Raw genomic sequence first — 56,684 nt, 5'->3', positions numbered from 1 at the left:
CGCTGTACACCTTCCGCCTGATCTTCATCGCCTTCCACGGCGAAGCCAAGACCGAAGCTCACGCCGGCCACGGGATTTCCCACTGGCTGCCGCTGGGCGTGCTGATCGTGCTGTCGACCTTCGTCGGTGCCTGGATTCATCCACCGTTGGCGGGCGTGCTGCCGCAGAGCGTCGGCCATGCCGGCGGCGAAGCCAAGCACAGCCTGGAAATCGCCTCGGGCGCCATCGCCATCGCCGGTATCCTGCTGGCGGCGATGCTGTTCCTGGGCAAGCGTCGCCTGGTTACCGCGATTGCCAACAGCGGCATCGGTCGCGTGCTGTCGGCCTGGTGGTTCGCCGCCTGGGGCTTCGACTGGATCTACGACAAGCTGTTCGTCAAACCTTACCTGCTGATCAGCCACATCCTGCGCAAGGATCCGGTTGACCGCAGCATTGGCCTGATTCCGCGTATGGCGAAGGGCGGTCATGCCGCCATGAGCAAAACCGAAACCGGTCAGCTGCGCTGGTACACCGCTTCGATCGCCGTAGGTGCCGTGCTTGTGCTCGGTGCCGTTGTTATGGCTGCGGTCTGATATGAACCTTGCGACTTTGCGAAAGGAATTGAGCCCGTCATGATTTTGCCTTGGCTGATCCTGATCCCCTTCATCGGCGGCCTGCTGTGCTGGCTGGGTGAGCGCTTCGGCGCCACCCTGCCGCGCTGGATTGCGCTGCTGACCATGTCCCTGCTGCTTGGTATCGGCCTCTGGCTGTGGGCCAACGGGGACTACACCCTGGCCCCTGCACCGGGCGCCGCGCCCGAGTGGGCGTTCGAATTCAAAGTGCTGTGGATCGAACGCTTCGGCATCAGCCTGCACCTGGCCCTCGATGGCCTGTCGCTGCTGATGATCCTGCTCACCGGCCTGCTCGGTGTGCTCTCGGTACTGTGCTCGTGGAAAGAGATCACTCGCCACGTCGGCTTCTTCCACCTCAACCTGATGTGGATCCTGGGCGGCGTGGTCGGTGTGTTCCTGGCCCTGGACCTGTTCCTGTTCTTCTTCTTCTGGGAAATGATGCTGGTGCCGATGTATTTCCTCATCGCGCTCTGGGGTCACAGCTCCTCGGATGGCAAGAAGACCCGGATCTACGCCGCCACCAAGTTCTTCATCTTCACCCAGGCCAGCGGCCTGATCATGCTGGTGGCGATCCTTGGTCTGGTACTGGTCAACTACAGCAACACCGGTGTGATCACCTTCGACTACACCCAGTTGCTCAAGGCCGACCTGCCGGCGGGCACCGAGTACCTGCTGATGCTCGGCTTCTTCATCGCCTTCGCGGTCAAGCTGCCGGTTGTGCCGTTCCACTCCTGGCTGCCTGACGCTCACGCCCAGGCACCGACCGCAGGTTCCGTCGACCTCGCCGGTATCTTGCTGAAGACTGCGGCCTACGGCCTGCTGCGTTTCGCCCTGCCGCTGTTCCCGAACGCTTCGGCCGAGTTTGCGCCGATTGCCATGACCCTGGGTCTGATCGGGATTTTCTACGGTGCTTTCCTGGCCTTCGCCCAGACCGACATCAAGCGTCTGATCGCCTTCTCCAGCGTTTCGCACATGGGCTTCGTGCTGATCGGGATCTACTCCGGCAGCCAGCAGGCCCTGCAAGGCGCGGTGATCCAGATGCTGGCTCACGGCCTGTCGGCAGCGGCACTGTTTATTCTCAGCGGCCAGCTGTACGAGCGCCTGCATACCCGTGACATGCGTCAGATGGGCGGCCTGTGGCACCGCATCGCCTACCTGCCGGCCATCAGCCTGTTCTTCGCCGCCGCCTCCCTGGGCCTGCCAGGCACCGGTAACTTCGTTGGCGAATTCCTGATCCTGATCGGCAGCTTCGTCGCTTCGCCGTGGGTCACCGTGATCGCTACTTCCGGCCTGGTGTTCGGTTCGGTGTACTCGCTGATCATGATTCACCGCGCCTACTTCGGCCCGGCCAAATCCGATGAAGTCCTGGCTGGCATGGACACCCGCGAACTGATCATGGTGCTGGGCCTGGCTGGCCTGCTGATCCTGCTGGGCGTCTACCCACAGCCGTTCCTGGACACTTCTGCCGCCACCATGAGTGGTGTACAGCAGTGGCTGGGTTCCGCTTTCACTCAACTCGCTTCGGCCCGGTAAGAGCGCTATGGACCTGACGATTCAACACTTTATCGCGCTTGCGCCGCTGCTGATCACCACCATCACCACGGTCGTGGTGATGCTGGCGATCGCCTGGCGGCGCAACCACTCGCAAACCTTCCTGCTGTCGACCGTGGGCCTGAACCTGGCCCTGCTGTCGATCATCCCGGCGCTGAAGGTTGCGCCCCTGGCAGTCACCCCGCTGCTGACCATCGACAACTTCGCCTGCCTGTACATGGCGCTGATCCTGGTTGCCACCCTGGCTTGCGTCACCCTCGCCCACGCCTACCTGGGTGATGGCGGCAAAGGCTACCCGGGCAACCGCGAAGAGCTGTACCTGCTGATCCTGATGTCCGCCCTGGGCGGTCTGGTACTGGTCAGCGCGCAGCACCTGGCTGGCCTGTTCATCGGCCTTGAGCTGCTCTCGGTACCGGTCTATGGCCTGGTCGCCTATGCCTTCTTCAACAAGCGTTCGCTGGAAGCCGGCATCAAGTACATGGTGCTCTCGGCTGCTGGTTCCGCCTTCTTGCTGTTCGGCATGGCGCTGTTGTATGCCGACGCTGGCAGCCTGAGCTTCGACGGCATTGGCAAGGCCCTGGCGGCCACCAGCATGCCAAGCATGATCGCCCAGCTGGGCCTGGGCATGATGCTGGTCGGCCTGGCGTTCAAACTGTCGCTGGTGCCGTTCCACCTGTGGACCCCGGACGTCTACGAAGGTGCTCCGGCACCGGTCGCCGCCTTCCTGGCCACCGCCAGCAAGGTCGCGGTGTTCGCCGTCGTCGTACGCCTGTTCATGATCTCCCCTGCGGCCAGCAGCGGCGTATTGACCACCGTGCTGTCGGTGATCGCCGTGGCCTCGATCCTGATCGGTAACCTGCTGGCGCTGACCCAGAGCAACCTCAAGCGCCTGCTCGGCTACTCCTCGATCGCCCACTTCGGTTACCTGCTGATCGCCCTGGTGGCGAGCAAGGGCCTGGCGGTCGAAGCCATCGGCGTGTACCTGGTCACCTACGTGATCACCAGCCTCGGTGCCTTCGGCGTCATCACCCTGATGTCCTCGCCATACAACGGTCGTGACGCCGACGCCCTGTACGAGTACCGCGGCCTGTTCTGGCGCCGTCCGTACCTGACCGCGGTGCTGACCGTGATGATGCTGTCGCTGGCCGGTATCCCGCTGACCGCAGGCTTCATCGGCAAGTTCTACATCATCGCTACCGGCGTCGAGTCGCAGCTGTGGTGGCTGGTCGGTGCCCTGGTGATCGGTAGTGCCATCGGCGTGTTCTACTACCTGCGCGTGATGGTCACCCTGTACCTGATCGAGCCAAACCTGCGTCGTCACGACGCCCCGCTGAACTGGGAACAGCGCACCGGCGGCGTGATGCTGCTGGCCATCGCCATCCTCGCCTTCGTCCTGGGCGTGTACCCGCAGCCGTTGCTGGACATGGTCCAGCATGCAGGCCTGCAACTGATCGGTTGATCGATCAGGCACTGATAAACACCCCGCTTCGGCGGGGTGTTTTGTTTTCAGGCCGAAACCCTCATCGCGGGGCAAGTCGGGTCGCCGCACCGCCGCTCCCACTGGATGGGCTGCCCCGCGATGATGCGACTGCCTATCGGTGACTGTGCTTCGTCTGATAGTTGCGACGTCAGATACCCGCTCTCAGTCCTGGAACCCCATCGATGCACCCCACCCTACCCCGCTCCTCCCTCGCCTTGCTGATCTCCTGTGCCGCGTCGGTGCAGGCCAGCGATAGCATCGAACTCGGCCAGGTGCTGATCCAGGAACAGGAGCAGAGCGAGTTGCAAGATGCTCGCGAACGCCTGCAGCAGGTGCCTGGCGCCAGCAACCTGATCGACATGCAACGGGTGGAGCAAGGCCGGGTCGCCAGCAACCAGGATGTGCTCGCCTACCAGCCCGGGGTGTTCGCCCAGTCGGCTGGCAACGACGGCATCAAGCTGTCGATCCGGGGTTCGGGTATCAACCGCGCCCCCGGCGCTCACGGCTCGGGTGTGTACACGATGTTCGACGGCCTGCCGCTGACCGGCCCGGGTGGCACGCCCTATGAACTGTTCGAACCACTGTGGCTGAGCCGCGCCGAAGTGCTGCGCGGTGCCAACGGCTTCGACCGCGGCGCGTTGGCGCTGGGCGGCGCTATCGACTACATCACCCACACCGGCCGCGACGCCGCACCGCTGCAACTGCGCTACGAGCTCGGCAGTCGCGGCTATGCCAAACGCCAGATCAGCTCCGGCCAGGTCCTGGGCGACCTGGACTACTACGTGGCGCTGACCGACTCGGAATACGACGGCTACCAGCGGCACAGCAGCGGCAGCAGCAAGGGCATCGCCGCCAATGTCGGCTACCGCTTCAATCCGAACCTGGAGACCCGCTTCTACCTGCGTTATCGAGAGACCGAGAATGACCTGGCCGGGCGCTTGACCCAGGAGCAGATCAAGCATGATCCGCGCGGGGCCAACCCGGCCTACCTGAGCCGCGACGACAGCCGTCCGCAGCCGGGCAGCACCTGGCTGGGCAACAAGACCACCTTCTATCTCGATGACGATTCGCAGCTCGAAGCAGGCCTGGTCTATCACGATTATCCGATGGACCTGCGCGAAGGTCCGATGCGCCTGAAGGTCGCCTACACCGACGTCAGCGGCACCCTGAATTATCAGCGCCGCCACACGCTGTTCGGCCACGAAAGTAAAACCACCGTCGGCTGGCGCACCACCAAGCACTTGCCCAACAGCGGCGCTTCGCAATACTCGCGGGTCAATGGCGTATTCGGGGCGAAAACCCGGGACTTCACCTACCAGGGCTCGGACACTGTCCTGCATGTCGGCAACGAACTGGAACTGATCCCCGACCTGTGGCTGACCAGTGGCCTGGCGGCGATCTACACCCGCCGCGAGAGCGCGGTGACCTACCCCGACAATGGCGGCAAGGTCAGCCAGAGCGACTGGGACTACGCCCCGCGCCTGGGCCTGCGCTACGACATCAGCCCGCAGTTGCAGGTCTATGGCAACCTCAGCCGTTCGGTGGAGCCGCCGCACCCGTGGTCGCTGATCTGGAGCTCGACCAGCAACACGCAACCGATTGAAATGCACAACCAGACCGCCACTACCCTGGAACTGGGTGCCCGCGGCGAGTCGGCCATCGGCCGCTGGGACCTGGCCTGGTATTACTCGGACGTACGCCATGAGCTGCTGGCGGTGGAGATCGTGCCAGGCCAGCCCGCCAAGGAGTTCAACGCCAGCCCGACCGTGCACCAGGGCATCGAGGCCGGCCTTGACAGCCTGCTGTGGCAGCGCGCCGGGGTCGGCAAGCTGAGCCTGCGCCAGGCCTACACCTTCAGCGACTTCCACTACCGCGACGACGACAGCTTCGGCGACAACCGCCTGCCGGGCATCCCCATGCACTACTACCAGGCCGAACTGCGCTTCAACCTGCCCAGCGGCCTGTTTGCAGGGATCAACACGCAGATGGCCTCCAAGGTCCAGGTCGACTACGCCAACAGCTACCCGACCGATGCCTATGCCATTCTCGGCGCCACCCTGGGCTACAACTCGCCGAAACAGGACTGGCAAGCCTGGCTCGACCTGCGCAACCTGACCAACAAACGCTATGCCGCCACCGTCACCCCCGGCTACAACGACAACGGTACCGACATTGCCCGCTCGACACCGGGCGAAGGCTTCGGGGTCTATACCGGGGTGTCCTACAGCTTCCGTTAACTGGGCAGTTGCACCTGCGGTTTGGTCGAGACGAAGATCGCCCAGCTGGACATGAACAGCGCGGCGATCAGCGGGCCGATGACAAAACCGTTGAGGCCGAATACCGCCAGGCCACCAAGCGTCGAGACCAGGATCAGGTAATCGGGCATCTTGGTGTCCTTGCCCACCAGGATCGGGCGCAGCACGTTGTCCACCAGGCCGATGACGAACACGCCGAAGGCGGCCAGCACCGCGCCTTGCCAGAAGGCGCCGGTGGCGACGAAGTACACCGCCACCGGCGCCCAGACGATCCCTGCACCCACTGCCGGCAACAGTGACAGAAAAGCCATCAGCACGCCCCAGACCAAGGCGCTGGGGATGTCGAGAATCCAGAAGATGATCCCGCCCAGGGCGCCCTGGGTCACCGCTACCAGCAGGTTGCCCTTGACCGTGGCGCGTACCACACGGTTGAACTTCAGTTGCAGACGGCGCTTTTGCTGTTCGGCCAGCGGCACCGCGGTGCGGATCTTGCGCACCAGCTCGGCGCCGTCACGCAGGAAGAAATACAGCAGGTAAAGCATGATGCCGAAGCTCACCAGAAAATCGAAAGTCCCCTGGCCGAAGCTGAAAGCCTGGGTGGCGAAGAACTGGCTGCCTTGCATGGCGCCCTTGGTGATTTTATCGCGCAGGCCGGCCAGGTCGCCCATGCCCATGCGCTCGAGGAAGTTCTGCACAAAGGCCGGGAGGATGTTCTTGAAGCGCTCGATGTAGCCGGCCAGGTCCAGCTCGCCGCTTTCGATGTTCTTGTACAGCGCCGCGCCCTCCTGCACCAGCAGGGTACTGATGATGATCACCGGTAAAATTGCAATCACCAGGCAGATGAACAGGGTCAGCCCGGCCGCCAGGTTGCGCCGCCAGCCCAGGCGCGCTAGCAGGCGGCGTTGCAGCGGGGCGAAGACGATACCGAGGATCACCGCCCAGAACACCGCGCCATAGAACGGCAGGAGAATCCAGATGAAAGCGATGGTCACCAGCACCAGCAGTGCCAGTAACGCCTTATGTTGCATGACGGTTTCGTTCATGTGCGCTCCTTGTGCGTTCTATTCATTAGTGCGCCGGGCATTGCCAAAAGTGCCGTTGATGCAGATCAATAAACACTAGCTGCAGCCGGCGTAGCATCCGCGCCTTTTGCCGCGACCCGATCATGACCCTTCTCGCCAAACCCGAACTGCTCGCCCCCGCCGGCTCACTGAAGAACATGCGCTATGCCTTCGCCTACGGCGCCGATGCCGTGTATGCCGGGCAGCCGCGCTACAGCCTGCGTGTGCGCAACAACGAATTCGACCACGCCAACCTTGCCTTGGGCATCAAGGAAGCCCAGTCCCAGGGCAAGCGCTTCTACGTGGTGGTCAACATTGCCCCGCACAACGCCAAGCTCAAGACCTTCCTCAAGGACCTGGCGCCAGTGATCGAAATGGCCCCGGATGCACTGATCATGTCCGACCCGGGGCTGATCATGCTGGTGCGCCAGCACTTCCCGCAGATGCCGATTCACCTCTCGGTGCAGGCCAACACGGTGAACTGGGCCAGCGTCGAGTTCTGGCGCAGCCAGGGTCTGACCCGGGTAATCCTGTCGCGCGAGCTGTCGCTGGAAGAGATCGAGGAGATTCGCCAGCAGGTGCCGCAGATGGAACTGGAAGTGTTCGTCCACGGCGCGCTGTGCATGGCCTACTCCGGTCGCTGCCTGCTGTCGGGTTATCTGAACCGCCGCGATGCCAACCAGGGCAGTTGCACCAACGCCTGCCGCTGGCAATACACAACCACCGCGGCCAGCGAGAATGTCACCGGTGAAATCGTTCGCGAAGTGCAGCCGACCCTGGGCCTCGGCGCGCCGACCGAGCAGGTGTTCGTGCTGCAGGAAAGCAACCGCCCGGGCGAAGACATGCCGGCGTTCGAAGACGAGCACGGCACCTACATCATGAACGCCAAGGACCTGCGCGCGGTGCAACATGTCGAGCGGCTGACGCGCATGGGCGTGCATTCGCTGAAGATCGAGGGCCGGACCAAGTCGCACTTCTACTGCGCGCGCACTGCCCAGGTGTATCGCCAGGCCATCGATGACGCGGCAGCCGGGCGTGAGTTCGATCGCAACCTGATGCTCAACCTCGAGTCACTGGCCCAGCGCGGCTATACCGAAGGTTTCCTGCGCCGGCACGTGCATGACGAATATCAGAACTACCAGCGCGGCAACTCGGTGTCCGAACGCCAGCAGTTTGTCGGCGAACTGAGCGGCGAGCGGGTCAATGGCCTGGCTGAAGTGCGGGTGAAGAACCGTTTTGCTGTGGGTGATCACCTGGAACTGATGACACCCAAGGGCAACTACCACTTCGACTTGCATCAGTTGCGCAATCGCCAGGGTGACGAAATCGAGGTAGCACCGGGGGATGGACACACAGTGTATTTACCGATCCCCGAGCAGGTAGACCTGGCCTTCGGTTTGCTGCTCAGGGATCTGGTTGACTGAATCAAGGCGCGGACGTGGCCACCGTCGCGCTTTCAACCTCGCGAATCACTTGCAAGCGGTACTGCGGATCGGCCTTGATCTGCGCCTCGGTGAACGGAATCACCTGCCACTGCTTGGCCGAGAACGCGCGGGTCTGGTCGCTGGCATGGGCCGAACCCGCTTCGCTGGACTCGGAGAACGCCAGCATCCCCAGCGCATGCGGGCCCTGGTCATCGAAGGTCACCAGCTGCAGGTAGCTGGTACCGCTGACTACCAGGCGCTTGTCGGCGGCGACCGGTACGCTCTGGATTGCGTTGTACACGCCAAGGCTTGCCGGCCCACCGTGGATCGGTGTGCCGTCGGCAGCCTGCTGGATCTGCCCCCAGCGCGCGTCCTCGGCGAAACCGGCCTTGCTTACCTGCGCAACTGAAGCCAGGGCTGCCTCACGCAAGGCGCTGGCCACCTCGGCGCGATCAACGGCCAGCCCGCGCGGCGTGTGTTGCGGATCGGCGGCGTCGAAACCAACACGCCAGATGTCCTTGCGCCCCTGCAAAGCCTGCAAGATGTTCTGGAAATGCACCAGGCCAAGGCCACTGTCGAGGTTGGCGCGCAGGTCCCAGGCCTTGAGGCTGGTACACAGCGCGCCGAGCTTGGCATCTGCCGCTTGCGCGGCGCACCAGTTGAGCAGGTCGGGCATGACCAGCTCGGCGACATACACCTGGTTGTCCATGACCATCTGCTGCAGGTCCGCCGGGCTGATCTTGCCCTTCTCGCTCAGGCTCGCCAGGCGCTGCAGGGCAAAGCGGCTGCGCGGGCCCAAGGGTTGGTCTTCGCGGCTGACCAGCGGCGAATAGCCCTGCAACGGTGTGGCCGGGTTGACCATCCAGGCCGAGTCGTTGGAATGCTGGACGAAGTCCTTGCGGCTCAGGCTCGGTAGCAGTTGCGCGGGGAAGATGCCTGCCTGGGCGGCCCGCGGGTCGACCTTCCAGTTGCAGGCACTGCGCGAACCGTCGAGCACGATCATCTCCTGCCCGGCGGCCGGGTCGCTGCAGCTGGCCAGCAAGGCGGCATCGACGTACGGCACCACCGACTGATTCAAGTACAGCGCCTGACCCTTGGCGTCCACCGCCAGGGTATTGACCCAGGGAATGCCCTGCAGGCGCTGCACCGAAGCTTGCAGGCTTTTCAGGCTGTCGGCGCGGTTCATCGCATCCCACTGCGCCAGCACCCGGGTGTTTTCGAGGTTGGCATCACGCAGGCTGAAGGCGTACTGCTTGTTCCAGTCCAGGCGCCCCGGCCATTGCACGATCGGGCCGAATACCGAGCTGTAGACCTCACGGGTCAGCGGCTTGAGCTGGCCGTCCGCGCCCTTGACCGTCACGTTCAGGCGCTGCTGGGTCAAGGCCTGCGACTTGCCGTCGAGCAGGTAGCGGGTCGGGTCCTTGGGGTCGAGCTCCAGCCGGTACAGGGTGAAGTGCTTGGAGGTGTCGACCGTGTGGGTCCAGGCCAGGTGCTGGTTGAAGCCGATGTTGATCAGCGGCAAGCCCGGCAGGGCCGCGCCCATGGCATCCAGTTTGCCCGGCAGGGTCAGCTGCATCTGATAAAAGCGCATGCCGCCGGCCCAGGGAAAGTGCGGGTTGGCCAGGAGCATGCCGCGACCGTTGAACGAGCGCTCGGCACCGATGGCCACGGCATTGCTGCCGCGCTCGACAGCAAACTGCTCCTGGCGCAACTGGGCGATGCGCAGGTCGGGGCGCAACTGGGCGACGACATTCGGCGGTGTGGCCCCGGCCAGTGCTTCGGCGAACTGGCCGACACCGCCTTCGACCAGCAAGCGGCGAGTCAGCTTGACCAGGTCGAGGGTGGTGATCGGCCGTAGCCATTCGGCCTGCAGGCACTGCACGCCCTGCCCCTGGGCCTTGAACTCGGCCAGCGCGCGGTTGTAGCCCTTGGCATAGCCTTCGAGCCGTGCACGCATGGCCGGCGGTTGTGCCTGCCAGAAGCCGAACACCGCCGTTGGCGTATTCAGCCAATTGAAAAACAGGTCGCTGGGCAGGTTTTCGCGCTGCTCGAAGGTGCGCTGTTCTGGCCCGAAGTAACGCGAACGCTCGCCATTGACGGTGACCACCTCGTTAGCCAGCAGGCACAGGTTGTCTTGTGCATAGGCATAGCCGATACCGTACCCCAAGCCCTGCTCGTCCCTGGCCAGGATGTGCGGCACGCCGTAACTGCTGCGGCGGATTTCAGCGCTGGCATCACCCGGCGCCACGCGCGCCTGGACGGACAGGCTCAGGCCGGCAAGCAGCCCGGCCATACAAAGGGTCGCTAAGGGAAAGGGCTTGATCACGCGCACTCCAGCTCAATCAGGGGAAAGGTCGTCCTGACTGAACGAAATACGCCAAATAAATTTACCGGTTTGCGCCGCTCAATACGTCTTTAGAGGGTGAGGCTGAAGATTTTTTTCATCAGGTACTGCAGTTTTGCCGCGCTCATTCGTCTTATAGGTGTAGGCAAACACTTTTGCTTACCTGGACAGGCCAAGAAATGGAGCATTCACATGTACAACCAGCCACAGCCAGCGCTAACCGCTGGCCCTGGACGCACAAAGAGCCAACCGGTGACTGCAAGAACCGAAGCCGGCGAGCACGAGCGCCCTGGCAATGAACACATCCGCGAGCTGCTCAAGGCCTTTGGCCTGCGTACCAGCCTGATCCGCCTGAAGGTCATCGATGCCCTGCACATGGCCGATCGCGATGGCCGCAGTATCGGCGTGCGCGGGGTCCACAGCCAGCTCGAACAGCTGGATATTCCGCTGTCGTTCCTCAGCGTTCGCGAAGTGCTCAAGCGTTTGTGCGCCGAAGGCGTGATCAGCCTGGGCAACGACAAGTGCTACAGCCTCAACCCCCAGGCCCGCGCGGTACTGGAGCAAGCCACCTGCCGTTGAGCGACCGGCCGGCGCGCAGCCGGCCGCGCTTACCGCCTCAGGGCTTGACCTTACGGCGCATGATGCCGTTGACCACCACCACAACCACCGCCACGGCAATGGCGATGTACTGGAACACTTGCTCGCTGATGGTGCCCTGCTTTTGCAGGTAGGACAGTCCGAGCATGATCCCCAGCACCAGCAGGGAGATCAGAATGGAGTATTTCAGGCGTTGACCTTGAGTCATGGGTAGTTCCTTGCGACATCGGCGAAAAGCCCCGAAGCGGGCCGAGCGCATGATACAACGTCACCCGCAGGCAGCGGACTATTTCCCGCTTCTGCCCGCCCCGCAGCATTGCCAACATGGCTTCCCGGACGACTGCCCAGACCAACGCAAGGATCACCATGTCGATGCGAACCCTGCTGCTCAGCCTGGCGCTGCTCGGCCCCCTAAATGCCCATGCCCTGCCCACCGAATCCCAACCTCAGGCTTTGCTGCTCGAACTGGCTGCACAATTGGCGCACAGCGCCGGCAGTAGCCAGTGGCAACAACTCTGGCAACGCAGCCGACAGGCCGGGCATCTGCACAGCAACCCGCACACCGAGCATTTCAATGTGCCCCAGGCACAAATTCCGGCACTGGTAGCCAGCACCCTGGCCAGCGCCGATCAGGCACGACCGTTGAAGCAGACGCAGGTGCGCTATCGCCGCGACTTTCACCCCAGGGTCATCGGCAAGGCTGGCACGCAGGCGTTGACCGCCCTGTGCGTGTGGGTCGACTGGCGCAGTTTCCCCGAACAGGGCGTCAGCCATCCAACCCCCTACCTGGGCCAGGTCAGCCTGTTGCTGGCACGCCCTTGCGAGTAAGCATGGGTGGCTCAACCTAGGAAGGTCACCATCGCCATGGCACCCGGTAATCAAGGCGTTGCGCTTACGTCGCAATTCATTTCCCACCCATCGGCATGGTTCGTCCTACAGAAAGCGTACATAAAGCCCTCCCTTGCCGCCCCACTTGCTGCCTAGCCCGCCTTCCGTCCAGTAGCCGAGAATCCAGCTCAAGCCACGACAGACAGATGCGATTTGTCGCATTGACGCTGCCTGCAATGGCCCTAGCTGCCTGGCACGGATCATCAAGGTGCCGAACTATCGCCTACAAGGAAGTCACCATGGAACTGAGCGACCTGAACCGTATCGATATCGAACAACTGCCCCACTCGCTGCAGATGCTGATCGAATGCCTGGGCATCGAGAATGCCTACAACCTGACCTGCGCCTTTGGCGGGCGCCCCAAGTACATTCCCAAGCACCGCGAACGCACCGCACTGGCGGAAATTCTCCCGGCGCCGGCGCTGGATGCGCTGATCAAGCGCTTCGCCGGCATGGCCCTGGAGATCCCCAAGGTTGACCATTTTCTGCGCCAGCTGCGCAACCAGCAAATCCAGCAGGAAAGCGCCGACGGTCTGTCACGCAGCATGCTCGCCAACAAGTACGGCTTGAGCCTGCGCCAGATCGGCAATATCCGTCGCCAGGAACCCTGCCCGCGCTAAGCGTCATCGACTTGAGCCGATAACTCCGGCATTCAAGGCAACCCCGCACAATGATGTGCAATCAAGACAAGGAAATCTCTGATGGCAACAATCGACAATGGCCTGATCGGCTCGGTAATGAACGCCTTGCCACTGGACCGGATGATCTCGGGACCTCTGCAGGCGATGATCCAGGCACAGATTTCGGCAAGCAAGTCGTACGCCGACTTTCTTATGGGCGTGTGCATCCAGAATGGCAAAGCCGTCGCCATTCAATTCGACTACGACGAAACCATCACCGATGAACAAGGGGTGTACAAGGGAACTGTCTCGAAGAAGATGCAGATCCCGCTGCTGGCAGCGGTCACTCACCCCAACATCGTCATCGAAGAAGGCAACATCGAATTCGAACTGACCATCAGCCAGCAAGCCGAAAGCACCGAAGAGAGCGGCAAAGAGGCAAGTTTCGGCGCGTCGCTGGGCTGGGGCAAATTCAGGCTCAATGTCAAAGGCCAGGTCAGCCACAAATCCACTCAAACTCGCAAAACCGATACCCGTGCACGTTACGCCTTCAACACCAAGGTACGCCGCCAGGACCCACCCGAGGCGCTGATGCGGGTCATCGACTTTCTCACCGACGCGGCGACCAAGCCTGTGGTCATGGCCGATGCCACCGCGCAAAACCTCGATGCGATGCCGGTTTCGGCACTGCCGATGCCTGACGAACAGGAAAGCCGCAAAGAAACAGCCATCTGATCGTGCAGCATAAATAAAAACCCAGGCCTCTCATGCTCGAGAGGCCTGCTGACGAGCACAAGGAGTGGGAACGATTGGACCAAACCTCGGCAGTGAACGCCCCCATTACCGCCAGCGACCTCTGTGATATTACCCGCGGCCTGCAGGAAGCCGCTGCGGCCACCAACCACCTGATTGCCCAGCAGTACATCAAGCTGTTCGACCAGTTTTTCGACTACGACGCCGAGACGCTTGGCGCGCCGATGAAAGCCAAGATGGTCGAAGTGGCAATGGATGACCAGCACACCATGCAGATCCCGCTGATCGCGCTGGTGTCGCCGCGCGGGCTGGCACTGGAGCGCATGCAGGTCGACCTGTCGGTACGGATTCAAAACACCGAGACCACCGATGCCAGTGAAAACCTGCAGCGCGAACGCTTCTATGTGACGGTCGGCAGCCAGGGCAAACGCAACGGCGATGCCGCACGCGACCCCGATGAAGTACAGATCCGCATGCAGTTCCAGGCCTGTGAGCCACCGGAAGCGTTGAACCGGCTGTTCGAGGAGTACACCAGCCTGATCACTCCGCAGCGGGTGTCCACGCCGGCCCAACCCACGATCGACAGCAACGAGTTCATCGCAGCGGCGACCGTGCGCTGATCATTGGCACCTCTAGAAATCACGTTTGTAAAAGATATCCAGGGAACTGGCCAGGCCACTGGCCGCCTCCAGGTAAACCTTCTTGCTGAGCTTGTAGCGCAAGGCGATGGTGTTGGCCGGCTCGAACACACCCACCCCGTAACGCAGGCTCAAGCGCTCGGTCAGGTTACCGCTGGCGACCACCGCCGTGTTGTTGCCGCTGCCCTGGGTGTCGAGCTGGAAGTCATCGATGCCCAGGCTCGAGGCCAGGCTGCCGGTGATCCCGGCACTGCCCGCCAGGCCCAGGCCGAGCGCCGCTTCGGCGAGCATGTTGTTATCTTCGCCAGTGGTGCCCAGCGGCCGGCCGAGCACCAGGTAGGACAAGGCCTGCTCCTGGCTCATGGCCGGCTCCGAGAACACCTGGGTGGTGGGCTGCTCGGCGCTGCCGCTCAAGCGGATGCCGGCAATCACGTCATCGGTCTTGCGAATTGCCTCGATGTCCAGGTACGGCTGATCGATAGGGCCGGCAAACAGCAAGCGCGCACGGCGGATGGTCAGGCGCTGGCCATAGGCACGGTAGCGACCATCGGCCAGGCTCAGTTCGCCGCGAGTATCGAGGTTGTCGCCGATATGCACGTGCCCGAGCAGGTTGGCGGTAAGGCCAAAGCCGCTGAACGAGAGCTTGTCCTGGCCCACCTGCACGTCGATATCCATGGCCATGGCCATCGGCGCTTTGCCCTCCTCGGTCTGGTGACCGAGGATCACCGTGTCATCGGAGACCTTGACCGTCGACGGCGGCAGTTCACGCACAGTGATCTTGCCCTTGGGCACCAGCACCTTGCCAGTCACCGCAAGCTTGTCGTCAATCAGGCTGATTTTCAGGTCCGGGGCCACTTCGAGGGCCGCATAGGGTTCGACGTTGACCGGCAGGCGCTGGCCCTGCAGCGCCAGGTTTACAGCCAGGGCCTGGCCCCAGCCGATCTGCCCGTTCAGGCTGCCCTGGCCGCTTTCGCCGCTTTTCCAGCTGCCGTTGAGCTGGACCTGTTCGCCGGCGATCAACGCTTGCAGTTGCAGGTCCTGAAGGCTGATCGGCAGCTCGGCACCGCTGATTTCGCCATGTACAAGGTTCAGGCTGCCATTGACCTGAGGCGCCAGCAAAGTGCCAGACAGGCGCCCGCTGCCATTGAGCTGGCCATTCAAACGCTCGACCATCGGCGCAAACGGACGGCCGATGGCCAGGTCCAGGCCGCTGAGGCGGAAGTCACCGCTCAACGGTTTGTTCTTTGCCAACGGGTCAAGCCGGGTATTGACCGCCAGCTCGCCGAGCTTGTCACCGTGAAAGTCCAGGCGGGTATCGATGCGCCTCGGGCCCAGGGTGCTTTGCAGGCGCAGGGTCTGGTAGGGGAAGTCCAGCCATTGGTCCTTTTCACGCACGCGCAAGGTGCCGCCGCTGGCATCGATGAGGATGGTGCCCTTGGGCCCGCTAGCCGGCACATCGAGGTTGATGTCGGCATTGAGCAGGCCCTGCCAGGCAAAATCCTTGGGCAGCCACTGCGCCAGGCTCTGCAGCGGGAACTGCTTGAGGTGATAGCGCAGGCGAGGCTCGGGCGCCAGGCGCTGGTCTTCGCCGCACAGGCTGGCCTGGCCGGAACGCCAGCAATGGGCGCCGAACTCCACCTGGCCGCTGGCCAGGCGCTGCAGTTTTGCCGGAGCCTGCAGGCGCCAGTCCTGGCCACCGGCCTGGATTTCGCCGCTTGCCAGGCGCCCGCGCCAGTTGCCCTTGTCCAGTTGCCCATCCAGGCCCAGGTCAAGCTTGAGCTGCGGCCCGTCCAGGGCCAGTTGCAACTTTTGTTGACGAACATCACCGCTGCCCTTGGCCGTGAGCATCCCCAGGCTGGTATCGCCCAGGCGAATACTGCCGGCCTCAAGGTCGATGAGTGCACGTTGGGCGTTGTCCAGGCGTGCATCCAGGCTCAGGCGCTGCACGCGATTGTCAGCCTGGGCCAGTTGCTGGCCCTGCAGAACGAAGCTGCCTTGGGGGGCCTGCAAGGTACCGGCAACCTCCAGGCGGCCCTTGACCTGGCCTTGCAGCTGTGGCCAGAGCTGGCCCAGGCGTGGCAGGTTGATATCGATCTGACCGGCCAGACGCTGTTGCAGGCTGCCGCTGCCATTGATGTGGTTGTCGCCCAGGCGGATGTCCAGGGTGCCCAGGGTCCATTGCTGCCCTGCCCCTTGCGCCAGCGCTTTGAACACAGCGGGCTGGCCACGCAGTCGACCCTTGAGGTCAAGCTCGGCATCCAGACGCAACTCGCCGTTTTTCATCTCGCCCTTGCTGCGCAAGGGGCCAGCCAGGGTGCCGGGCAACTCGGCCAGCCAGTACGCCGGGTTCAGCGCCGACAGCTGCAGCGCGGCATCCCAGGCCACGCCATCGGCAAACTGCACGCCGACACTGCCGGCAGCCTTGCCTTGGCCCGCCGTCAATTGAAGTTGTGGCAGGCTGACTTGCTTGAGGTCACCTTTGAACGGACTGCTGAGGCTGAAGGCGCCTGCCGGGCCGTCCAGATCGCCGTTGAATTCGCCCTGGTAGTTGCCATCGCGGTATTGCACCTGGCCGGTGAAGCGGCGCAGGGAAACTTCCGGTGCCGGGTCCATTGGATACAGGCGCAGCCAGGGAAAATCCAGCCAGTCGATGCTGGCGTCTGCGCTCAGGCCTTGCTGCCAGTCGGCCTTGGCCTTGAGCTTGAGCGCCTGCTCGGCGCTGGCACTGAGGTCCAGGGCGCTGACTTCTGCACCCTTGGCATCAACCCGGCCTTGCAGCTTGAGCGCCACCGGGCCCTGTTCGGCAGGCAGGCTGGCTGAACCGAGCAGTTGATAGCCGTTTTGCAGGTTGCCCTTGGCGCTCAGTTGCAACTGGTTCAGTTGCAAGGTGTCGGGCAGCGCGGCCGAAGGTTTGAACGCCTCGCTGCTGATCTGCAGTTGCGCTGGCAGATTCTGCGCCAGTGCCTGCAGCTCGCCGCTCAGGCGCGCTTGCAGATAACCGCTGCTGTCAGCCGTGAGCTTGAGGGTTTTCTGCAGGTCGCCGTCGACCTGCAACGCCAGTTGCCAGGGTTGCCCGTCGACACTGGGCAACTGCAGCTGCCCCTGGGCCTGCAGCGGCCAATCGGCTTCGGGCTTGAGCAGGCCCTGCAGGTTCAGCTTGAGATCATCGCGTTGCAGTTGCAGGCTGTCGATCTGCAGCCCGCCGGTGGTCCAGTGCGCGGCCAGTTGCAACTGGCTGAGCTGTTCGTTGCCATCCAGGCGTAGCTGGCCTATGCGCACACTGCCAAGCTCAATGGCCAGCGGCAGCTTGAGTTGCGGCAGTTGCAACGGCCCGCTGTCGGGCTTCGGCTCGCCAGGGGCGAAGGCCAGGTTGACCTGATCGGCTTGCAGCTGCTCGATGCACAGGGTCATACGCAGCAGGCAGGCCGGCGACCAGGCCAATGCCGGCGCGACCAGCTCGACGCGATCGCCGCCTTGTTCCCACAGCAAGCGCTCGGCCTGCCACTGCCCGGCCAGGCGGCCCTGAAAGTTATCCAGTTGCAGCCCCGGCACCAGCCCCAGTGCCCAGCGGCTGCCGGCCTGAGTACCGAGCACCAGGCCGACACCCAGCACCAGCAACAGCAGCAAGGCCAGCAGGCCAAGAACGATGAATTTGATAACCCGACTCACAGTTCCGGCCCCATGGAGAAGTGCAAACGCAAACCGCCGTCGTCGTCCAGCGCGCGGGCCAGATCCAGACGCAGCGGCCCGACCGGAGACACCCAGCGCACACCGATACCGACACCGGTCTTGAGGCTGGGAAGCTCCAGATTGTTGAATGAGTTGCCCTGGTCGACGAAGGTCGCCACCCGCCATTTCTCGGCAACCGAATACTGGTACTCGGCGCTGGCGGCCACCAGGTAACGGCCGCCGATGCGATCGCCATCGGAGTTCTTTGGCGACAGGGTCTGATAATCGTAGCCCCGCACGCTCTGGTCACCACCTGCGAAGAAGCGCAGCGACGGCGGAACGGAATTCTTGTAGCTGTTGGTGGCGCTACCGCCGAACTGCACACGGCCGAGGAAGCGATGGTTCTGGCCGAGGGTGGTCAGGCCCTTGAGCAACACATTGGCGTGCAGCAGGTTGGTGTCGGACACCAGCCCCTCCTTGGCTGCCTGTACATCGAACTGCAAGCGGTACCCGTTATGCGGGTCGATACGGTTGTCACTGCGCAGGTAGGAATAGCTGATGCCGGGCATCAGCAGGTTGCTCAGGCCCGAGTCGTCACCGAGTTTGTACTCTTCGCGCTGGTACTTGAGCGAAATGACCCGCTGCCAGCCGCTGGGCAGTTTGCTGTGCCATTCCGGGCCGACCGTGAGCAGCTTGCTCACGGTGTCGGTGCCGGCGATTTCTTCATTCTGGTAGCCGCCGGCAAAACGCAGTTTGTCGGTCAGCGGCGGGTCGAGCGGAATGTCGTACCACAGGCCGACGTTCTGCCGCGGCGCCGACAGCTCGGTCTCCCAGCCATAACTATGGCCTTGCGGGTTGACCCAGTGGCGGGTCCAGTTGGCCTTGCCGCGCGGCCCGACGTCGGTCGAAAAACCCAGGCCCAGGCCCATGGTCCGTGGCTTGCGGGTGTCGAGTTGGACAGCCACCGGGATGCTCTGCTCGACCGCGGCAGTGGGCGCGGCATCGACCCGTACGCCTTCGAAGTAGCCGCTCGATTGCAGGGCGTTGTTGAGCTCGGCGATCAGCTCGGAATCGTAGGGGGTGTCGGCCTTGAACGGCACCATGCGTTGCAGCAGGTCTTCATCGAGCGGTGTATCGCCGGCGAAGCTGACCTTGCCCAGGCGGTAGCGCGGGCCGCTGGCGTAGATCAGCTCGATGTCGGCGACACCCGCCTGGGGATCGACCGCCAGGCGCTGGCGAACGAAATGGCCGCTGAAAAAGCCATAGCGCGAGGCCTGGTTCTGAATCAGGCGCTTGGCGTCTTCGTAATGGCCATGGTTGAGCACCGCGCCTGAGCGCAGCGCCTTGCTGTCGGGAATGCGAAAGGCTTTGAGCTCGCTGGCCGGGCCGTCGATACGGATGGTCACATCACGCAAGTGCACCGGCTCGCCGGGATCGATGCTCAATACCAGTTGCGGGCCCTTGTCGGCCTTGGCCGCTGGCTTAGACCTCGCTATCGATCTGCGCCTGGTAATAGCCCAGGGCCTGGGAGGCCTTACGCGCCTGCTCGACTGCGCCGCGGCTGAAGCGCAGCAGCGCCTCTTCATCGCGTTTACCAAGGCTGCCGATATAGCCTTCGACATTGGCCTTGAGTTCGTTATTGGCAGGTTTTACCCGGACCACCAGCTCGCTTTGCGCATACGCGCCGATGCTGGCAACCCATAGAATCAAACCGCAGGTGAATCGTCCTGAATACGTCATAGGCGCGGATGCTACCAGAGCTTGGCGGCAGCATGGAGCCCGAGGTTTTCCTCGCCGTTACGCAATTCAGGCCGAAGCCTGTTGCGACGACTGCGGATTGGGGTGAAAGAACACGTGTTCGTGGACCGGTCCTACAGCGATCTCGCCAATTTCCTGATAGCCCTGTCGATGATAGAACGCCAGGTAGTGCTCGTTGCCGGTGTCCAGCACCACCCCCTCGGAATGCTCATCCACGGCACACCAATCGTGCACAGCCTGTAACAATTGTTCGCCGTAGTGCTTGCCCTGAAACTGCGGATGGATCCCCAACAGTGGCAACACATGCACCGCATCACTGGGCAGACAGGCCATCAGTGCGGCCTGGTAGTCCAAATAGCGGCGGGTGCAGCGAAAGCCGGTGCTGAGCACCATGCGCATGCGCCAGGCCCAGCTTTCGGTGATGCCCAGGCGTCGCTGCGGCGGGGCGATCAGGGCGATGCCGACCAGCCGGTCTTCGACCAGCAGGCCGATGGCGGGCAGGTCCTGGAGAAAATGCTGGTTGACCAGCTCACGCACCGTGGCGCGAATGCGCTGGTCGAACCCCGGGCGCCGGGCCTCGAACAAAAAGGCAAAGGTCGGTTCGTGGCGATAGGCGTGGTACAGCAGGGAGCGCGCCTCGCGGCTGTAGCCGCCATCGAGCAGACGGACTTCAGCCGGTGCGGCAGTCGATTCGGGCATGCTGGCAAACCTCCGGAAATGGGCATTCATTGCCTTTGAGGTGTTCGCGGTGCCAACGTTCACCTCGTGGCACAGGTTAGCAACCTATCGAGTGGCTCGCCACGCTGGCCGGCGCCGCCGATGTCGGCTAGCATCCTGGGTTTTACCAGGATTGTGCTGCCCATGAAGATCGTCTCGTTCAACATCAATGGCCTGCGCGCCCGGCCCCACCAGTTGGCGGCGTTGATCGAAAAGCACCAGCCCGACGTCATCGGCCTGCAGGAAACCAAAGTCAGCGACGAGCAGTTCCCGCTCGCCGACGTCCAGGCCCTGGGTTATCACGTGCATTTTCATGGCCAGAAGGGCCACTACGGCGTCGCCCTGCTCTCGCGCAAGGCGCCACTGAGCCTGCACAAGGGCTTCAGCAGCGATGAAGAAGACGCCCAACGGCGCTTCATCTGGGGCACCTTCGCCGATACCGATGGCACGCCGATCACCATCATGAACGGCTACTTCCCCCAGGGCGAAAGCCGCGACCACCCGACCAAGTTCCCGGCCAAGCAGCGTTTCTACAGCGATCTGCAGGCACTGCTGGAAACCCAGTTCCAGAACGACCAGCCGTTGCTGGTAATGGGTGATGTAAACATTTCGCCAGAAGACTGCGACATCGGCATCGGCGCCGACAACGCCAAGCGCTGGCTGAAGACCGGCAAATGCAGCTTCCTGCCGGAAGAGCGCGAGTGGATGGCGCGCCTGAAAAACTGGGGCCTGGTCGACAGCTTCCGCCACCTGCACCCGGAAGTCGCCGACCGTTTCAGCTGGTTCGACTACCGCAGCCGCGGCTTTGAAGACGAGCCCAAACGCGGCCTGCGCATCGACCTGATCATGGCTTCCCAGGCGCTGCTGCCGCGGATCAAGGACGCCGGCGTCGACTATGACTTGCGCGGCATGGAAAAGCCTTCGGACCATGCGCCGATCTGGCTTGAATTGAACTGATAAACGCTCCCACAGGCTTTGTAGGAGCGGGCTTGCCCCGCGATGCGATCTGGCAGGCAGCATGCTATCGCGGGGCAAGCCCGCTCCTACCACAGCCTGTCATCCCCCGGTCACATGGCTGTCTTAATCTCCCGGCACACCCTTTGCCCATGAGTGCCAGACGGCATGTTGCGACACCTCTCCCTGCTTGTGCTTTGCCTGCTCCCGCTGATTGGCGCCGCTGACCCGCAGGCGCAATTGCGTATTCAGGGTTCCAACACCATCGGCGCCGCGCTGGCACCGGCGCTGGTCTCAGGTTTGCTCGCGCAGCAAGGCGCCAGCGCCATCAGCATCGTCAGCAGCGACGCCGCCAACGAGCTTCAGGTCCGTGCCCTGGACAGCAACGGCCAGGCCTTGCGCATCGACATCGCCGCCCACGGCTCCAGTACTGGCTTCACTGCACTCAAATCCGGCCAAGCGGAGCTGGCGGCTTCCTCACGTCCGATCAAGCCAGCCGAACTGAACGAGCTGCAAGCGCTGGGCGACCTTAATAGTGCCGCCGCCGAGCAGATCATTGCCCTGGACGGCGTCGCGGTGATCGTCCACCCCGACAACCCGCTGCCGCAATTGACCACCACCCAGCTGGCGCAGATCTTCTGCGGGCAGATCGACCGCTGGGAGCAACTGGGCATCGGCAGCGGCCCGATCAACCTGTACGCCCGCGATGACCGCTCCGGCACCTTCGAGACCTTCAAAGCGCTGGTCCTCGACCCGGCACGGCAAGCCCTGGCCGACCACACCAAACGTTTCGAATCGGCGGAGCAACTGGCCAGCCAGGTGCTCGGTGATCGCCAGGCCATCGGCTTCAGCAGCCTGGCCACGGTGCACGGCGCCAAGGTCGTGGCGATTGCCGACGGTGAGTCCCGGGCCATGTTGCCGACAGCGGCGCTGGTGGCCAGCGAAGACTATCCGCTGTCGCGCCGGTTGTTCTTTTACTTGCCCCCCGGCCAGGCCAACCCCCTGGCCCGCGCCTTGGTCGAGTTCGCCCAAAGCCCCCAGGGCCAGGCCATCGTCACCGGCAGCGGCTTCGTCGGCCAGCAGGTGCAGAGCATCAAGGTTCAGCCCCGTACCGACATGCCGCGCCGCTACCTGGGCCTTGCCAATGATGCCCGGCGCCTGTCGGTCAACTTCCGCTTCCAAGAGGGTAACGCCAGCCTCGACAACAAGGCCCTGCGCGATGTGCAGCGGGTAGTCCAGTACCTGCAGGCGCAGCACAAGCTGAGTAACAGGGTGGTGCTGGTGGGCTTTGGTGATGCCAAGGATGACCCGCAGCGCGCCGCCCTGCTCTCGCGGCTGCGGGCCATGGCAGTGCGCCGGGAACTGGCTCGTAGTGGTGTCGAGTTGCGCGAAATAATCGGCCTGGGTGACGAACTGCCAGTGGCGGCGAACACCGCAGAACAAGGGCGGATCCGCAATCGGCGGGTCGAGGTGTGGGTCTACTGAGCCACTGCCTGCCAGGCGGGGCAATCAATTGTTACAGCCTCGATTGGGCGCCCTGGTTCTCCGGGTCTAGGCTTGTCCCTAGTGACGCCGGGCCCCTCTGACGGCTGCCAAGCCGCCATGTCGGAGTCACTGTTGCTCAGCAACGTCGACATTAAGGAGGGGCTCATGGCAGCTCTACAGGTATTTCTCGACAACGACTTCCTTGGCACCAGCCTGTGGTTCTGGCTGGCCTTTCTCGGCATCGTCCTGACCCTGCTGGTACTGGACCTGGGCGTGCTGCACCGCAAGCTGCACGAAATCGAAATGCGCGAGAGCCTGCTGCTGTATGGCGGCTATTTCAGCGTCGGGGTGCTGTTCGGCGTGTGGGTGTGGTTCGAGCTGGGCGCGCAGAAGGCCCTGGAGTTCTACACCGGCTTTCTCATCGAGCAGTCGTTGTCGATGGACAACGTGTTCGTCATGGCGATGATCTTCAGCTTCTTCGCCATCCCTCGCCGCTATCAGCACCGGGTGCTGTTCTGGGGGATTCTCGGCGTGGTGGTGCTGCGGGCGATCATGATCGGCCTGGGCAGTGCGCTGGTGCAGGAGTTCGAGTGGATCCTCTACGTGTTCGGCGCCTTCCTGCTGTTCACCGGGGTAAAGATGCTGTTCTCCAGCGAAGATTCCCACCCGGACCTGGCCAACAACCCGGTGCTGAAGTTCGTCCGGCGTCATATGCGGGTAACCGACGAGATCCACGGCCCGCGCTTTTTCGTGCACATCACCCCGCCCGGGCAGAGCAAGGCACTGCGCTATGCCACGCCGTTGTTCCTGGCCCTGGTGCTGATCGAGCTGGCCGACCTGGTGTTCGCCGTCGACAGCGTGCCGGCGATCTTTGCCATCACCCAGGACCCGTTCATTGTCTACACCTCGAACATCTTCGCGATTCTCGGGTTAAGGGCGCTGTACTTTGCCCTGGCGGCGCTGATGCACCGCTTCATCTACCTCAAGTACGCGCTGGCGCTGGTGCTGGTGTTCATTGGCGGCAAGATCTTCTACCACGGCCTGATTGGCGCCGTGCCGCCGATGCTGTCACTGGCGGTGACCATTGCCCTGCTCAGCGGTGGCGTGCTGGTTTCGCTGTTCTCGACCCGTGCACAGGGCAAGCCCGCCGCCGACAAGGAGGCGGACTTGCACGGCAAGCATCAATGACTGCTACGGAGCATTTCCTTGGGCACGTACTTGCCGATCTCGTACTTGCCGATCGCCGCACGGTGCACTTCGTCCGGGCCGTCGGCCAGGCGCAGGGTGCGCTGCATGGCGTACATGTAGGCCAGCGGGAAGTCGCCCGAGACACCGGCGCCGCCGTGGATCTGGATCGCCCGGTCGATAACCTTCAGCGCCACGTTCGGCGCCACCACCTTGATCTGGGCGATTTCGCTGCGGGCGACCTTGTTACCGACGGTGTCCATCATGTAGGCAGCCTTGAGGGTCAGCAGCCGGGCCATGTCGATTTCCATCCGCGAATCGGCAATCTTGTCGACGTTGCCCCCCAGGCGCGCCAGAGGCCGGCCGAAGGCGGTACGTTCCACCGAGCGCTTGCACATCAGCTCAAGGGCCCGCTCGGCCATGCCGATCGAACGCATGCAGTGGTGGATGCGCCCCGGGCCCAGGCGCCCCTGGGCGATCTCGAAACCGCGGCCCTCGCCGAGCAGCACGTTCTCGTAAGGCACGCGCACGTTCTCGAACAGCACTTCGGCGTGGCCATGGGGCGCGTCGTCGTAGCCGAACACCGGCAGCGGCCGGACGATCTTTACCCCGGGGGTATCGGTAGGCACGAGGATCATCGAGTGCTGCTGGTGCCGCGGGCCTTGCGGGTTGCTCAGGCCCATGAAGATCATGATCTTGCAGCGCGGGTCGCAGGCGCCAGAGGTCCACCACTTGCGGCCGTTGATCACCCACTCGTCACCGTCACGCACGGCGCGGGCGGCCATGTTGGTGGCGTCGGACGAGGCCACGTCCGGCTCGGTCATGGCGAATGCCGAGCGGATGTCACCGCGCAGCAACGGTTCGAGCCACTGGCGCTTCTGCTCTTCGTTGGCATAACGCACCAGCACTTCCATGTTGCCGGTGTCCGGCGCCGAGCAGTTGAACGGCTCGGGGCCGAGCAACGAGCGGCCCATGATCTCGGCCAGGGGGGCATATTCGAGGTTGGTCAGGCCCGCGCCCAGCTCCGACTCCGGCAAAAACAGGTTCCACAAACCCTCGGCCTTGGCCTTGGCCTTGAGCTCTTCCATGATCGCGGTCGGCTGCCAGCGATCGCCTTCGGCAACCTGGCGCTCGAACACCGCTTCGGCGGGATAGACATAGGCATCCATGAACGCCGTGACACGTTCACGCAGCGCCTGGACCTTGGGTGAGTAGGCGAAATCCATGGGCAGTACCTTCAGTGGAAAAGGGATCTGTTATCGATCCTAGATCAGCCGGTAAAATCCACCTAGTCTATTCTCGGCGTGTATAAACATTCATAACCGATATATGATCCACGGATAACACCAACAAGAGCAGCGCCCATGAACCTGAGCAAGGTCGACCTGAATCTGTTCATCGTCTTCGATGCCATCTACACCGAAGCCAACCTGACCCGGGCCGGGCAGATCGTCGGCATTACCCAGCCGGCAGTGTCCAACGCCCTGGCGCGCCTGCGCGAAACCTTCAACGACCCGCTGTTCGTGCGCACCGCCCAGGGCATGGTGCCCACGCCTATGGCGCAGAACATCATCGGCCCGGTGCGCAATGCCCTGTCGCTGCTGCGCGTGTCGGTGCAAGAGAGCCGCATCTTCAACCCGCTGCAGGCCAGCAAGACCTTTCGTATCAGCATGACCGACCTCACCGAGGCGGTGATCCTGCCGCTGCTGTTCCAGCGCCTGCGACGCCTGGCGCCGGCGGTGGTGATCGAAAGCTTCTTGTGCAAGCGCCGGGAAACCACCAAGGAACTGGCCGCCGGGCGCCTGGACTTTGCCGTCGATGCGCCGCTCAACACCGACCCGCAAGTGCGCCACGTCAAGCTGATGCAAGACCGCTATGTGTGCGCCATGCGCCAGGGCCACCCGCTGTTCAAGGACAAGCTCAGCCTCGACGACTACCTGGGCATGACCCACATCCATATCTCCAGCCGCCGCAACGGCCTGGGCTATGTCGACCTGGCCCTGGGCAAGATGGGCGTGCAGCGCAAGATCGCCCTGCGCTCCCAGCATTACCTGATGGCCTCGCAAGTACTGCAGCAGACCGACATGGTCATGACCGTGCCGGAGCGCTTCGCCCGCCGCCACCAGCTCAACCATGTCAGCCTGCCGGTGGACGTGCCGCCGCTGGAAACCCACCTGTACTGGCACGAAAGCACCGACCAGGACCCGGCCAACCGCTGGATGCGCGAACAGATCATCGAGCTGTGTCAGGGTGTGGTGGCGCAGGATGAGCGGGCGGCCATGGCTGAGGTGTAGGGAGCTATCGCGGGGCAGGCCCCACCAATCCTTGCTTGACGTATACGTCAACCTGCAATTAGCTTAGCTCCATGCCCTTTTCCCGAGCCAAGCAATGAGCAGCCAGACCTACAGCATCTCCGACCTGTCCCGCGAGCTGGACATCACCACCCGGGCCATTCGCTTCTATGAAGAACAGGGCCTGCTCAGCCCGGAGCGTCGCGGCCTGGAGCGGGTCTATTCGGCTCGCGACAAGGTCAGCCTGAAGCTGATCCTGCGCGGCAAGCGCATTGGTTTTTCCCTGGCCGAGTGCCGTGAACTGATCGAGCTGTATGACCCGTCCAGCGGCAACCTCAAGCAATTGCACAGCATGCTGGCGAAGATCGCCGAACGCCGCGCCCAGCTTGAACAGCAACTGCTCGACATCCAGCAGATGCAACTGGAGCTGGACACTGCCGAAGAGCGCTGCGAGCAAGCCCTGGCCGCGACCTTGAACAACCAGAAAAACAGCCATTGAGCCCTGAGGAATCCTGCCCATGTCATTGCCTGAAAAAGTCCGCCTGGTCGAAGTCGGCCCGCGCGACGGCCTGCAAAACGAAGCCCAGCCCATCAGCGTGGCCGACAAGGTTCGCCTGGTCGATGACCTGAGTGCGGCAGGCCTTTCTTATATAGAAGTGGGCAGCTTCGTTTCCCCCAAGTGGGTACCACAGATGGCCGGCTCCGCCGAGGTGTTTGCCAATATCCAGCAGCGCAACGGGGTGACCTACGCCGCGCTGGCGCCGAACCTGCGCGGTTTCGAAGATGCCCTGGCGGCCGGGGTCAAGGAAGTGGCCGTCTTTGCCGCCGCCTCCGAGGCGTTCTCCCAGCGCAACATCAACTGCTCGATCAGCGACAGCCTGCAGCGCTTCGTGCCGATCATCGAAGCGGCGCGTCAGCACGGGGTGCGGGTGCGCGGTTATGTCTCGTGCGTGCTGGGTTGCCCCTATGAAGGCAAGGTCAGCGCCGAGCAGGTGGCCCCGGTGGCCCGCGAGCTGTTCGACATGGGCTGCTATGAAGTGTCGCTGGGCGACACCATCGGCACCGGCACCCCCGGGGCAACCCGGCGCCTGTTCGAAGTGGTCGGCGCCCAGGTGCCACGCGCCCAGCTGGCCGGACACTTTCATGACACCTACGGCCAGGCCCTGGCCAACGTCTATGCCAGCCTGCTTGAAGGCATCAGTGTGTTCGACAGCTCTGTTGCGGGCCTCGGCGGCTGTCCCTATGCCAAGGGCGCCAGCGGTAACGTTGCCAGCGAAGACGTGCTGTACATGCTCCAGGGCCTCGGTATCGACACCGGTATCGACCTGCAGCGCTTGATTGCCGCGGGCTTGCGTATCAGTGAAGTGCTGGGCCGCGCCAGCGGCTCGCGGGTGGCTCGCGCCCGTCAGGCACAGTAATCACAAGCGGTAACAGGCTGATCTGCGTGCGGGTGTTACCGCCCCCGCACTTTTCAGGGAAATTCCGGGTAACACGGAAACAAATCGACAGAATTTCCCGAGGAGATTTTTCCGCAAAATCTTCAAGCCATTGATTTTATTGGGTTTTAAAAAGTTGGCACGGCACCTGCTATATCTCAGGTACAAGAACAATAAAAAGTGCGACACACCCAATAAAAATAAGACGAAACGACTCTGACATAACAAGAACAACACGACAGAGGCGCAGCTAACAGATTTTTTTGGAGAGGATGTGCTTTCCAGGGGCTTGCCCCGCAACCGGACACAGAACAATAAAACTACCCCAAGGTAGCGCAGGTCACGGTTGGATCAGCAATGATGAAGGTAGATCAGCGCTCAAAAAAATACGTTTGCTCTTGATCCCGGATGGGGATCGCCAAAGATACAGAGGCAACGGTCGCCAAAAACAACAACAGGCCGCCCTCCAATAACAAAAAAAGAGCACGCAACAATCTTTGAGGGGAGCCTAGGCTCCCCTCAGTGCTTCCTGCCCTCCTCGGCTTCGTCCTCGTCGTCCTTCTCGAAGCGATTGACCACCAGCGGCATCACCCCCAATACCAGCAACGCCAGCACCGTGCTGACCACCGCCGTGGCCTCCCGGCCCATGCCCGCCGCCACACCGATCGCCGCGGTCATCCACAAGCCCGCAGCCGTGGTCAGGCCCTTGACGTGCCCGGCATCCTGGTCGTGGCCCTTGAGAATGGTGCCAGCACCCAAAAAGCCGATACCGGCGACGATGCCCTGCACCACCCGGCTCAGCGCTGCATCGTCGGCCCCGGCCATGCGCGGCACCAGCACGAACAGCGCCGCGCCGAGGGCCACCAGCATATGGGTGCGCACCCCGGCGGCCTTGCCCTTGAGTTCGCGCTCAAAACCGAGAATGGCGCCCAGCAGCGCCGCCATGACCAAGCGCACGGTCACCTGGGTAAGCTGCTTGGCATCGGTGATGTCGGCAAATTCCGCCACCAGGGTGATCCAGACTTGATGCCACCAGGCGTCCATGGGCTGTGTCCATGCAGTAGGGATTAATCGATGGACAACGCCACTGGCGGCAAGTGCGCCGCCGACCGCTGATCGGTTGCTGCCAGCATCCCCTGCCCCCGTGCGGTCCCAAATATAGGACCCGAGTAAAGAGGACAAAGCCATGCCTATTGAAATCGACACCACTAACCAGCGCTGCACCCTGATCAGCGATGACATGCACATCCAGGGCGAGGCCACGCAGGTGCGAATCGTCACCGACGAGGCCTTGCGCATGTCGGTTGCCGAGCTCGAAGGCAAGCGCGTGCCAATCACCGAACAGGAAGCCGATGCCCTCACTGTAGCGGGTGCGGTGGATGGTCGCAGGCACCTCAAGGAGACCGAGCAAGGCTCGATAATCTGAGGCCTGCGGAGTTTCCAAGGGAAATCTGATACGGTTTTTATCCAGATACCTGAGACTGTTATGCAAACAGATGGGGCGCCATAGTGCTCTGGCCTGATCGAGGCCTGATGAGCGACGAACCATGAGCGATAGAATCCCCGTCCAGATCGTTGAAATTGCTGAGCCTTCCACCTTCAAGAAGAAGCCTGCCAGCAGTGACCGACAGATCCACACCCGTAGTTTCACCGGCTTGTTTCGTAACCTGCGCCTGGCTGGCGCGGGTTTTCTGTTTTTGCTGTTCTTTGGCACCGTCTGGCTGAACTGGGGCGGTCGCCAGGCCGTGCTTTGGGACCTGGCCGACAGCAAGTTCCATATCTTCGGCGCCACCTTCTGGCCGCAGGACTTCATCCTGCTCTCGGCGTTGTTGATCATCTGCGCCTTCGGCCTGTTTGCCATCACCGTGCTCGCCGGCCGGGTCTGGTGCGGTTACACCTGCCCGCAAAGTTCCTGGACCTGGATCTTCATGTGGTGCGAAAAGGTCACCGAAGGTGAGCGCAACCAGCGCATCAAGCTCGATGCCGCGCCCTGGAGCCTGAACAAACTGGCCCGGCGTTCGGCCAAGCACACCCTGTGGCTGGCCATCAGCCTGCTGACCGGGCTGACCTTCGTCGGCTACTTCACGCCGATCCGGCCGCTGGCCGAAGAACTGTTCACCCTGCAACTGGGCGGTGTCAGTCTGTTCTGGATTCTGTTCTTCACCGGCGCCACCTACATCAACGCCGGCTGGCTGCGTGAAGCGGTGTGCATGCACATGTGCCCGTACGCCCGGTTCCAGAGCGTGATGTTCGACAAGGACACCCTGACCGTCGCCTACGACCCGGCCCGTGGTGAATCCCGCGGCCCGCGCAAGAAGGAAGTCGACCACAAGGCCAAGGGCCTGGGCGACTGCATCGACTGCCATATGTGCGTGCAGGTGTGCCCGACCGGCATCGACATCCGCGACGGCCTGCAGATGGAGTGCATCGGCTGCGCCGCCTGTATCGACGCCTGTGACTCGATCATGGACAAAATGGGCTACGCCCGCGGCCTGGTCGGCTACAAGTCCGAACACACCCTGCAAGGCGGCACTACCAACTGGCTGCGTCCGCGCCTGCTCGGCTACGTCACCGCCCTGGTGGTGATGATCGGCGCCCTGGTGATCGCCCTGCAGCAGCGGCCGATGGTGTCGATGGACGTGATCAAGGACCGTGGCCTGTTCCGTGAGAACAACGCCGGGCAGATCGAGAACATCTACACCCTCAAGGTCATCAACAAGACCCAGCAATCCCAGCACTACCGCCTGCGCCTGCTCGATGCCGAAGGCTTCGAACTGCACGGCAGGACCGAATTCAGCCTGGCGGCCGGGGAAATGAGCGACTTGCCGGTGTCGGTGGCGATGTTGGCCGATCGCCCGCAAAGCAGCTCCCAGGACATCAGCTTCGAACTGATCGATACGGACGAACCCGGTGTGCGCAGCGTCGCCCACAGCCGTTTTGTTGCGCCTTTGAACCGCTGATCCCATACACTGCCCGAGCATCCGAAACCTTTCGAGCCATGATGAAACGCTACGAGAAATTCGCCGACGACATTGCCGAACTGATCCGCTCCGGGGTCCTCGGCCCCGGCCAGCGCGTGCCGTCGGTGCGTTATGCCAGCCAGACCCACGGCGTCAGCCCGTCCACGGTATTCCAGGCCTACTACCTGCTGGAGCGCCGCGGGCTGATCCGCGCCCGGCCGCGCTCGGGGTACTTCGTCAACGCCCACGCGCCGCGCCAGTTCAGCGAGCCGCAGATCATCGAGCAAGCCAGCGAGTCCACCGAGGTGGATGTCAGCGAGCTGGTGTTCTCGATCCTCGACTCGATCAAGGACCCGCAAACCGTGGCCTTCGGCTCGGCTTTTCCCAGCCCTCATCTGTTCCCGCTGCCGCGCCTGGCCCGCTCCATGGCCAGCGCCAGCCGCGAGATGGACCCGCGCATGGTGGTCACCGACCTGTCGCCGGGCAACCCGCAGCTACGCCGGCAAATTGCCCTGCGCTACATGGTCGGCGGCCTGATGCTGCCCATGGAGGAGCTGCTGATCACCAACGGCGCGCTGGAGGCCCTGAACCTGTGCCTGCAGGCGGTGACCGAGCCCGGCGACCTGGTGGCCATCGAGGCGCCGGCGTTCTATGCCTGCCTGCAGATCCTCGAGCGGCTCAAGCTCAAGGCGGTGGAAATCCCCGTGCACCCGCGCGAAGGCATCGACCTCGGGGTGCTGGCGCAAACCCTGGCCAAGCACCCGGTCAAGGCCGTGTGGTGCATGACCAACTTCCAGAACCCGGTGGGCGCGAGCATGCCGGAAGAGAAGAAGCAGCAGCTTGTGGAGCTCTTGCGCGAACATCAAGTGCCGCTGATCGAGGACGACGTCTATGCCGAGCTGTATTACGCCCAGCAAGCGCCGAAACCGGCCAAGGCCTTCGACACCGACGGCCTGGTGATGCACTGCGGCTCGTTCGCCAAGAGCCTGGCCCCCGGCTACCGCATCGGCTGGGTGGCGGCCGGGCGTTACGCGCAGAAGATCGAACGGCTGAAACTGATGACCTCGCTGTGCGCCTCGATGCCGGCCCAGGCGGCGATTGCCGACTACCTGCAGCACGGCGGCTACGACCGGCACCTGCGCAGGCTGCGCTATGCCCTGGAAGAGCAACAGGCGGCGATGCTCGCGGCCATTGCCCGGTATTTTCCGGCGCAAACCCGGGTCAGCCATCCGGCCGGTGGCTACTTCCTGTGGCTGGAGCTGCCTGAACAGATGGACTCGCTCAAGCTGTTCCAGATGGCGTTGGCGCAAGGCATCAGCATCGCCCCCGGGCCGATCTTTTCGCCGACCCGGCGCTTTCGCAACTGCATCCGCCTCAACTACGGCAGCCCCTGGACCGAGCAGTCGGAAAAGGCCATGGAAACCCTGGGCAAGATCGTCCGCTCGTTCTGATCGGCGGTTGTACTTCGAGCGCGCTTGCGGCACCCTGCGCGCTCGAATTTCCCAGGGATGGATGGCATGCACAAGCGACAGCACTTTCTTACGCCGCAGCGTTACGAGCGCTTCCTCGAACACGACGAAGAGAGCCGTGCATTCCTGCGCGACAATCGCCTGCAAGCCGACTCCGACGAGCAAGAGGCAGTGTTCAGCGGCAAGAGCCTCAAGGGCCTGGCGCTGGACAAACTGCTGATCAGCTATACCGCCGGCGTTGACATCGACGCCCTGCCCGCCTTGCTCGAAGCGCTGGTCGCCGAGTACGAGCAACTGCAACGCAAGATGGCCGTGTACACCGAGCAAGCCAACGTCGCTCCGCTGAATCTGGGCGATAGTGAAGAACACCACGAATGCATGCAGGTCATCAGCCTGTGCATTCTGCTCGGTCGCCAGGACCTGCTCGAACGCTTCGTCACGCTGATGGACAACGGCGGCTATGCCGAAGAAGACACCCTCTATGAAGACCTGCTGAGCCGGGTCCTGCCCGACCGCTACGACGTCGATGCGTGGTACCAGGACTACGCCACGCCGTTGGTGCAAACCATCTATGCCACCAGCCCCGAGCAAGCGGCCAGCCGCCTGCAGGGCTACTGCGAGCAGTGGTACGAGCACTTTGAGCACGCCAGCTGGTACGACACCCATGGCGACGATATCAGCGGTTACGTCGGCTACTGGTCATTCGAGGCCGCGGCAGTGGCCCTGCTCTACGGCATCGATACCCGCGAACTGCTTCACGTGATCTTCCCCCATGAGCTGCTCGCGCACGCGCGCAGCCTGCCCGCCTACCAGGGCATCCGCTGGGAGTGCCTGGGCGACGCTGAAGACGAACAGGAGGAGGACGAAGAAGAGCTGATCGACGAAGACGACGAAGACGACGAAGACGACAGCGACGAAGACTTCGCCTACGACATCAAGGCCGCCGGCGTCACCTTGTCCGACGCCATCGATGCCGACAGCATCCCGCACCTGGCCCAGGCCCTGAGTGCCTACGACACCGTCGAAGCGATCCTGGCCCTGAACCTGGCGGCCGACCAGCAGGAGGAAGACGAGGCCTTCTTCGACCTCGCCCTGGCCCTGCTCGGCTGGGTCCCAGGCCCTGGCCACGGGCTCAAACGGGTATTGCGCCTGGTCAATCGCGACCCGCAAAAGCATGCCGAGCAGCTTTATGACCTGCTGCGCCACGTACTGCTCAACTGCAAACTGAAGACCAGCCCGGATGCCCTGCTCGAAGAAAGCCTGGACGCCGAGCTGCTTCGCAGCGAGCTTGCGCAAATCATCGCTGCAGTCAGCGCCAGTGCGACCTTCCTGGCCCTCGACGCGCAGCGCCAGGCCCTGGTGCTGAGCGACCTGGAACAGGCTGGTGAACACCTTGACGACCTGATCGAACGCATCGACGAGCGCCTGATGCCCTGGCTTGCCGTGCAGCGCAACAGCTCGGCGCAAGCCTCGGGCAGCAGTGCTCGCGTGCCGGCACAAACCAGTAAACCGCAGTCGCGGCGTGTCGATAACCTGCGCGAGCACGGAACGTTCAGTACCCATCCAGCGGCCAGTGATGGCGGCAAACTCAGCCGCGAGCAAATCAACCCGGCAGCCACCAGCAACTGGCTGGAGCTGAGCCTGGACGACGGCAAGCTCGGCGGTGTACCCGGCGCGGCCTACAAGGTGATCTTCGCCGACGGCAGCATTGCCGAAGGCTTTTTGAACAACCTCGGCCATACTCGCCTGGAGGGCGTACCTTTCGGCCCGGCCAAGGTGTATTACGGTGAAGACCCGCGCCCCTACCCGCGCCAGCCGATCAAGGCCCTGGCCAGCAGCGCGGCGCTGATCGACCGCGACCTGCGCAGCCTGGGCTTCATCCCGGCGAAACTCGACCGCGACGACCTGTACGCCGAAACCACCGGGCGCATTGCCCCCTACTGCGAACTCAACGCCCTCTGGTGGGAATGGGCCAGCGCGCGCTATCACGGCCACTGAAGCGCTTGACCTGGGGCCGCGCAGTTGTTGAGTGCTGCGCGGGACGCTACATTTGCCACTATCCCCAGGCCGGAACACGCGCATGCCGTCGAGCGAACTGCAGTCCCTGCGCCAGCAACTTGAGCAGTTGCAGCAGCAGAACAATCTGCTCACAGCCCAGCTCGCCGAGCGCAGCCGCGCCCGGCCTGCACCTGACCAGCAGGCCCTGGCCGATACCCAGCAGCGTTATCGCTTTCTGTTCGAGGCCATGGACGAAGGCTTTTGCATCATCGAATTCTTCGACGGCCCCCACGGCCCGCTCAGCGACTACGTTCATGTCGAAGCCAACGCTGCCTACGCCAAGCATGCCGGTATCGACAATGTGGTCGGGCAGAAGCTGCGAGAGATGGTGCCCGATGAGGCCGATGGATGGATTGCCCGCTATGGACCGGTGCTGCACAGCGGCAATCCGATCCGCTTCGAGCAGGAGCTGGTGGCCACCGGCCGCCACCTGGACATCTGCGCCTTTCGCCTGGAGCCGGCCAGCCGCAAGCAGGTCGCCGTACTGTTCCAGGATGTCACCGCGCGCAAACGTGCCGAATCCGGGCTCAAGCGCCTCAACCAGGAGCTTGAACAGCGGGTGGCCCAGGCGCTGGCAGAGCGCAAGATTCTCACCGATGTGGTCGAGGCGACCCTGGCGCAAATCCAGGTGGTCGATCTGGACATGCGCTGGCTGGCTATCAACCGCGCCGCGCGTGACGAATTCCAGCGAATTTTCGAGCAAGTACCCAGCGTCGGCGACAGCCTGCCGACGCTCATGGCCAGCCGTGCCGAAGACTGCGCCCAGGGCCTGCAACTATGGAATCGGGCACTCAAGGGTGAGGCATTCGTCGAGGTTGCCGAGTTTGGCGAGGGCGAGCAGCATCGCCACTACGAACTGCGGTTCAGCCCGCTGCATGACAGCAACGGGCAACTGATCGGCGCTTACCTGTTCGCCTACGACATCAGCGAGCGGATCGGCGAGCAAAAACGCCTGCGCAAGACTGAAGAAGCCCTGCGCCAGGCGCAGAAAATGGAAGCGGTCGGCCAGCTCACCGGCGGCATCGCCCATGACTTCAACAACCTGCTGACCGGCATCAGCGGCTCGCTCGAACTGTCGCGCAACCTGCTCGGGCGCGGGCGCCATGAACAGATCGCCCCCTACCTGCGCACCGCTCAGGATGTGTGCAACCGCGCCGCATCCCTGGTTCACCGGCTGCTGGCCTTTTCCCGGCGCCAGACCCTGGAACCGCGCACCATCGACGTCAATCGCCTGGTCGGCGGCATGCTTGAGCTGATCCGCCGCAGCGTCGGCCCGCACATCGACATCGAGGTGTTTACCAGCAGCGCATCCTGCCGAGCCAACATCGACGCCTCGCAACTGGAAAACGCCCTGCTCAACCTGTGCATCAACGCCCGCGACGCCATGCCGGGCGGGGGCAGGATCAGCATCGAAACCCGTCATCTGCCAGCCGATGAGCAAGTCGCCGCGCACCTGGACCTCAAGCCCGGTGACTACCTGGCCTTAAGCGTCAGCGATAACGGCAGCGGCATGCCGCCCCAGGTACTGGCGCGCGCCTTCGACCCGTTCTTCACCACCAAGCCGGTGGGTCACGGCACGGGTCTGGGGCTGTCGATGGTTTATGGTTTCGTCCGTCAGTCCGGTGGCCAAGTGCGGGTGTATTCGGAACCTGGCCAGGGCACCAGCGTGCACCTGTACCTGCCGCGCCTGGACAGCGCCAGCCTGCCGCTTAGCGAAGTGAAACCAACGGCCCGCCCTCAACGTGAACTGCGCGACATGACGGTGATGCTGGTCGATGACGAAGCAACCATTCGCATGCTGGTCGGCGAAGTGCTCGAGGAACTGGGTTGCGCCAGGATAGAATTCGCCGACGGCCACAGCGCCCTGGCGGCATTGCAAAATGGCGCCGGCGTCGACTTGTTGATCAGCGATGTCGGCATGCCCGGCGGCATGAACGGCCAGCAACTGGTGGCCGCCGCCCGCCAATTGCGGCCCGGATTAAAAGTGTTGTTCATCACCGGCTACGCCGAGCAGGCGGTGCTCGGCAGCGGCGTGTTCGAGCCCACTACCCGGGTGCTGACCAAGCCGTTCAGCCTCGACACCCTGGCCCAGCGTATCGAGGAAATGATCGGCTGATCAGCGCCCGCCGCCCAGGTCCAGAAAGCTGCCGGTGGAATACGAGGCCTGGTCTGACAGCAGCCAGAGGATCGCCTCGGCGACTTCCTCGGCCTGCCCGCCGCGGCCCATGGGGATGCCCGGCGCAAGCTTGCTGACCCGCTGCGGGTCGCCGCTGAGGGCGTGGAAGTCGGTAAAGATGTAACCCGGGCGCACGGCATTGACCCGTACCCCTTCGCCGGCCACTTCCTTGGCCAGGCCGACGGTGAAGGTATCCAGCGCGCCCTTGGAGGCGGCATAGTCGACGTATTCGTTAGGCGAGCCCAGGCGCGCGGCCACCGACGAGACGTTGACGATGCTGCCGCCCTGCCCGCCATGGCGGGTCGACATACGCTGCAGCGCGTGCTTGGCGCACAGCATCGGCCCGACCACGTTGGTCTTCATCAGCTTGAGCAGGCGAAACTCCGACACTTCTTCGACCCGGCTCTGATGGCCGATGGTGCCAGCGTTGTTGACCAATGCAGTGACCGGGCCCAGCTCGGCATCGACGCGCTGGAACAGCTGGACGATCTCGTCCTCGACACTGACGTCGGCCTTCACCGCAATGGCCTCGGCACCCAGTTCACGCACCTCGGCCAGCACCCGCTGGGCGGCTTCGTCGTCACGCAGGTAATTGATGCAGATACGGTAACCGGCGCGCGCGGCCAGGCGTGCGGTGGCAGCGCCAATGCCGCGGCTGGCGCCGGTGATCACGATAACCTTGTCCATGGATACTCCTTGCCCCCAATGGCGTTGACCCCTCAAGGCTAACGCAGTCAGGGGCCGGGCACAAAGCCGCTTCAGGCAGCCGGTGGCGGTACCGGTGCCTTGGGTTCGGCCTTGCGCAGCGGGTACAGGTGCTGGCGCACGATACCTTCAGGCAGGTCCTTGCCGAACACGCCGTATCGCGCCGGCCATTCCTTGGGCGGCAGCTTGAAGGTGCCGAACAGCATGTCCACCAGCGGCGTATGGATCGCGTAGTTCTTGTAGATGTAATCCTTGTGCCGGGCGTGGTGCCAGTGGTGATAGCGCGGCAGCACCAGCAGGTAGTTGAGCCAGCCGCCGTCGATACGCACGTTGGCATGGGCCAGCACCGCCTGCACACCGACCAGGATCACGTAAGCGTTCATCGCCTGGGGCGAAAAGCCCAGCAGGATCAGCGGCGCCAACACCCCGGTGCGGGTCAGAAGGATCTCGCAGAAATGAATGCGCGAACCGGCCAGCCAGTCCATGTGCGTGCTCGAATGATGCACGGCATGAAAGCGCCACATCCACGGCACCACGTGATACAAGCGGTGCAGCCAGTACTGGCCGAGGTCGGCGACGAACACCGCGAGCAAGAACTGCACCACGATCGGCAGGCTTTGCACCTTGGCCTGCAAGGTATCGGACAGCACCCAGCCGGCCAGCCAGCTGGACGAGGCGGTGACAAAGATGAGGATGAACTGCACCAGCATATGGCTGACGAAGAAGTAGCTGAGGTCGGTGCGCCAGTGCGGGCGCAGGATGTTTTGCTGCGGGTCCTTGGCGTAGAGTTTTTCCAGCGGGATGAAGATCACCGCCGATACCAGCAGAGCGAGCACAAACCAGTCCAGGCCCAGCGAGTATGGGGTCTGGCCGATGGTTTCGGTCTGGATGTTGGTGCCGCCGAGAAACATCGCCAGGCCTGCCGCACTGATGCCGGTAAAGCCCAGGCGCTTGCGCTTGTTGAGGAGAATGTTCAGGGTGCCCAGGGCGAAGGCCAGGATCAATCCGATCAGCAGCGCGGTACGGGCAAAGTGCACGCTGTAGACCTTGCGAAACTCGGCAAAGGTCAGCCACTGCGGAAACAGGAAGCACAACACCGCCAGCAGGCTGAGCAGCCCCAGGGCGGCCGAGAGGTAGCCGCTGATACGCCCCTGGCCGAGCTTGAACGGGTCGTGGCCGTGGCGTTTGAAATAGGCCTTGATTGCCTGCATGAATCGCTGATCCTTCATAGTGGTGGGCTCCGTGCGGCGCGGAGTATACCGACCTGCGGCCACAAGTGAACGCGTACCTGCCTGGCCAGCTGACAAATCTGTAATGCGCTGCTCAGTTTGCTGACAGTCAGCACTGGCTAAGGTCGTGCCATCCCCGCCCCTGGAATGGCAGCCATGCTTCGACACCCGACCCGCCGCACCTTCGTCAAGGGCTTCGCCGCCGGCAGCGCCCTGGCCGGCCTCGGCCTCTGGCGCCTGCCGGCGTTTGCCGCGCCCGGCGTGTTTGCCAACGAGTTGAGCGGCGAGCACTTCGAGCTGTTCATCGGCCAGACCCCGGTCAACGTTACCGGCCGCCCGCGTACGGCGCTGACCATCAACAACAGCCTGCCCGGCCCGACCCTGCGCTGGCGGGAGGGCGACAGCGTGACCCTGCGGGTGCGCAACCGCCTGAACGAGTCGACCTCGCTGCACTGGCACGGGATCATCCTCCCGGCCAACATGGATGGTGTGCCGGGCTTGAGCTTTGCCGGCATCGAGCCCGGTGGCGAGTACCTTTACCGCTTCACTCTGGAGCAGAGCGGCACCTACTGGTATCACAGCCATTGCGGCCTGCAGGAACAGGCCGGGGTCTACGGCGCGATCGTCATCGAACCCAGGCAGCCCGAAGCCCATCGCTACCAGCGCGACTACGTGCTGCTGCTCAGCGACTGGAGCGACCAGGCCCCCGAGGCGCTGATGGCGACCCTGAAAAAGCAGTCCGATGCCTTCAACTACCACAAGCGCACCGTTGGCGACTTCATCGACGATGTCGCCAGAGATGGCTGGCAGCAAACCGTCGCCGAGCGCAAGGCCTGGGCGGCCATGCGCATGAGCCCCACCGACCTTGCCGACATCAGCGCCGCTACCTACACCTACCTGCTCAACGGCCAGCCGCCGGATGGCAACTTCACCTGCCTGTTCCAGCCCGGCGACACTGTGCGCCTGCGCCTGATCAACGGCTCGGCAATGAGCTATTTCGACTTTCGCATTCCGGGCCTTAAGCTGACGGTGATCGCCGCCGATGGCCAGCCGGTAGAGCCGGTCGAGGTCGATGAACTGCGCATCGCCGTGGCCGAAACCTATGACGTGCTGGTGCGGGTCGGCGACCTGCCCGCCTATACCCTGTACGCGCAGAGCATGGACCGCAGCGGCTACGCCCGCGGTACCCTGGCGCGCAGCAACGGGCTGAGCGCCGAGGTGCCAGAGCCGGACCCACGCCCCATCCTGACCATGGCCGACATGGGCCACGGCGCCATGGCCGGGATGGGCGCCATGGACCACAGCCAGATGGCCGGCATGGACCATTCGAAAATGACCGGCATGCAGCAACACCCAGCCAGCGAAAGCGGCAACCCGCTGGTGGACATGCAGACCATGAACCCCAGGCCCAACCTCGCCGACCCAGGGATTGGCCTGCGCAACAACGGCCGCCGGGTGCTGACCTACGCCGATCTGAAAAGCACCTTCGCCGACCCCGATGGCCGCGAACCGTCACGGGAAATCGAACTGCACCTGACCGGACACATGGAGCGCTTCGCCTGGTCGTTCAACGGCATCAAGTTCTCCGACGCCGAGCCGCTGCGCCTGACCTACGGCGAGCGCCTGCGCATCACCCTGGTCAACGACACGATGATGGCCCACCCGATCCACCTGCATGGCCTGTGGAGTGACCTGGAAGACGAACACGGGCGCTTCCAGGTGCGTAAGCACACCCTCGACATCCCGCCGGGCAGCCGCCGTAGCTACCGGGTCAGCGCCGACGCCCTGGGCCGCTGGGCCTATCATTGCCACCTGCTCTACCACATGGAGATGGGCATGTTCCGCGAGGTACGCGTCGATGAATAAGCCCATTTTTCGGCCGCTGTTCGGTGGCTTCGCCCTGCTCGCCCTGCTGGCCAGTGAAGAGACCCGTGCCGAGGCGATGGATCACGCCGCCATGGGCCACGGTGCCATGAACCATCAAGGCATGAACCACAGCATGGCGCCGGGCACTCCACGCACGCCACTGCGTCCGATCACCGACGCCGAGCGCCAGGCGGCCTTCCCGCCGCTGCCCGGTCATCAGGTCCATGACCGGCAGATGAACTGGGCGGTGATCGTCGAGCAGCTGGAGTACCAGAACTTCGACAACAGCAGCGCCCTGAAGTGGGACGCCAATGCCTGGATCGGCGGCGATGTCGACCGCCTGTGGCTGCGCAGCGAAGGCGAACGCGAACGCGAACAGGGCGTGACCCACAAGGCCGAACTGCAGGCGCTCTGGGGCCATGCCATCAGCCCCTGGTGGGAGCTGGTCGGTGGCCTGCGCCAGGACTTCAAGCCGGCCACTGGCCAGACCTGGGCCGCCTTCGGCATCCAGGGCACGCCGCTGTACGGGCTGGAGCTGCAAGCCACCCTGTATGCCGGCGAACGTCAGCAAACCGCGCTGCGCCTGGAGAGCAGTTACGCTATCCTGCTGAGCAATCGCTGGATCCTCGAACCGTCGCTGGAGGCCAATTTCTATGGCCGCAACGACGCCACCCGGGACCAGGGCAGTGGCCTTGCCGACAGCGAGATTGGCCTGCGCCTGCGCTACGAAATCACCCGTGGCGTTGCCCCGTACCTGGGCATCAGCGTCAACCGGGCCTACGGCAACAACGCCGAGCAAATCCGTGATGAGCACGGCGATATCGGCCAGACCCGCCTGGTCGCCGGAGTTCGCCTGCGTTTCTAGAAGTGGAGAAGTACATGCTGAGCAAGAAAATCGTCGCCTTCGGCCTGCTGGCCCTGAGCACCCTGGCCCAGGCCGGGCCGACCATCGATGTCTACCGTGACCCCAACTGCGGCTGCTGCAAGGACTGGATCAAGCACCTGCACGACAACGGCTACAGGGTCAACGACCATGTCGAGCCGAACATGAGCGCGCTCAAGCAGCGCCTCGGCGTCGAGCCGCGCCTGGCCTCGTGCCATACCGGGGTGATCGACGGCAAGTTCGTCGAAGGCCATGTGCCGGCCGAGCAGATCAAGCTGCTGAGCAAGCGTCCCGACCTCAAGGGCCTGGCCGTACCGGGCATGCCCATGGGCTCGCCGGGCATGGAAATGGGCGACCACAAGGACGCCTACCAGGTCATCGGCCTGACCCTTGAGGGCAAGGACGAAGTGGTCGCCAACTACTGATCAGGCCTTGATGCTCAGCTATTGGGCGCTGTTTCTCAGCGCCTTCGGCGCAGCCACCTTGCTGCCGCTGCAATCGGAAGCGGTGCTGGTCGGCCTGCTGCTGCGCGAACCTGAGGCGCTGGTCAGCCTGTTGCTGATCGCCACCGCCGGCAACGTGCTCGGTTCGATCGTCAACTGGCTGCTGGGCCGCGGCATCGAGAACCTGCGCGACAAGCGCTGGTTCCCGTTCAAGCCCGAGCAACTGGCAAAGGCCCAGCAACGCTACCAGCGCTATGGCCAGTGGTCGCTGCTGCTGAGCTGGATGCCGGTGATCGGCGACCCGCTGACGCTGATTGCCGGGATCATGCGCGAGCCGTTCTGGCGCTTTTTAGTGCTGGTCACCCTCGCCAAAGCCGGGCGTTACCTGGTGCTGGCGCTGCTGACGCTGGGCTGGATGCAGCACTAGCGCCCCCAGATCTGCGCCTCGGTCCAGCCCAGTTCGGCAAAGTCCTGGGCGCGCAGGTGCGCTTCATCCTCACAAAAGAATTCATCCAGTTGCGGTGGGCGCACCGCGGTGTCGCTGAGCATCGCGTGCACCTGGCCACGGTGGTGGATCTGGTGCTCGAACAGGTGCGAGAGCAGGCGCAGGCGTTGTTCGCGCTGCACCCAGTCGGGGCGCACGATGTTCACATAGCGCTGCAACTGGTCGTCACGTAACTGGCTGCAGTAAGCGATCAGGCGGTGATCGGCCTGCAACTGTTCGGCGTGCAGTTCCAGGCAGGTGGCAAAAGGCTCCTCGGGCTGGAAAAAACGCTCGCTGTCCGGGTCTGGCGCTTCGCCGCGCTGCTCACACTCAAGGGCCTGCAGGTAGAACCAGTCAACGGTGAGGATGTGGTTGAGGGTCGCCTTGATCGACGGGAAAAAGCTCGCCCGCGGGGCGACGAACTCATCCTGGCTCAGTTGCCTGCAGGCCTTGTACACCCGGTGGTTGGCCCAGCCGTTCTGGTAGGCCATGGTCAGCAGGTGGTGCGAAAGAGGCTCGGCCATGATCGATTCCTCAGCAGAAGCGTTGCAGTTGCATCTCCCGCAAGCGGCTGAGCGTACGCCGGAACGGGAACTCCAGATACCCTTCAGTGTAGAGCGCTTCCAGGGCGACCTCGGCTTCCAGGTACAGGGCGATCCGCCGGTCGTAGCATTCATCGACCAGGGCGATGAAGCGCCGCACGCTGTCGTCATGCACCGACAGTTGCGGCAGCTCGCGGTCGCCGGCGACCACCCGCCGGGCGCCGTCCTCGGTGCCGCGGGCGATCTTCGCCGGGCGCTGGCGGGCGCCGAGCGCCGGCACCTCGCCGAGCAGGATGGCCTGGAAGCAGTCGCACAGGGCCATGAAGTCCATGGCGGCGAAGGGTTGCTCACACAGGTCGGCGTAGCGGCACCAGAGCACCGTCTCACAGCGTTGCACCACGCTGAGCTGGCGTGAGCCGATCAGCAAGGGTTGTTCAGTCGCCGCTTGCTCACCGCGCAGTTGCTCGAAGACCTGCGCCAGGGCTGCGGGCTGGCCTTTCTCGGTAATCCAGTAACGCTGTATCCGCGCGCCCGGATGCAGGCGATGGTCTTGCTCACCCGCCACTGCCACCACCTGCATATGCTGCTCGATGGCGGCAATCGCCGGCAGGAAGCGCTCGCGGTTGAAACCGTCGCTGTAGAGCTGCCCGGGCGGCTGGTTGGAGGTGGCCACGATCACCACCCCGGCCTCGAACAGCACCTGGAACAACCCGCCGAGAATGATCGCATCGCCGATGTCGTTGACGAACAACTCGTCAAAGCACAGCACGCGGATTTCTTCGGCCAGGGACAAGGCCAGGGCCTGCAAGGGCTCGGCGGTGCCATTGAGCTGGAACAGGCGCTGATGCACCCAGCGCATGAAGTGATGAAAATGCTGGCGCCGGGCCGGAACCTGCAGGCAGGCGTGGAACTGGTCCATGAGCCAGGTCTTGCCGCGCCCAACCGGCCCCCAGAGGTACACGCCCTGCGGGGTTTTGCCGCGTTGCAGGGCCTCGAAGCAGGTTTGCAGGGCGGTGGCGGCCTGCAACTGGGCCGGATCGCTGACAAACCCCTGGCTGGCAATGGCCTGCTGGTAGCGGGTCAGCGGGGACTGTTCGGTGAAGCAGGACATGCGCGGCGTCCGTCGCAAAAGGGGGCATTCTGCGGCGGGGGGCATCGCGGGGCAAGTGCTACCACCATTGGTAGGAGCGGGCTTGCCCCGCGATGAGGCCAGTACAGTCAGCACATCGGATGTTGTCTGAGATACCACCGCTGCGCGCTCGATCGCGGGCAGGCCCGCTCCCACAAGGTCTCTACAGATCCAGCCCGACTTTGAGCAGCGCCCCATCCGTCTCATCGGTAAGCAGGTACAGATACCCGTCCGGCCCTACCCGCACGTCGCGAATCCGCGCCTTGAGCTCGCCGAGCAGGCGCTCTTCATGCACCACCTTGTCGCCCTTGAGCTCCAGGCGAATCAGTTCCTGCGCCGCCAGGGCGCCGATGAACAGGCTGTGATCCCAGGGTTTGAAGCGCGGGTTGTCGTAGAACGCCATGCCGCTGATGGCCGGGGACTTCTCCCAGACATGGTGCGGGTCGAGCATGCCCTCGACGTGCTCGCCCTTGGCCTCCGGGATCGGCATCAGCGAATAGTTGATGCCGTGGGTAGCGATCGGCCACCCATAGTTCTTGCCGGGTTTGGGGATATTGATCTCATCGCCACCACGGGGCCCATGCTCGTTGGTCCACAACTCGCCGGTCCAGGGGTTGAGCGCCGCGCCCTGTTGGTTGCGGTGGCCAAACGACCAGATTTCCGGGCGCACGTTGGCCTGGCCGACGAACGGGTTGTCCTTGGGCACCGTGCCATCCGGGAGGATGCGCACCACCTTGCCCTGCAGCTTGTCGAGGTCCTGGGCGGTCGGGCGCTGGTTGTTCTCGCCCAGGGCGATGAACAGGTAGCCGTCGCGGTCGAACACCAGGCGCGAGCCAAAATGGTTGCCGCTGGAGAGCTTGGGCTGCTGGCGGAAGATCACATTGAAGTCTTCAAGCTTGGCGCTGTCGGCCGACAAGCGCCCGCGGCCCACCGCGGTACCGGCCGTGCCGCCCTCCCCACCACCTTCGGCATACGACAGGTAGACCATCCGGTCCTGCTTGAAGGTCGGTGACAACACCACGTCGAGTAAACCGCCCTGGCCCTTGGCCCAGACTTCGGGGACGCCGCCCAGCGGCGGCCCGACCTTGCCTTCGGGGCTGACAATGCGCAGGTTGCCGGCGCGCTCGGTCACCAGGATGCCCTGGCCGTCTGGCAAGAACGCCAGGGCCCAGGGATTGCGCAGGCCTTCGGCGAGGGTGCTGACCTTGACGCTGCCCTCCTCGCTCTTGAAGTCGCGCTCGGGCGCGGCATGGGCCAGCAGCGGCAGCAGCGCCGCGGTCATCAGGGTGGGTAGCCAGGTGCGTGGGGACATCAGCGATTCCTTCCAGGGAGGGCCTGTTATTCAGGGTGCGGGCGCGCGCGGCGGCCGGCTGGGTTCCAGGCGCGGGGTGGTCTGTTCGCGGCGGATGTTTTCGCCATTGCCGATACCACGGTTCTCGAGGGTCGGCGGGCGCGGGTTGGGCTGGGTCGACGGGCCGCGCACCGGCGGCGTGGCCGGCACGCTGCCCTGGCGGCTGTTGGGGTTGGCGCGCATGATCGGGCTGTTGTAGGGGTTATTGTTGCTGGCCGCCAGCTGCAACGGCGCGGCAACAGGCGCCGCCTGCAGCGGCGAGCTCAGGAGCAGGGCCATGGCCAGGCCCGTCAGTGATCGGTTCACGGTATTCACCTCCGGCAACACACGGCGCCGAAAACCAGCGCGCCCAAGCGTTGGATAGCCTAAGGCGCGACAGGTTCGCCGGGAAACCTCGATTTGCCCCGCAGGTGATTCATTTTGTTACCGGATCAGCCATCGACCTTATGCTTCGCGGCGTACAGGCAAAGCATTTCCATGGCCAGGGTGGCCCCGGCCAGGGCGGTGATATCGGCATGGTCATAGGCCGGCGCGACTTCCACCAGGTCCATGCCCACCAGGTTGATGCCGCGCAACCCACCGAGGATTTCCAGCGCCTGCACCGTGGTCAGGCCGCCACACACCGGGGTGCCGGTGCCGGGCGCGTAGGCCGGGTCCAGGCAGTCGATGTCGAAAGTCAGGTACACCGGTTGCTCGCCAACCCGCTGGCGAATCGCTTCGATGATTGCCTGGGTACCACGTTGATGCACCTGGCGGGCATCGAGCACGGCAAAGCCCTGGGTATCGTCATTGGTGGTGCGCAGGCCGATCTGCACCGAGCGCGCCGGGTCTACCAGGCCTTCGCGGGCCGCGTGCCAGAACATGGTGCCGTGATCGACACGCTGGCCCTCCTCGTCCGGCCAGGTGTCGCTGTGAGCATCAAAATGAATCAGCGCCAGCGGACCGTGTTTGCGTGCATGGGCCTTGAGCAGCGGGTAGCTGATGAAGTGGTCGCCGCCCAGGGTGAGCATGGCGCAGCCGGCTTCGAGAATCTGCTCGGCATGGGCCTGGATGCTCTCGGGCACGGTGTGCGGGCTGCCGTAGTCGAAGTTGCAGTCGCCGTAGTCGATTACCGCCAGGTGCTCGAAGGGGTCGAACTCCCACGGCCAGTGCCGGGCCCAGGCCTGCTGCACCGAGGCGGCACGAATCGCCCGCGGGCCGAAGCGCGCACCCGGGCGGTTACTGGTGGCGGTGTCGAACGGCACGCCGCTGACCACCACATCGACGCCGCGCAAATCGCGGCTGTAGCGCCGGCGCGAGAAGCTGGTGATACCGGCAAAGGTGTTTTCGGCGATGGTGCCGTAGAGGCTGTCGCGGGTAATGGCCTGGTCGTTGTCGGGGGCGAGGTCCATGGTCGGGCTCCTGGTTTGTTGTTATTGGCGGCTACGGAAGGTGGTCCACAGGCGGGTGCGCTGGCGCATGTCGGCGAGGCTCATGCTGCGGTCGGCAAACAGCCGCGCGCGTATTTCGGCCGAGGGGTAGATGTCCGGGTCGCCGCGCACCGCTTCATCCACCAGAGGCGTGGCAGCCTGGTTGGCATTGGCGAAGAACAGCGTGTTGGTCAGTGGCGCCACCGAGTCCGGGCGCAACATGAAGGCGATGAAGGCGCGGGCCGCTTCTGGGTGCGGCGCGTCCTTGGGCATGACCAGGTTGTCCTGCCAGATCAGCGTGCCTTCGCGGGGGATGCGGTAGATCACCTGGTACGGCTTGCCGGCCTTGTGCGCCTGGTCGGCGGCCATGGCTGCATCACCGTTGTAGGTCAGCGCCAGGCACACACTGCCGTTGGCCAGGTCGTTGATCTGCCGGCCGTTGGCGACGTAGCTGATCGACGGCTGAAGCTGCTTGAGTAGCGCCTGGGCGGCCGCCAGGTCGTCCTTGTCACGGCTGTAGGGATCCTTGCCAAGGTAATGCAGGGCGACGCCGATCACCTCCTGGGGCGAGTCGGACATGGCAATTCCGCAATCCTTGAGCTTGCTGGCGTACTCGGGCTTGAACAACAGGTCGAGGCTGTCCAGCGGCACATCACCCAGGCGTTGGCGCACCGCCTCAAGGTTCATGCCCAGGCCGAGGGTGCCCCAGGTGTAGGGCACGGCGTACTGGTTGCCAGGGTCGACCTCGGCCAGCTTGGCCAGCAGGTCCGGATCGAGGTTGGCGTAGCCGGGCATGGCCTGGGCGTGCAGCGGCTGCAAGGCACCTGCGGTCAGGGCGCGGGCCAACAGGCTGGCGGACGGCACCACCACGTCATAGCCACTGCCACCGGTGAGCAACTTGGTTTCCAGCACTTCGGTGGTGTCGAAGGTGTCGTAGCGCACCTTGTAGCCGGTTTCTTGCTCGAAGCGCTGCAAGGTCTCGGGCGCGACGTAGTCGGCCCAACTGTACAGGTTGAGGACTTTTTCCTCGGCCTGCACCGGCAAGGCCAGGGCCAGGGACAACAACCACAGGGATGTACGCATGTCGGGCACCTTTGTCAGTGGATGCCGCCAGCATGCCTGCCGGGTTACATTACTAAAATGGCAAGTCAGTTAACCTGACATTCATCAGGAGCAATGTTTGATGCTGGGACAACTGCACGACCTCGACCTGCACCTGCTGCGGCTGTTCGTCACTGTAGTCGAGGCCGGCGGCTTCAGCGCCGCCCAGGGCGTGCTGGGTTTGAGCCAGCCGAGCATCAGCCAGCAGATGGCGCGCCTGGAAACCCGCCTGGGCTATCGCCTGTGCCGCCGCGGCAAGGGCGGCTTTGGCCTGACCGCAAAGGGTGAAGTGCTGCTCAAGGCCACCCGCGAACTGCTGGTGCAGATCGAGGCGTTTCGGCACCAGGCCAACGGCGTCGCCGGGCGCTTGCTCGGCGAGGTACGCATCGGTATTTCCGAAGCCCAGGAAAGTACCGTGACTTTGCGCCTGGCGCGGGCCATCGAGCGTTTTCGCCAGCGTGACGAGGCGGTGCGCCTGGAGTTGGTCAGCGCCATGCCAGCCGACCTTGAGCGCCAGCTGTTGCAGCAGCGTCTGGACCTGGCCATCGGCTATTTTTCCGGCAAGCAGGCAGCGTTCGATTACACGCCGTTGTTCGAAGAAAACCAGCGCCTGTACTGCGCCAGCCATCATCCGCTGGCCGGGCAAACCGAGGTCAGCCTGGCGGCCTTGCAACAGGCCGACCAGGTCGAACACCCCTACCGCTTCCAGAGCCGCCAGGAACCCTTTGACGGCACCAGCGGCGCGGCCCGTTCCGAGCAGGTCGAAGGCGCGCTGGCCTTCATCCTCTCCGGCCGACACATCGGTTATCTGCCCTGCCACTACGCCGAGCCCTGGGTCGCGCGCGGCCTGTTGCAGGCTCTGGACCCGGCGCTGGATTTTGCCGTGCCGTTCGTGCTGGTGCGCCACCGCGCCCAGGTGGCCAGTGATGCCGAGCAGGCCTTCGCAGCCGACCTGCTGGCCGCCTTCGCCTGACTCAGTAGGCCAGCGACCAGGTCAGGGTGTAGGTGCGGCCACGGCCCTGGTAGTCATAGAGATAGGCCGGGCCATAGGTCGGCGAGTAGAACAGCGTCGCGCGCTGGCCCCAGACGGTGCTGTACTGCTTGTCGAGCAGGTTCTGGATACCAGCGCTGAAGGTGCCGAAACCGGTGTCCTGGCTACCCAGCAGGTCGAAGGTGGTGTAGCCGCTGATCGTGTGATCGGCATCGTCCTTGAGGGTGAAGGCGTGGTTGGCCTGCAAACGGGCGCTGCGGCCATCGCCCTTCCAGCCGACGAAAGCGGTGGACTTGGACAGCGACGCATAGCGGGCATCGCGCTTGATCCATTCGCCGTCCTTGTCTTGCTCTTGCGAGCGCACCAGGTGCAGAGTGCTACCGGCTTCCCAGCCGCTTTCGAAGTGACGGGTCAACGCGCCTTCAAAACCGAAATCGCGGCTTTTCTGCTCTTCGACATTGATGGTCAAAGTGGCCATGTCGGTGGTGATGATCTTGTCCGACCAGATGTAGTACACCGCGGCCTGGGCGTCCCAGTCGAGGTCGGCGTAGCGCCAGCCCAGCTCCACCTGACGGCTCTTGATCCCGGCCAGCGGGTTGTCCTCGACGCTCAGGCCCGGCTTGCCGTAGTACTTGGCCGGGTCCGGCAGGTCGAAGCCTTCGCCGTAGTTGCTCCAGACCTGGTGACCGTTCTTGAAGTCGTAGATGGCGCCGAAGTTGAACAGGTTGACCTGGTAGTCGTTGTTGCCGCCGGGCACGTTCTTGAAGTCGCCGACATCGACGTCCATCTGCTGGCGCCGGGCGCCACCGGAAAAGGTCAGGTTATCGGTGGCCTTCCAGTCCAGCTGGGCGTAGGCCGAGATGCCGTCGACCCGGTAGCTGGGGTAGCGTGCTGCCTTGCTGGCTTCATCCAGATCCAGGCCACCGCTTTCGGACGACGTCAGGGCATTGAAGGTGGTCTGGTCGGCGTTGAAACGCTCGCGGTCCAGGTCCACACCGTAGGTCAGCTTGAGGCTGTCCCACTGCTTGGCGAACAGCGCCTTGAGGCTGCTGACTTCGAAGTTCTGCTGCGAGGCGGCAAAGTACACGCCTTTGGAGCCCGCCGGTTTGCCGGTGTTGTAGTACGGGAACGGGTAGAAGTTGTCGTCTTCCTTGCGGTACGAGGCCTGCAGGTAGAAGTCCTGGCCGAGCACATCGCTGTGGTGGTAGTTGGCGTTGAGCAGCAGGCGCTTGGTGCGCGGCGCAAGATCGGTGGAGTAGCCGCCGCGCAGTTCGGCGTCTTCCAGATCCGACGGGCCGTTGTAGTTCAGGTTGGGAAAGTAGATACCGGTGCTGCCGTGGTTGCCCGAGTCGTAGTACTGGGCCAGCAGGTCGAGGCTCTGCTCGTCGTTGAACTTCAGGCCCAGGCTGCCAAGCACGTCGATGGTGCGGTTGTACTGCAGGTCGGTCTGGGTGTTGTCGATGAAGATCTGCTCGCCGGCGCCGTCGTAGAAGGCTTCGTTCTGCTCGGCAGACACACCCAGGCGCGCATTGATGCGCTCGTTGCCGCCGCTGATCGACTGGGCGATGCGGGTCGACAGGTCGTCGCTGTTGTTGAAGCCGCTGCTGGCACCCAGCTGGGTTTCAAAGCGCGCCGGGCCTGCTTCGCCCTTCTTGGTGACGATATTGATGATGCCGCCGGTGGCGCCGCCGCCGTAGATGGCACTGGCCCCGGAGAGCACTTCGACGCGCTCGACGTTGAACGGCGAGATGCTGTCAAACTGGCGCGACAAACCCCGCGAGCTGTTCTGGCTGACGCCGTCGATCATCACCAGGACATTGCGCCCGCGCATGTTCTGCCCGTAGTTGGTACGCCCTTCCGGCGCCAGGTCCAGACCCGGGACCAGCTTGCCGATAGCTTCCTTGAGGCTGACGCCGCTGTCGATCTGCTCACGCAGTTGCTGCTGGTCGACCACCCAGACAGTACCGGGGATTTCGCTGATCGAAGTGCTGGTACGCGAGGCGACGCTGACTTCGATGGGCTTGAGGCTGACGCTTTGCGCCGCCGCGCTCTTGCGCAGGATCACCGTATTCTGCGCGCTGAACTGCCAGCTCATGCCGCTGCCGGCCAGCAGGCTCTGCAAGGCCTGGGCAATGCTGTAACGGCCCTGGAGCGCCGGGCTTTGCCGGCCCGCCACATCCTGGCTGGTGAACAACAGGTGCAGGCCGGCCTGGTCGGCGAAGGCGGTCAGTGCCTGGTCGAGGTTCTGCGCAGGCAAGTCCAGGGATACTTCACGCTCCTGCTGGGTGCTGGCGGCTTTTACCGGGTCGGCGGCGTGCACCTGCAGGGTGCCGAGCAACGCGGCGACGGCGGTCGAGGCCAGCAGGACGTGTTTGAAATAACCGGTGGAACGGGCGATTGGCTTGAGCGGACCCTTCACTGTTTTCTTCCAGGCAAATGGTTGTAAATGAGAATGGATTGCTGATCAGTCTCACTACGACGATTGGGCGAAGAAGAACTTGCAGTGGGAATTCGAAAATATTTTTTCAGTACTGCGGGTCAGTACACCACAGCCAGCCACGGCAAGTAGGTAACCTTCAGCGCATAGCGCTGTTCAAGGGTGCGCAACAAGCCTTCAGGGTCGTTCAGGTCAAACACCCCGCTGACCTGCAGCGCCGCCAGTTGCTGATCCGACAGCACGATGCGCCCGTGCTGATAACGCTCAAGTTCGGCCAGCACTTCGCGCAGCGGCTTGCCGTTGAAGATCAGCTTGCCGCGCTGCCAGGCGGTTTGCGCGCGGGCGTCGGGTGAGGTTTCCAGCACCTGCCCGCCTACCTGCGCCTGGCCCTGGGCTACCACCACGCGATTGCGCACGCCATCACGGCGCACACTGAACACCGCAGCGCTGCCCTGCACCGGCTCGGCGCCGGCATCGACCACGAACGGCCGCGGGTCGGCAGCAGGCTCGAACAAGGCCTCGCCGGCCTTGAGCAGCACGCGGCGCTCACCACTGCTGAATTCCACCGACAGCGCACTGCCACTGTTGAGGGTGACCTGCGAGCCATCGGCAAGGGTGATGCGCTGCTGCTGGCCCACCCCGGTGTGGTAGTCGGCAAGCAGGGCCGGCGCCTGCTGCACACCGCCATAGCCGACCAGCGCCAACACCAGCGAGGCGGCCACGGCCGAGCCCCAGCGCCGCCAACGTGGCGCCGGCGCGGCTACTTCTGCCGCCGCCCGGGTCTGCCCCAGGTCTGCCCACAGTGCCTCGGCTTCACCCGCAGCCTCGGCATGCGCCGGGCTCAGCGCACACCAGCGCTGGTAGCGTTGGCGGTCAGCGGCGCTGGCGTTGCCCGAATGCAGCAGCACCTGCCAGTCGAGGGCATCATCGGACAAATCGCTGATCGGTTGCGGCGCAGGCATGGCGTAGGCGTCAGTCATGGTTGTGTTTGAGCCAGTCGCGACAATGGCGCAGGGCCTGGCCGATGTATTTTGCCACCATGCTCTCGGAAACGCCCAGCCGTTGTGCAATCTGCGCCTGGGTCAGGCCTTCGACGCGGTTGAGCAGCAAGGCCTGACGGGCGTTGGCCGACAGTTGCAGCAAGGCTTCATCGAGCAGCTCCAGGCGCTCACTGGCGAGCAACGCAGCTTCCGGTGCCGGCGCCGGGCATGGCACCTGACGCGCCGCTTCGCTGTCGTCGAGGCTACTGCTCATGCGTTGTTCGCGGCGCAAGGTATCGATGGCCAGGTTGCCGGCCACGCGAAAGATGAAGCTGCGTGCATGCAGCACCGGCAGGTCCTGCTGCTCGATCTTCACCAGTTTCAGGTAGGTTTCCTGGGCGACGTCGGCGGCCCGCTGGCGGTCGCTCATGCGCCGGGTCAGGAACTGCAGCAGGTCATCGTAATGTTCCTGGAAGCTTGCAAGCAGCCCGGACACGGGAGACGTCAACATGGAAAATGTGAGTGCCAGTAAGAGGAATTATCGGACGTTAATGAGAAACAGTATCTTTCAAAACCTGCTGGACTTTCAACGTCAAACTCCGCTCCACCTGGCTAGTCCGCCAACTGATAGCGATAGAGCAGATTCGGCTCGCTGACGATCAGCAACTGCCGCTGCGGCCCCAGTGTCACCCCTTCGGCTTGCGGCACACTATGGTCGAGGCCATTGAAGCCACCTTCCAGGTCCATGAAGCTTATCGGCGCATAGCCGCTATCGACTTCAGCCAGCAAGCGCGATTGATCACTGAGCACCAGCAGGTGCCGAGTGTGCAGGTCATAGTGCATGGCCGATATATCGTCCATGCGCAGGCGCTGCACGCCAAGCGCCGAAACCGCAGCCTGGTAGCTGACTGAAGCTTCCGGCTGCACCACGCCAGCCACCTCGAACAGACGCACCGGGCGTTGCTCGCGTGAAGCGAACAGCACCTGGCTGCTCGGGTCGAACGCCATGCCTTCCAGGCCACGGTTGTTGTCGGCCCGATCGGCAATACTCAGGGTGGCCAGTTCACTGCGCACAATCGGCCTGTCCAACTGCGCGATCGGGACCGTCACTACGCTCTGGCGCCGCTCTTCACCGATCAACAGATGCCCCTTGCCGTCATAGGCCAGCGCCTCTGGATCTTCAAACTCGTGCAGTTCATGGCGCGCTTTGAGCGCGAAGTCCTCGGTGTACTCGTAGAGTTGCGCCGGGCTGTTGACCACTACGAAATAGCTGCGCCGCTCAGCGACGTAGACGATATCCGAGGCATTGGCTTCGATACCGGGCAACTGCAACCGCTGGGCAAACCGATAATCCGGCAGCCAGATACTGCGCTGGCGAACCTGAACCGGGGTAATACGTTCTTGCCACAACTGGCCCAGGGCGTCATCAGCTTCGAACAACGCCAGTACCGTCATGACCAAAGCGATCAGGCTCGCCACCCAGATCAATGGGTAACGTCGAAATGTCAGCCAGTGAAATGCTAATACAGCGGTGAAACGGCTCATGAATGGGGATTTCCGGTAGCGAGGAATGAAAGCGACTCAGGCAAAGGTTGGCAGCGCAGCAGCAGGCTGGCGTTGGCCTGGGCCAGTTCGGTGCAGTCCAGCGCAGCGGGCAGCGCTGAATCCAGATCGCGCAAGCGTCGGGCCAGGTAAAACACCCTGCCGGTCGGCAGTTGGCCCAGCGCATCGATCCGGCGGGCCTTGCCGGCGCTATAGAACTCAGCTGAATACGAGCGGCGCCCCAGGTAGAACAGCGGGCCCGGCTGGCCGACATTTGCACGCTGCCAGGTCAGCACCAGATCACGCTGGTTCTGTGGACGCTGTTCCAGGCTGCCCTCAAGCAGCAGCAGCAGGGCAAGCACCGGCAAAATCAAGGCAAAGCCGCCGACGAATGCTCGGCGCGACAAGCGCCAGCGAGTCAGGCCCTCAGCCAGCAGCAAGGCCCAGGCCGGCAGGGCTGGTAATACATAGGTCCAGAGAATGTTGCCGGCCAGGCTGAAAAACACAGGCGTAGCCAATGCCCAACACCACAGAAATCCTGGCAACGCCCTGCCCTCGCCCGCGCTGCGCCGCCAAAACAGCAGCGGTAACAGCAGGCTCCAGGGAAACAAGGCACCCAGCAGATACAACCAGATGGTTCCCATCGGTTTGGCGTGGGCATTACCGTACAGGTCACCGCTCCACTCGCTGATGACGTAGCGCTTCCAGTGCTCCCCCAGCAGAAAATAATCGAGAAAGCCCGGGCTTTTCAGCTCCGCCAGGACATACCAGGGTATGGCCACGAGCGACATCAACAGCAAACCGCTGAACCACGGCAGTCGCCACAGTTGCCGCCACTGCTGCTGGTAGGCGACCCAGGCCAGCGCCGGCAAAGCGAATAGCACCAGCACCAGCGGCCCCTTGGCCAGTAAGCCTAACCCCAGCCCGATAAAGCCAAGTCGTGCGGCACTACGCTCGGCATGAACGATGCCGTACCAGAACCCCAGATACGCCAACAGCAGCCCCAGGCTCAACGCTGGATCGGTCAGCACCACGCCACTGACAATCAGCCCGAGGGTACAACTGGAATAGATGATCGCCGCCAGCAGCCCCACCGCCAGGCTGCGCTCGCGACGGCCCAGATGGATGATCAGCAGGCAACTGACCAGGTGCATCAACCAGGCCGGCAAACGCAAGGCAAACTCATTGATGCCCAGCCAGTGCATGCTCAATGCCTGGGTCCAGAACGACAGCGGCGGCTTGCCCCAGAAGGGTACGCCGTAGTCGAACATCGGCGTGATCCAGTCATTGAGCTCAAGCATCTTGCGCGCCATCTCGCCATAACGTGCTTCGGACGTATCCATCAATGGATACACGCCCAGACCGGCCAGGCGCAACGAGAGAATCAAGCCCAGCACCGTCCACAGTACCGAGACCCGCAGCGACCCGTTCATGCCTGCCTCCGGTGCTCGAAGGGACGTGACACCGGCGGTTTTGCCGTTGCCTGAGTATCGCCCTGCAGCAGGTAGTGCGGACGCCGCTTGACCTCGAACAAGGTCGCACCGAGGTACTCGCCCACCATGGCCACACCAAGACAGAGAAAGCCGCCCACCCCCAATAGCAGATGCACCGGGGAGAAACTGCCAGCGATCAGTGCAGCCAGCATCCAGCCCAGGCACACCAGCAAAATCACCAGGCTGGCGACGCTGTACCAGCGCAGCGGCTTGCGCGAAAACGCCAACGCCCCTTCGAGCGCCAGGTTCAACAACGCAGGATAGTCCCACTTGCTAGTGCCGGCGGCTCGGGCCACACGCTCATACGGCAGTTCGATGGTACGAAATCCGACCCAGCCGACCAGGCCCTTGAACAGCCCTACACGCTCGTTCATCGCCCGCAAGGCGGCCAGTGGCGCCGGGCCGATCAGACGAAAATCGCTGACTTCAGCCGGTAGCTGGCCGCGCCCGACCAGATGGCGCATGATCCGGTAATACATCCCCGCCGTGAACTTCTTCACCCACGAATCACCGTCACGCCGCGAACGCTGCATGTTGACTACGTCATAACCCTGCAGCCAGTGCTCGACCATCAGCGCGATCAGCTCCGGCGGATCCTGCAGGTCGGCGTCGATGAACACCACAGCCTGGCCGCGGGCATGGTCGAGGCCCGCGCGCAAGGCGGCCTCCTTGCCGAAGTTGCGGCTCAGGTGCAGACAGCGCACACCAGGCTGTTGCTCAAACGTACGCAACAGTACGAGGGAGCCGTCACTGCTGCCATCGTTGATGTACAGCAATTCGCAAGACACCGGCAGGCGCTTGATCAGAACGTCAATGCGTTGATGAAAAGCCTGCAAAACCTGTTCTTCCTGATAACAGGGAACAATGATGCTCAGGTGCGGTTCAACGCCCAAAGGTGGCTGGGGCAAGGTCAGCATGGTGGTAAGTCCAATGACGGTGAATGAAAAACCCAAGTACGGCCAGACTGGCCGTGGTCAGCGCCTGGGCAAGCAGTGGGTGGGTTGCTAGGCAATCGAGCATCAGCCACATCGCCAGGGCATTGAGGCCGTTGTGCAGCAAGGCAACGCAGACAAAGCGCAGCGGTTGCAGGGCTTTACCGTCGCGATGGGTAAAGCAGTACCGGCGGTTGAGCCAAAAACTCAACAACGCGCCCAGGCAAGCGCCGCAGACACTGCCCCACCAAGGCTGATCAAGGCTCAGGCCGAGGAGGAACAGCAGTTGGTGAGCCAGGGTCGCTACAGTGCCGACGCCCAAGTAGCGAGTCAGGCTGCGAAGCAAGGCTGATTGGTAGCGAATGCAAGTGTTCATGGCCGCCATGCTAGGGAGGCGAAGGTGAACTCCATGTCACCGCAGATCACATCTGTGTCACGCCCGCTTCGCTAGGTTGCGTGCTCCGCTTTCAGAGGAGAATGCGATGAAGCGATCCAGCACTGTCCTGTGCCTTGGCATGTTTTCGTTGATCAGCGCCTGCCAGGCCCGCCCAATGAGCCACACGCCAGCGACCCTGGGTTTCGAGGACGCCCTGAATCTGGCTATCAGCGCCCGGCAAGCCTGTGCTCATCAAGGCTTTGCCGTGGCTGTCAGCGTGGTCGACCGCCAGGCCCAGCCGCTGGTGTTGCTGGTGTCCGACGACGCCTTTGCCCACTCCCGTCAGACCAGCGAACGCAAGGCGCGCACCGCCGCCTCGCGGCGAGCGTCAACGTCCACCATCGCTAACGC

At 63.5% G+C, this 56,684-nt stretch carries 48 protein-coding genes and 2 pseudogenes (2 of these 50 only partly in view); 27 read left to right on the top strand and 23 right to left on the bottom strand.

Features of this window, described 5'->3' with window-relative positions; all coding sequences use genetic code 11:
- From nuoL to ACZ9A3_RS06390, 4 genes are all read left to right on the top strand, one after another.
- Positions 1 to 572, top strand: partial view of an NADH-quinone oxidoreductase subunit L gene (gene nuoL, locus ACZ9A3_RS06405; RefSeq protein WP_038996051.1) — the 3' portion only. 1,282 nt of this gene lie to the left of the window's left edge; 572 of the gene's 1,854 nt are visible here — the last part of the coding sequence; the start codon falls outside the window, past its left edge; it ends in the stop codon at positions 570 to 572.
- 39 nt (positions 573 to 611) lie between these two features.
- Positions 612 to 2,144, top strand: coding sequence for an NADH-quinone oxidoreductase subunit M (gene nuoM, locus ACZ9A3_RS06400; RefSeq protein ID WP_045201389.1), 1,533 nt, complete (start codon positions 612 to 614; stop codon positions 2,142 to 2,144).
- A gap of 7 nt (positions 2,145 to 2,151) precedes the next feature.
- On the top strand, positions 2,152 to 3,621 hold the full coding sequence (nuoN, locus tag ACZ9A3_RS06395; RefSeq protein ID WP_045201388.1) for an NADH-quinone oxidoreductase subunit NuoN: 1,470 nt from the start codon (positions 2,152 to 2,154) through the stop codon (positions 3,619 to 3,621).
- 203 nt (positions 3,622 to 3,824) lie between these two features.
- Entirely contained in the window at positions 3,825 to 5,879 is a 2,055-nt protein-coding gene (locus ACZ9A3_RS06390) for a TonB-dependent receptor family protein (RefSeq protein WP_476252246.1), read from the top strand.
- On the opposite strand, the gene ACZ9A3_RS06385 is transcribed toward ACZ9A3_RS06390, so the two are convergent.
- Positions 5,876 to 6,940 carry an AI-2E family transporter gene (locus tag ACZ9A3_RS06385; protein ID WP_093384922.1) on the bottom strand — a complete coding sequence of 355 codons (1,065 nt, stop codon included), beginning with the start codon at positions 6,938 to 6,940 and terminating at the stop codon, positions 5,876 to 5,878. The two genes, ACZ9A3_RS06390 and ACZ9A3_RS06385, sit on opposite strands and share 4 nt — an antisense overlap.
- Positions 6,941 to 7,062: 122 nt before the next feature.
- Here ACZ9A3_RS06385 and trhP point away from each other — a divergent pair, with 122 nt between their 5' ends.
- Positions 7,063 to 8,382: a prephenate-dependent tRNA uridine(34) hydroxylase TrhP gene (gene trhP, locus ACZ9A3_RS06380; RefSeq protein WP_476252245.1), complete on the top strand. Its 1,320-nt coding sequence runs from the start codon at positions 7,063 to 7,065 to the stop codon at positions 8,380 to 8,382.
- Position 8,383: 1 nt separating this feature from the next.
- On the opposite strand, the gene pvdQ is transcribed toward trhP, so the two are convergent.
- Positions 8,384 to 10,675 carry a bifunctional acylase PvdQ gene (pvdQ, locus tag ACZ9A3_RS06375; RefSeq protein WP_476252244.1) on the bottom strand — a complete coding sequence of 764 codons (2,292 nt, stop codon included), beginning with the start codon at positions 10,673 to 10,675 and terminating at the stop codon, positions 8,384 to 8,386.
- A gap of 243 nt (positions 10,676 to 10,918) precedes the next feature.
- Here pvdQ and ACZ9A3_RS06370 point away from each other — a divergent pair, with 243 nt between their 5' ends.
- On the top strand, positions 10,919 to 11,305 hold the full coding sequence (locus ACZ9A3_RS06370; protein WP_045201383.1) for a fe2+ zn2+ uptake regulation protein: 387 nt from the start codon (positions 10,919 to 10,921) through the stop codon (positions 11,303 to 11,305).
- A gap of 37 nt (positions 11,306 to 11,342) precedes the next feature.
- Here the strand turns inward: ACZ9A3_RS06370 and ACZ9A3_RS06365 are convergent, their stop codons facing one another.
- Positions 11,343 to 11,531, bottom strand: a complete 189-nt coding sequence (locus ACZ9A3_RS06365; protein ID WP_093384931.1) for a hypothetical protein — start codon at positions 11,529 to 11,531, stop codon at positions 11,343 to 11,345.
- 158 nt (positions 11,532 to 11,689) lie between these two features.
- Here ACZ9A3_RS06365 and ACZ9A3_RS06360 point away from each other — a divergent pair, with 158 nt between their 5' ends.
- The 4 genes from ACZ9A3_RS06360 to ACZ9A3_RS06345 all read left to right on the top strand — a co-directional run bounded on the left by ACZ9A3_RS06360 (position 11,690) and on the right by ACZ9A3_RS06345 (position 14,204).
- On the top strand, positions 11,690 to 12,151 hold the full coding sequence (locus tag ACZ9A3_RS06360) for a hypothetical protein (protein WP_476252243.1): 462 nt from the start codon (positions 11,690 to 11,692) through the stop codon (positions 12,149 to 12,151).
- Positions 12,152 to 12,450: 299 nt separating this feature from the next.
- A complete protein-coding gene (locus ACZ9A3_RS06355) occupies positions 12,451 to 12,831 on the top strand; it encodes a Mor transcription activator family protein (RefSeq protein WP_045201382.1) in 381 nt (126 codons plus the stop codon).
- Between the two features lie 81 nt (positions 12,832 to 12,912).
- Positions 12,913 to 13,566: a DUF2589 domain-containing protein gene (locus tag ACZ9A3_RS06350; RefSeq protein ID WP_045201381.1), complete on the top strand. Its 654-nt coding sequence runs from the start codon at positions 12,913 to 12,915 to the stop codon at positions 13,564 to 13,566.
- A gap of 104 nt (positions 13,567 to 13,670) precedes the next feature.
- Positions 13,671 to 14,204 carry a DUF2589 domain-containing protein gene (locus ACZ9A3_RS06345; protein ID WP_476253317.1) on the top strand — a complete coding sequence of 178 codons (534 nt, stop codon included), beginning with the start codon at positions 13,671 to 13,673 and terminating at the stop codon, positions 14,202 to 14,204.
- 12 nt (positions 14,205 to 14,216) lie between these two features.
- Here ACZ9A3_RS06345 and ACZ9A3_RS06340 read toward each other — a convergent pair whose 3' ends face one another.
- The 3 genes and pseudogenes from ACZ9A3_RS06340 to ACZ9A3_RS06330 form a co-directional block, all read right to left on the bottom strand.
- On the bottom strand, positions 14,217 to 17,891 hold the full coding sequence (locus ACZ9A3_RS06340; protein ID WP_476252242.1) for a translocation/assembly module TamB domain-containing protein: 3,675 nt from the start codon (positions 17,889 to 17,891) through the stop codon (positions 14,217 to 14,219).
- Positions 17,888 to 19,631: pseudogene (locus tag ACZ9A3_RS06335) on the bottom strand (autotransporter assembly complex protein TamA). Before ACZ9A3_RS06335 ends, ACZ9A3_RS06340 begins: the two are co-directional and overlap by 4 nt.
- Before the next feature lie 66 nt (positions 19,632 to 19,697).
- Complete coding sequence (locus tag ACZ9A3_RS06330) at positions 19,698 to 20,348, bottom strand: GNAT family N-acetyltransferase (RefSeq protein ID WP_093384937.1); 651 nt, start codon at positions 20,346 to 20,348, stop codon at positions 19,698 to 19,700.
- 162 nt (positions 20,349 to 20,510) lie between these two features.
- Here ACZ9A3_RS06330 and xthA point away from each other — a divergent pair, with 162 nt between their 5' ends.
- The 3 genes from xthA (at position 20,511) to ACZ9A3_RS06315 (ending at position 23,993) form a co-directional block, all read left to right on the top strand.
- The gene (gene xthA, locus ACZ9A3_RS06325) at positions 20,511 to 21,323 is read left to right on the top strand and encodes an exodeoxyribonuclease III (RefSeq protein WP_476253316.1); all 813 of its coding nucleotides are present in this window, start codon (positions 20,511 to 20,513) and stop codon (positions 21,321 to 21,323) included.
- 165 nt (positions 21,324 to 21,488) lie between these two features.
- Positions 21,489 to 22,805, top strand: a complete 1,317-nt coding sequence (locus ACZ9A3_RS06320; RefSeq protein ID WP_093384943.1) for a substrate-binding domain-containing protein — start codon at positions 21,489 to 21,491, stop codon at positions 22,803 to 22,805.
- A gap of 165 nt (positions 22,806 to 22,970) precedes the next feature.
- Positions 22,971 to 23,993, top strand: a complete 1,023-nt coding sequence (locus ACZ9A3_RS06315; protein ID WP_045201375.1) for a TerC family protein — start codon at positions 22,971 to 22,973, stop codon at positions 23,991 to 23,993.
- Here the strand turns inward: ACZ9A3_RS06315 and ACZ9A3_RS06310 are convergent.
- Positions 23,987 to 25,216, bottom strand: a complete 1,230-nt coding sequence (locus tag ACZ9A3_RS06310) for an acyl-CoA dehydrogenase (protein WP_045201374.1) — start codon at positions 25,214 to 25,216, stop codon at positions 23,987 to 23,989. The genes ACZ9A3_RS06315 and ACZ9A3_RS06310 overlap by 7 nt on opposite strands.
- A 138-nt stretch (positions 25,217 to 25,354) precedes the next feature.
- On the opposite strand from ACZ9A3_RS06310, the gene ACZ9A3_RS06305 reads away from it, so the two are divergent.
- The 3 genes from ACZ9A3_RS06305 to ACZ9A3_RS06295 all read left to right on the top strand — a co-directional run bounded on the left by ACZ9A3_RS06305 (position 25,355) and on the right by ACZ9A3_RS06295 (position 27,699).
- Positions 25,355 to 26,284, top strand: a complete 930-nt coding sequence (locus ACZ9A3_RS06305; protein WP_213601902.1) for a LysR family transcriptional regulator — start codon at positions 25,355 to 25,357, stop codon at positions 26,282 to 26,284.
- Between the two features lie 94 nt (positions 26,285 to 26,378).
- The gene (locus ACZ9A3_RS06300) at positions 26,379 to 26,780 is read left to right on the top strand and encodes a MerR family transcriptional regulator (protein WP_010226535.1); all 402 of its coding nucleotides are present in this window, start codon (positions 26,379 to 26,381) and stop codon (positions 26,778 to 26,780) included.
- Between the two features lie 19 nt (positions 26,781 to 26,799).
- Positions 26,800 to 27,699 (top strand): hydroxymethylglutaryl-CoA lyase, encoded by a 900-nt coding sequence (locus tag ACZ9A3_RS06295; protein WP_045201372.1) that lies wholly within the window; start codon positions 26,800 to 26,802, stop codon positions 27,697 to 27,699.
- Between the two features lie 537 nt (positions 27,700 to 28,236).
- Here the strand turns inward: ACZ9A3_RS06295 and ACZ9A3_RS06290 are convergent.
- Entirely contained in the window at positions 28,237 to 28,761 is a 525-nt protein-coding gene (locus tag ACZ9A3_RS06290; protein ID WP_093384956.1) for an MgtC/SapB family protein, read from the bottom strand.
- Positions 28,762 to 28,903: 142 nt separating this feature from the next.
- On the opposite strand from ACZ9A3_RS06290, the gene ACZ9A3_RS06285 reads away from it, so the two are divergent.
- From ACZ9A3_RS06285 to ACZ9A3_RS06265, 5 genes are all read left to right on the top strand, one after another.
- Positions 28,904 to 29,143 (top strand): DUF3203 family protein, encoded by a 240-nt coding sequence (locus ACZ9A3_RS06285; RefSeq protein WP_045201370.1) that lies wholly within the window; start codon positions 28,904 to 28,906, stop codon positions 29,141 to 29,143.
- 121 nt (positions 29,144 to 29,264) lie between these two features.
- Positions 29,265 to 30,677, top strand: coding sequence for a cytochrome c oxidase accessory protein CcoG (gene ccoG, locus ACZ9A3_RS06280; RefSeq protein WP_045201369.1), 1,413 nt, complete (start codon positions 29,265 to 29,267; stop codon positions 30,675 to 30,677).
- 41 nt (positions 30,678 to 30,718) lie between these two features.
- On the top strand, positions 30,719 to 32,128 hold the full coding sequence (gene mapR, locus ACZ9A3_RS06275; protein ID WP_045201498.1) for a GntR family transcriptional regulator MpaR: 1,410 nt from the start codon (positions 30,719 to 30,721) through the stop codon (positions 32,126 to 32,128).
- Positions 32,129 to 32,194: 66 nt separating this feature from the next.
- Positions 32,195 to 34,144: a PoNe immunity protein domain-containing protein gene (locus ACZ9A3_RS06270; protein WP_476252241.1), complete on the top strand. Its 1,950-nt coding sequence runs from the start codon at positions 32,195 to 32,197 to the stop codon at positions 34,142 to 34,144.
- A gap of 82 nt (positions 34,145 to 34,226) precedes the next feature.
- The gene (locus ACZ9A3_RS06265) at positions 34,227 to 36,320 is read left to right on the top strand and encodes an ATP-binding protein (protein WP_213601906.1); all 2,094 of its coding nucleotides are present in this window, start codon (positions 34,227 to 34,229) and stop codon (positions 36,318 to 36,320) included.
- On the opposite strand, the gene ACZ9A3_RS06260 is transcribed toward ACZ9A3_RS06265, so the two are convergent.
- Positions 36,321 to 37,067: an SDR family oxidoreductase gene (locus ACZ9A3_RS06260; RefSeq protein WP_045201367.1), complete on the bottom strand. Its 747-nt coding sequence runs from the start codon at positions 37,065 to 37,067 to the stop codon at positions 36,321 to 36,323.
- 71 nt (positions 37,068 to 37,138) lie between these two features.
- A complete protein-coding gene (locus tag ACZ9A3_RS06255) occupies positions 37,139 to 38,314 on the bottom strand; it encodes a sterol desaturase family protein (RefSeq protein ID WP_256326750.1) in 1,176 nt (391 codons plus the stop codon).
- 156 nt (positions 38,315 to 38,470) lie between these two features.
- On the opposite strand from ACZ9A3_RS06255, the gene ACZ9A3_RS06250 reads away from it, so the two are divergent.
- Genes ACZ9A3_RS06250 through ACZ9A3_RS06235 form a run of 4 tightly spaced genes read left to right on the top strand, consistent with a single transcriptional unit; the run spans position 38,471 to position 41,933 of the window.
- Positions 38,471 to 40,180: a copper resistance system multicopper oxidase gene (locus ACZ9A3_RS06250; protein WP_476252240.1), complete on the top strand. Its 1,710-nt coding sequence runs from the start codon at positions 38,471 to 38,473 to the stop codon at positions 40,178 to 40,180.
- Positions 40,173 to 41,045: a copper resistance protein B gene (locus ACZ9A3_RS06245; protein ID WP_476252239.1), complete on the top strand. Its 873-nt coding sequence runs from the start codon at positions 40,173 to 40,175 to the stop codon at positions 41,043 to 41,045. Before ACZ9A3_RS06250 ends, ACZ9A3_RS06245 begins: the two co-directional genes overlap by 8 nt.
- Before the next feature lie 14 nt (positions 41,046 to 41,059).
- Positions 41,060 to 41,488, top strand: a complete 429-nt coding sequence (locus ACZ9A3_RS06240) for a DUF411 domain-containing protein (protein ID WP_476252238.1) — start codon at positions 41,060 to 41,062, stop codon at positions 41,486 to 41,488.
- A 10-nt stretch (positions 41,489 to 41,498) separates the two neighbouring features.
- On the top strand, positions 41,499 to 41,933 hold the full coding sequence (locus ACZ9A3_RS06235; RefSeq protein WP_093384974.1) for a YqaA family protein: 435 nt from the start codon (positions 41,499 to 41,501) through the stop codon (positions 41,931 to 41,933).
- Here the strand turns inward: ACZ9A3_RS06235 and ACZ9A3_RS06230 are convergent.
- The 6 genes from ACZ9A3_RS06230 to ACZ9A3_RS06205 form a co-directional block, all read right to left on the bottom strand.
- A complete protein-coding gene (locus tag ACZ9A3_RS06230) occupies positions 41,930 to 42,514 on the bottom strand; it encodes a DinB family protein (protein WP_213601912.1) in 585 nt (194 codons plus the stop codon). The genes ACZ9A3_RS06235 and ACZ9A3_RS06230 overlap by 4 nt on opposite strands.
- A 10-nt stretch (positions 42,515 to 42,524) precedes the next feature.
- Positions 42,525 to 43,643, bottom strand: a complete 1,119-nt coding sequence (gene zapE / locus ACZ9A3_RS06225) for a cell division protein ZapE (protein ID WP_476252237.1) — start codon at positions 43,641 to 43,643, stop codon at positions 42,525 to 42,527.
- Positions 43,644 to 43,824: 181 nt separating this feature from the next.
- The gene (locus tag ACZ9A3_RS06220; RefSeq protein WP_045201359.1) at positions 43,825 to 44,973 is read right to left on the bottom strand and encodes a PQQ-dependent sugar dehydrogenase; all 1,149 of its coding nucleotides are present in this window, start codon (positions 44,971 to 44,973) and stop codon (positions 43,825 to 43,827) included.
- Between the two features lie 30 nt (positions 44,974 to 45,003).
- A complete protein-coding gene (locus ACZ9A3_RS06215) occupies positions 45,004 to 45,291 on the bottom strand; it encodes a hypothetical protein (protein ID WP_371128683.1) in 288 nt (95 codons plus the stop codon).
- 152 nt (positions 45,292 to 45,443) lie between these two features.
- Positions 45,444 to 46,403 carry an agmatinase gene (gene speB / locus ACZ9A3_RS06210; RefSeq protein ID WP_045201358.1) on the bottom strand — a complete coding sequence of 320 codons (960 nt, stop codon included), beginning with the start codon at positions 46,401 to 46,403 and terminating at the stop codon, positions 45,444 to 45,446.
- 21 nt (positions 46,404 to 46,424) lie between these two features.
- A complete protein-coding gene (locus ACZ9A3_RS06205) occupies positions 46,425 to 47,504 on the bottom strand; it encodes a polyamine ABC transporter substrate-binding protein (protein WP_093384994.1) in 1,080 nt (359 codons plus the stop codon).
- Between the two features lie 100 nt (positions 47,505 to 47,604).
- On the opposite strand from ACZ9A3_RS06205, the gene ACZ9A3_RS06200 reads away from it, so the two are divergent.
- Positions 47,605 to 48,495, top strand: a complete 891-nt coding sequence (locus tag ACZ9A3_RS06200) for a LysR family transcriptional regulator (RefSeq protein ID WP_045201356.1) — start codon at positions 47,605 to 47,607, stop codon at positions 48,493 to 48,495.
- Position 48,496: 1 nt separating this feature from the next.
- Here the strand turns inward: ACZ9A3_RS06200 and ACZ9A3_RS06195 are convergent, their stop codons facing one another.
- The 7 genes and pseudogenes from ACZ9A3_RS06195 to ACZ9A3_RS06165 form a co-directional block, all read right to left on the bottom strand.
- On the bottom strand, positions 48,497 to 50,932 hold the full coding sequence (locus tag ACZ9A3_RS06195; protein ID WP_476252236.1) for a TonB-dependent receptor: 2,436 nt from the start codon (positions 50,930 to 50,932) through the stop codon (positions 48,497 to 48,499).
- Positions 50,933 to 51,051: 119 nt separating this feature from the next.
- Entirely contained in the window at positions 51,052 to 51,930 is an 879-nt protein-coding gene (locus ACZ9A3_RS06190; RefSeq protein WP_230090831.1) for a FecR family protein, read from the bottom strand.
- Between the two features lie 4 nt (positions 51,931 to 51,934).
- A pseudogene (locus ACZ9A3_RS06185) lies at positions 51,935 to 52,441 on the bottom strand (RNA polymerase sigma factor); the annotation flags it as partial.
- Positions 52,442 to 52,542: 101 nt separating this feature from the next.
- Entirely contained in the window at positions 52,543 to 53,475 is a 933-nt protein-coding gene (locus tag ACZ9A3_RS06180; protein WP_093385003.1) for an SdiA-regulated domain-containing protein, read from the bottom strand.
- Positions 53,472 to 54,905, bottom strand: coding sequence for an ArnT family glycosyltransferase (locus tag ACZ9A3_RS06175; RefSeq protein WP_476252235.1), 1,434 nt, complete (start codon positions 54,903 to 54,905; stop codon positions 53,472 to 53,474). Before ACZ9A3_RS06175 ends, ACZ9A3_RS06180 begins: the two co-directional genes overlap by 4 nt.
- On the bottom strand, positions 54,902 to 55,882 hold the full coding sequence (locus ACZ9A3_RS06170) for a glycosyltransferase family 2 protein (protein ID WP_093385010.1): 981 nt from the start codon (positions 55,880 to 55,882) through the stop codon (positions 54,902 to 54,904). Before ACZ9A3_RS06170 ends, ACZ9A3_RS06175 begins: the two co-directional genes overlap by 4 nt.
- Positions 55,848 to 56,273, bottom strand: coding sequence for a GtrA family protein (locus ACZ9A3_RS06165; RefSeq protein WP_176794280.1), 426 nt, complete (start codon positions 56,271 to 56,273; stop codon positions 55,848 to 55,850). Before ACZ9A3_RS06165 ends, ACZ9A3_RS06170 begins: the two co-directional genes overlap by 35 nt.
- 106 nt (positions 56,274 to 56,379) lie before the next feature.
- On the opposite strand from ACZ9A3_RS06165, the gene ACZ9A3_RS06160 reads away from it, so the two are divergent.
- A protein-coding gene (locus ACZ9A3_RS06160) for a GlcG/HbpS family heme-binding protein (RefSeq protein WP_093385019.1) crosses the window boundary here: on the top strand, positions 56,380 to 56,684 show its 5' portion. It continues 226 nt past the right edge of the window; 305 of the gene's 531 nt are visible here — the first part of the coding sequence; it begins with the start codon at positions 56,380 to 56,382; the stop codon falls past the right edge of the window.

The organism is Pseudomonas sp. TE4620 (assembly GCF_056279045.1).
Note: the sequence above shows the minus strand (reverse complement) of the source record. Positions and strands in the feature narration are given on the sequence as shown.

Excerpts from the sequence above, each read along its gene's own strand:
- nuoM (WP_045201389.1), top strand. The coding sequence starts at position 612 with ATGATTTTGCCTTGGCTGATCCTGATCCCCTTCATCGGCGGCCTGCTG.
- nuoN (WP_045201388.1), top strand. The coding sequence starts at position 2,152 with ATGGACCTGACGATTCAACACTTTATCGCGCTTGCGCCGCTGCTGATC.
- ACZ9A3_RS06390 (WP_476252246.1), top strand. The coding sequence starts at position 3,825 with ATGCACCCCACCCTACCCCGCTCCTCCCTCGCCTTGCTGATCTCCTGT.
- ACZ9A3_RS06385 (WP_093384922.1), bottom strand. The coding sequence starts at position 6,940 with ATGAACGAAACCGTCATGCAACATAAGGCGTTACTGGCACTGCTGGTG.
- trhP (WP_476252245.1), top strand. The coding sequence starts at position 7,063 with ATGACCCTTCTCGCCAAACCCGAACTGCTCGCCCCCGCCGGCTCACTG.
- pvdQ (WP_476252244.1), bottom strand. The coding sequence starts at position 10,675 with ATGGCCGGGCTGCTTGCCGGCCTGAGCCTGTCCGTCCAGGCGCGCGTG.
- ACZ9A3_RS06370 (WP_045201383.1), top strand. The coding sequence starts at position 10,919 with ATGTACAACCAGCCACAGCCAGCGCTAACCGCTGGCCCTGGACGCACA.
- ACZ9A3_RS06365 (WP_093384931.1), bottom strand. The coding sequence starts at position 11,531 with ATGACTCAAGGTCAACGCCTGAAATACTCCATTCTGATCTCCCTGCTG.
- ACZ9A3_RS06360 (WP_476252243.1), top strand. The coding sequence starts at position 11,690 with ATGTCGATGCGAACCCTGCTGCTCAGCCTGGCGCTGCTCGGCCCCCTA.
- ACZ9A3_RS06355 (WP_045201382.1), top strand. The coding sequence starts at position 12,451 with ATGGAACTGAGCGACCTGAACCGTATCGATATCGAACAACTGCCCCAC.
- ACZ9A3_RS06350 (WP_045201381.1), top strand. The coding sequence starts at position 12,913 with ATGGCAACAATCGACAATGGCCTGATCGGCTCGGTAATGAACGCCTTG.
- ACZ9A3_RS06330 (WP_093384937.1), bottom strand. The coding sequence starts at position 20,348 with ATGCCCGAATCGACTGCCGCACCGGCTGAAGTCCGTCTGCTCGATGGC.
- xthA (WP_476253316.1), top strand. The coding sequence starts at position 20,511 with ATGAAGATCGTCTCGTTCAACATCAATGGCCTGCGCGCCCGGCCCCAC.
- ACZ9A3_RS06320 (WP_093384943.1), top strand. The coding sequence starts at position 21,489 with ATGTTGCGACACCTCTCCCTGCTTGTGCTTTGCCTGCTCCCGCTGATT.
- ACZ9A3_RS06315 (WP_045201375.1), top strand. The coding sequence starts at position 22,971 with ATGGCAGCTCTACAGGTATTTCTCGACAACGACTTCCTTGGCACCAGC.
- ACZ9A3_RS06310 (WP_045201374.1), bottom strand. The coding sequence starts at position 25,216 with ATGGATTTCGCCTACTCACCCAAGGTCCAGGCGCTGCGTGAACGTGTC.
- ACZ9A3_RS06305 (WP_213601902.1), top strand. The coding sequence starts at position 25,355 with ATGAACCTGAGCAAGGTCGACCTGAATCTGTTCATCGTCTTCGATGCC.
- ACZ9A3_RS06300 (WP_010226535.1), top strand. The coding sequence starts at position 26,379 with ATGAGCAGCCAGACCTACAGCATCTCCGACCTGTCCCGCGAGCTGGAC.
- ACZ9A3_RS06295 (WP_045201372.1), top strand. The coding sequence starts at position 26,800 with ATGTCATTGCCTGAAAAAGTCCGCCTGGTCGAAGTCGGCCCGCGCGAC.
- ACZ9A3_RS06290 (WP_093384956.1), bottom strand. The coding sequence starts at position 28,761 with ATGGACGCCTGGTGGCATCAAGTCTGGATCACCCTGGTGGCGGAATTT.
- ACZ9A3_RS06285 (WP_045201370.1), top strand. The coding sequence starts at position 28,904 with ATGCCTATTGAAATCGACACCACTAACCAGCGCTGCACCCTGATCAGC.
- ccoG (WP_045201369.1), top strand. The coding sequence starts at position 29,265 with ATGAGCGATAGAATCCCCGTCCAGATCGTTGAAATTGCTGAGCCTTCC.
- mapR (WP_045201498.1), top strand. The coding sequence starts at position 30,719 with ATGAAACGCTACGAGAAATTCGCCGACGACATTGCCGAACTGATCCGC.
- ACZ9A3_RS06270 (WP_476252241.1), top strand. The coding sequence starts at position 32,195 with ATGCACAAGCGACAGCACTTTCTTACGCCGCAGCGTTACGAGCGCTTC.
- ACZ9A3_RS06265 (WP_213601906.1), top strand. The coding sequence starts at position 34,227 with ATGCCGTCGAGCGAACTGCAGTCCCTGCGCCAGCAACTTGAGCAGTTG.
- ACZ9A3_RS06260 (WP_045201367.1), bottom strand. The coding sequence starts at position 37,067 with ATGGACAAGGTTATCGTGATCACCGGCGCCAGCCGCGGCATTGGCGCT.
- ACZ9A3_RS06255 (WP_256326750.1), bottom strand. The coding sequence starts at position 38,314 with ATGAAGGATCAGCGATTCATGCAGGCAATCAAGGCCTATTTCAAACGC.
- ACZ9A3_RS06250 (WP_476252240.1), top strand. The coding sequence starts at position 38,471 with ATGCTTCGACACCCGACCCGCCGCACCTTCGTCAAGGGCTTCGCCGCC.
- ACZ9A3_RS06245 (WP_476252239.1), top strand. The coding sequence starts at position 40,173 with ATGAATAAGCCCATTTTTCGGCCGCTGTTCGGTGGCTTCGCCCTGCTC.
- ACZ9A3_RS06240 (WP_476252238.1), top strand. The coding sequence starts at position 41,060 with ATGCTGAGCAAGAAAATCGTCGCCTTCGGCCTGCTGGCCCTGAGCACC.
- ACZ9A3_RS06235 (WP_093384974.1), top strand. The coding sequence starts at position 41,499 with ATGCTCAGCTATTGGGCGCTGTTTCTCAGCGCCTTCGGCGCAGCCACC.
- ACZ9A3_RS06230 (WP_213601912.1), bottom strand. The coding sequence starts at position 42,514 with ATGGCCGAGCCTCTTTCGCACCACCTGCTGACCATGGCCTACCAGAAC.
- zapE (WP_476252237.1), bottom strand. The coding sequence starts at position 43,643 with ATGTCCTGCTTCACCGAACAGTCCCCGCTGACCCGCTACCAGCAGGCC.
- ACZ9A3_RS06220 (WP_045201359.1), bottom strand. The coding sequence starts at position 44,973 with ATGTCCCCACGCACCTGGCTACCCACCCTGATGACCGCGGCGCTGCTG.
- ACZ9A3_RS06215 (WP_371128683.1), bottom strand. The coding sequence starts at position 45,291 with ATGGCCCTGCTCCTGAGCTCGCCGCTGCAGGCGGCGCCTGTTGCCGCG.
- speB (WP_045201358.1), bottom strand. The coding sequence starts at position 46,403 with ATGGACCTCGCCCCCGACAACGACCAGGCCATTACCCGCGACAGCCTC.
- ACZ9A3_RS06205 (WP_093384994.1), bottom strand. The coding sequence starts at position 47,504 with ATGCGTACATCCCTGTGGTTGTTGTCCCTGGCCCTGGCCTTGCCGGTG.
- ACZ9A3_RS06200 (WP_045201356.1), top strand. The coding sequence starts at position 47,605 with ATGCTGGGACAACTGCACGACCTCGACCTGCACCTGCTGCGGCTGTTC.
- ACZ9A3_RS06190 (WP_230090831.1), bottom strand. The coding sequence starts at position 51,930 with ATGACTGACGCCTACGCCATGCCTGCGCCGCAACCGATCAGCGATTTG.
- ACZ9A3_RS06180 (WP_093385003.1), bottom strand. The coding sequence starts at position 53,475 with ATGAGCCGTTTCACCGCTGTATTAGCATTTCACTGGCTGACATTTCGA.
- ACZ9A3_RS06175 (WP_476252235.1), bottom strand. The coding sequence starts at position 54,905 with ATGAACGGGTCGCTGCGGGTCTCGGTACTGTGGACGGTGCTGGGCTTG.
- ACZ9A3_RS06170 (WP_093385010.1), bottom strand. The coding sequence starts at position 55,882 with ATGCTGACCTTGCCCCAGCCACCTTTGGGCGTTGAACCGCACCTGAGC.
- ACZ9A3_RS06165 (WP_176794280.1), bottom strand. The coding sequence starts at position 56,273 with ATGAACACTTGCATTCGCTACCAATCAGCCTTGCTTCGCAGCCTGACT.